The 55,659-nt window shown below is 56.0% G+C and carries 56 protein-coding genes and 1 tRNA gene (2 of these 57 only partly in view); 23 read left to right on the top strand and 34 right to left on the bottom strand.

Annotated features, from left to right (window positions below):
* Nucleotides 1–73: the 3' portion of a hypothetical protein gene (locus DOP62_RS10770; RefSeq protein ID WP_208674703.1), read on the top strand. 299 nt of this gene lie to the left of the window's left edge; the window shows 73 of its 372 coding nt (coding positions 300–372); its start codon lies off the left edge, out of view; its stop codon occupies nt 71–73.
* Nucleotides 74–195: 122 nt separating this feature from the next.
* Complete coding sequence (wecB, locus tag DOP62_RS10765; RefSeq protein WP_208674701.1) at nt 196–1,314, top strand: non-hydrolyzing UDP-N-acetylglucosamine 2-epimerase; 1,119 nt, start codon at nt 196–198, stop codon at nt 1,312–1,314.
* Here wecB and DOP62_RS10760 read toward each other — a convergent pair.
* Nucleotides 1,311–2,663, bottom strand: coding sequence for an efflux RND transporter periplasmic adaptor subunit (locus DOP62_RS10760; RefSeq protein WP_370538790.1), 1,353 nt, complete (start codon nt 2,661–2,663; stop codon nt 1,311–1,313). The genes wecB and DOP62_RS10760 overlap by 4 nt on opposite strands.
* 59 nt (nt 2,664–2,722) lie before the next feature.
* Between DOP62_RS10760 and ychF the strand changes: the two genes are divergently transcribed.
* Nucleotides 2,723–3,814: a redox-regulated ATPase YchF gene (ychF, locus tag DOP62_RS10755; protein ID WP_208674699.1), complete on the top strand. Its 1,092-nt coding sequence runs from the start codon at nt 2,723–2,725 to the stop codon at nt 3,812–3,814.
* 269 nt (nt 3,815–4,083) lie between these two features.
* Here ychF and ftsH3 read toward each other — a convergent pair whose 3' ends face one another.
* The 4 genes from ftsH3 to DOP62_RS10735 form a co-directional block, all read right to left on the bottom strand.
* Entirely contained in the window at nt 4,084–5,925 is a 1,842-nt protein-coding gene (gene ftsH3, locus DOP62_RS10750) for an ATP-dependent zinc metalloprotease FtsH3 (RefSeq protein WP_275937694.1), read from the bottom strand.
* Nucleotides 5,926–6,031: 106 nt separating this feature from the next.
* The gene (locus tag DOP62_RS10745; RefSeq protein ID WP_261789904.1) at nt 6,032–8,050 is read right to left on the bottom strand and encodes a caspase family protein; all 2,019 of its coding nucleotides are present in this window, start codon (nt 8,048–8,050) and stop codon (nt 6,032–6,034) included.
* Nucleotides 8,051–8,195: 145 nt separating this feature from the next.
* The gene (gene sat, locus DOP62_RS10740; RefSeq protein WP_208674693.1) at nt 8,196–9,383 is read right to left on the bottom strand and encodes a sulfate adenylyltransferase; all 1,188 of its coding nucleotides are present in this window, start codon (nt 9,381–9,383) and stop codon (nt 8,196–8,198) included.
* 153 nt (nt 9,384–9,536) lie between these two features.
* Nucleotides 9,537–10,370 carry a photosystem II manganese-stabilizing polypeptide gene (locus DOP62_RS10735; protein ID WP_208674691.1) on the bottom strand — a complete coding sequence of 278 codons (834 nt, stop codon included), beginning with the start codon at nt 10,368–10,370 and terminating at the stop codon, nt 9,537–9,539.
* Nucleotides 10,371–10,667: 297 nt separating this feature from the next.
* Here DOP62_RS10735 and DOP62_RS10730 point away from each other — a divergent pair, with 297 nt between their 5' ends.
* On the top strand, nt 10,668–11,006 hold the full coding sequence (locus DOP62_RS10730; protein ID WP_208674689.1) for a hypothetical protein: 339 nt from the start codon (nt 10,668–10,670) through the stop codon (nt 11,004–11,006).
* Here the strand turns inward: DOP62_RS10730 and coaBC are convergent.
* Nucleotides 11,003–12,229 carry a bifunctional phosphopantothenoylcysteine decarboxylase/phosphopantothenate--cysteine ligase CoaBC gene (gene coaBC / locus DOP62_RS10725; protein ID WP_208674687.1) on the bottom strand — a complete coding sequence of 409 codons (1,227 nt, stop codon included), beginning with the start codon at nt 12,227–12,229 and terminating at the stop codon, nt 11,003–11,005. The two genes, DOP62_RS10730 and coaBC, sit on opposite strands and share 4 nt — an antisense overlap.
* A gap of 3 nt (nt 12,230–12,232) precedes the next feature.
* Nucleotides 12,233–12,451 (bottom strand): protein IsiD, encoded by a 219-nt coding sequence (isiD, locus tag DOP62_RS10720; RefSeq protein WP_208674685.1) that lies wholly within the window; start codon nt 12,449–12,451, stop codon nt 12,233–12,235.
* 79 nt (nt 12,452–12,530) lie between these two features.
* Between isiD and DOP62_RS10715 the strand changes: the two genes are divergently transcribed.
* Nucleotides 12,531–12,603: transfer RNA gene (locus DOP62_RS10715), tRNA-Ala, on the top strand.
* An 18-nt stretch (nt 12,604–12,621) separates the two neighbouring features.
* On the opposite strand, the gene DOP62_RS10710 is transcribed toward DOP62_RS10715, so the two are convergent.
* Nucleotides 12,622–13,758: a quinone-dependent dihydroorotate dehydrogenase gene (locus DOP62_RS10710; RefSeq protein ID WP_208674684.1), complete on the bottom strand. Its 1,137-nt coding sequence runs from the start codon at nt 13,756–13,758 to the stop codon at nt 12,622–12,624.
* Between the two features lie 8 nt (nt 13,759–13,766).
* The gene (secA, locus tag DOP62_RS10705) at nt 13,767–16,613 is read right to left on the bottom strand and encodes a preprotein translocase subunit SecA (protein WP_208674683.1); all 2,847 of its coding nucleotides are present in this window, start codon (nt 16,611–16,613) and stop codon (nt 13,767–13,769) included.
* A gap of 193 nt (nt 16,614–16,806) precedes the next feature.
* Between secA and DOP62_RS10700 the strand changes: the two genes are divergently transcribed.
* Together DOP62_RS10700 and glmU are read left to right on the top strand one after the other, a co-directional pair.
* The gene (locus DOP62_RS10700; RefSeq protein ID WP_208674682.1) at nt 16,807–17,340 is read left to right on the top strand and encodes a hypothetical protein; all 534 of its coding nucleotides are present in this window, start codon (nt 16,807–16,809) and stop codon (nt 17,338–17,340) included.
* 241 nt (nt 17,341–17,581) lie between these two features.
* Nucleotides 17,582–18,940: a bifunctional UDP-N-acetylglucosamine diphosphorylase/glucosamine-1-phosphate N-acetyltransferase GlmU gene (gene glmU / locus DOP62_RS10695; protein ID WP_208674681.1), complete on the top strand. Its 1,359-nt coding sequence runs from the start codon at nt 17,582–17,584 to the stop codon at nt 18,938–18,940.
* A gap of 12 nt (nt 18,941–18,952) precedes the next feature.
* Here glmU and DOP62_RS10690 read toward each other — a convergent pair whose 3' ends face one another.
* The 5 genes from DOP62_RS10690 to DOP62_RS10670 all read right to left on the bottom strand — a co-directional run bounded on the left by DOP62_RS10690 (nt 18,953) and on the right by DOP62_RS10670 (nt 20,985).
* Complete coding sequence (locus tag DOP62_RS10690) at nt 18,953–19,459, bottom strand: potassium channel family protein (protein WP_261790097.1); 507 nt, start codon at nt 19,457–19,459, stop codon at nt 18,953–18,955.
* On the bottom strand, nt 19,441–19,641 hold the full coding sequence (locus DOP62_RS10685; protein ID WP_370538789.1) for a hypothetical protein: 201 nt from the start codon (nt 19,639–19,641) through the stop codon (nt 19,441–19,443). Before DOP62_RS10685 ends, DOP62_RS10690 begins: the two co-directional genes overlap by 19 nt.
* A 166-nt stretch (nt 19,642–19,807) precedes the next feature.
* Nucleotides 19,808–20,179 (bottom strand): DUF1823 family protein, encoded by a 372-nt coding sequence (locus DOP62_RS10680; protein WP_208674679.1) that lies wholly within the window; start codon nt 20,177–20,179, stop codon nt 19,808–19,810.
* Between the two features lie 111 nt (nt 20,180–20,290).
* Entirely contained in the window at nt 20,291–20,632 is a 342-nt protein-coding gene (locus DOP62_RS10675) for a carbon dioxide-concentrating mechanism protein CcmK (protein WP_011243539.1), read from the bottom strand.
* Nucleotides 20,633–20,676: 44 nt separating this feature from the next.
* The gene (locus DOP62_RS10670) at nt 20,677–20,985 is read right to left on the bottom strand and encodes a carbon dioxide-concentrating mechanism protein CcmK (RefSeq protein ID WP_011243540.1); all 309 of its coding nucleotides are present in this window, start codon (nt 20,983–20,985) and stop codon (nt 20,677–20,679) included.
* A 77-nt stretch (nt 20,986–21,062) separates the two neighbouring features.
* Between DOP62_RS10670 and dusB the strand changes: the two genes are divergently transcribed.
* From dusB to DOP62_RS10650, 4 genes are all read left to right on the top strand, one after another.
* Entirely contained in the window at nt 21,063–22,073 is a 1,011-nt protein-coding gene (gene dusB, locus DOP62_RS10665) for a tRNA dihydrouridine synthase DusB (RefSeq protein WP_208674678.1), read from the top strand.
* A 187-nt stretch (nt 22,074–22,260) separates the two neighbouring features.
* On the top strand, nt 22,261–23,544 hold the full coding sequence (glyA, locus tag DOP62_RS10660; protein ID WP_208674676.1) for a serine hydroxymethyltransferase: 1,284 nt from the start codon (nt 22,261–22,263) through the stop codon (nt 23,542–23,544).
* Nucleotides 23,545–23,565: 21 nt separating this feature from the next.
* On the top strand, nt 23,566–24,645 hold the full coding sequence (locus tag DOP62_RS10655; protein WP_208674674.1) for a glycosyltransferase family 4 protein: 1,080 nt from the start codon (nt 23,566–23,568) through the stop codon (nt 24,643–24,645).
* Between the two features lie 3 nt (nt 24,646–24,648).
* Nucleotides 24,649–25,929, top strand: a complete 1,281-nt coding sequence (locus DOP62_RS10650) for a competence/damage-inducible protein A (RefSeq protein ID WP_208674672.1) — start codon at nt 24,649–24,651, stop codon at nt 25,927–25,929.
* Here DOP62_RS10650 and DOP62_RS10645 read toward each other — a convergent pair.
* The gene (locus DOP62_RS10645) at nt 25,926–27,530 is read right to left on the bottom strand and encodes a NuoF family protein (RefSeq protein WP_370538788.1); all 1,605 of its coding nucleotides are present in this window, start codon (nt 27,528–27,530) and stop codon (nt 25,926–25,928) included. The two genes, DOP62_RS10650 and DOP62_RS10645, sit on opposite strands and share 4 nt — an antisense overlap.
* Entirely contained in the window at nt 27,530–28,027 is a 498-nt protein-coding gene (gene hoxE, locus DOP62_RS10640; RefSeq protein WP_208674669.1) for a bidirectional hydrogenase complex protein HoxE, read from the bottom strand. The genes DOP62_RS10645 and hoxE overlap by 1 nt, the downstream gene beginning before the upstream one ends.
* A 123-nt stretch (nt 28,028–28,150) precedes the next feature.
* On the opposite strand from hoxE, the gene ligA reads away from it, so the two are divergent.
* A complete protein-coding gene (gene ligA, locus DOP62_RS10635; RefSeq protein ID WP_208674667.1) occupies nt 28,151–30,190 on the top strand; it encodes an NAD-dependent DNA ligase LigA in 2,040 nt (679 codons plus the stop codon).
* Between the two features lie 29 nt (nt 30,191–30,219).
* Nucleotides 30,220–31,680 (top strand): FAD-linked oxidase C-terminal domain-containing protein, encoded by a 1,461-nt coding sequence (locus DOP62_RS10630; RefSeq protein ID WP_208674665.1) that lies wholly within the window; start codon nt 30,220–30,222, stop codon nt 31,678–31,680.
* A gap of 4 nt (nt 31,681–31,684) precedes the next feature.
* Here the strand turns inward: DOP62_RS10630 and DOP62_RS10625 are convergent, their stop codons facing one another.
* From DOP62_RS10625 to DOP62_RS10600, 6 genes are read right to left on the bottom strand one after another with little or no spacing between them, the layout of a single operon-like run.
* Nucleotides 31,685–32,032, bottom strand: coding sequence for a HepT-like ribonuclease domain-containing protein (locus DOP62_RS10625; RefSeq protein WP_208674664.1), 348 nt, complete (start codon nt 32,030–32,032; stop codon nt 31,685–31,687).
* On the bottom strand, nt 32,022–32,312 hold the full coding sequence (locus DOP62_RS10620) for a nucleotidyltransferase family protein (RefSeq protein ID WP_208674663.1): 291 nt from the start codon (nt 32,310–32,312) through the stop codon (nt 32,022–32,024). Before DOP62_RS10620 ends, DOP62_RS10625 begins: the two co-directional genes overlap by 11 nt.
* A 34-nt stretch (nt 32,313–32,346) precedes the next feature.
* Nucleotides 32,347–32,967, bottom strand: coding sequence for a dephospho-CoA kinase (gene coaE, locus DOP62_RS10615; protein ID WP_208674662.1), 621 nt, complete (start codon nt 32,965–32,967; stop codon nt 32,347–32,349).
* On the bottom strand, nt 32,946–33,740 hold the full coding sequence (locus tag DOP62_RS10610; protein WP_208674661.1) for a uroporphyrinogen-III synthase: 795 nt from the start codon (nt 33,738–33,740) through the stop codon (nt 32,946–32,948). Before DOP62_RS10610 ends, coaE begins: the two co-directional genes overlap by 22 nt.
* On the bottom strand, nt 33,733–34,464 hold the full coding sequence (gene cobA, locus DOP62_RS10605) for a uroporphyrinogen-III C-methyltransferase (RefSeq protein WP_208678291.1): 732 nt from the start codon (nt 34,462–34,464) through the stop codon (nt 33,733–33,735). Before cobA ends, DOP62_RS10610 begins: the two co-directional genes overlap by 8 nt.
* On the bottom strand, nt 34,461–35,654 hold the full coding sequence (locus DOP62_RS10600) for a glycosyltransferase (RefSeq protein WP_370538787.1): 1,194 nt from the start codon (nt 35,652–35,654) through the stop codon (nt 34,461–34,463). The genes cobA and DOP62_RS10600 overlap by 4 nt, the downstream gene beginning before the upstream one ends.
* A 117-nt stretch (nt 35,655–35,771) precedes the next feature.
* Between DOP62_RS10600 and DOP62_RS10595 the strand changes: the two genes are divergently transcribed.
* Both DOP62_RS10595 and DOP62_RS10590 read left to right on the top strand, forming a co-directional pair.
* Complete coding sequence (locus DOP62_RS10595; RefSeq protein WP_208674658.1) at nt 35,772–36,653, top strand: alpha/beta fold hydrolase; 882 nt, start codon at nt 35,772–35,774, stop codon at nt 36,651–36,653.
* Between the two features lie 22 nt (nt 36,654–36,675).
* Nucleotides 36,676–37,146 (top strand): MEKHLA domain-containing protein, encoded by a 471-nt coding sequence (locus DOP62_RS10590; RefSeq protein WP_370538786.1) that lies wholly within the window; start codon nt 36,676–36,678, stop codon nt 37,144–37,146.
* On the opposite strand, the gene rsmG is transcribed toward DOP62_RS10590, so the two are convergent.
* Nucleotides 37,143–37,871, bottom strand: a complete 729-nt coding sequence (gene rsmG / locus DOP62_RS10585; RefSeq protein ID WP_208674654.1) for a 16S rRNA (guanine(527)-N(7))-methyltransferase RsmG — start codon at nt 37,869–37,871, stop codon at nt 37,143–37,145. The genes DOP62_RS10590 and rsmG overlap by 4 nt on opposite strands.
* A gap of 117 nt (nt 37,872–37,988) precedes the next feature.
* Entirely contained in the window at nt 37,989–38,132 is a 144-nt protein-coding gene (locus DOP62_RS10580; protein ID WP_208674652.1) for a hypothetical protein, read from the bottom strand.
* A gap of 304 nt (nt 38,133–38,436) precedes the next feature.
* Here DOP62_RS10580 and DOP62_RS10575 point away from each other — a divergent pair, with 304 nt between their 5' ends.
* A complete protein-coding gene (locus tag DOP62_RS10575; RefSeq protein WP_208676791.1) occupies nt 38,437–39,006 on the top strand; it encodes a J domain-containing protein in 570 nt (189 codons plus the stop codon).
* A complete protein-coding gene (locus tag DOP62_RS10570; RefSeq protein WP_208674650.1) occupies nt 38,984–39,259 on the top strand; it encodes a DUF3143 domain-containing protein in 276 nt (91 codons plus the stop codon). Before DOP62_RS10575 ends, DOP62_RS10570 begins: the two co-directional genes overlap by 23 nt.
* A 12-nt stretch (nt 39,260–39,271) precedes the next feature.
* On the opposite strand, the gene DOP62_RS10565 is transcribed toward DOP62_RS10570, so the two are convergent.
* From DOP62_RS10565 to lysA, 3 genes are all read right to left on the bottom strand, one after another.
* Nucleotides 39,272–40,027, bottom strand: coding sequence for an isoprenyl transferase (locus DOP62_RS10565; protein WP_208674648.1), 756 nt, complete (start codon nt 40,025–40,027; stop codon nt 39,272–39,274).
* The gene (cdaA, locus tag DOP62_RS10560; protein WP_208674646.1) at nt 40,024–40,944 is read right to left on the bottom strand and encodes a diadenylate cyclase CdaA; all 921 of its coding nucleotides are present in this window, start codon (nt 40,942–40,944) and stop codon (nt 40,024–40,026) included. The genes DOP62_RS10565 and cdaA overlap by 4 nt, the downstream gene beginning before the upstream one ends.
* Before the next feature lie 79 nt (nt 40,945–41,023).
* Nucleotides 41,024–42,418, bottom strand: coding sequence for a diaminopimelate decarboxylase (lysA, locus tag DOP62_RS10555; protein WP_208674644.1), 1,395 nt, complete (start codon nt 42,416–42,418; stop codon nt 41,024–41,026).
* A gap of 47 nt (nt 42,419–42,465) precedes the next feature.
* Between lysA and rimI the strand changes: the two genes are divergently transcribed.
* Both rimI and DOP62_RS10545 read left to right on the top strand, forming a co-directional pair.
* Nucleotides 42,466–43,065 carry a ribosomal protein S18-alanine N-acetyltransferase gene (rimI, locus tag DOP62_RS10550; protein ID WP_222610257.1) on the top strand — a complete coding sequence of 200 codons (600 nt, stop codon included), beginning with the start codon at nt 42,466–42,468 and terminating at the stop codon, nt 43,063–43,065.
* Nucleotides 43,066–43,208: 143 nt separating this feature from the next.
* Nucleotides 43,209–45,683 (top strand): ATP-dependent Clp protease ATP-binding subunit, encoded by a 2,475-nt coding sequence (locus tag DOP62_RS10545; RefSeq protein WP_208674642.1) that lies wholly within the window; start codon nt 43,209–43,211, stop codon nt 45,681–45,683.
* A 157-nt stretch (nt 45,684–45,840) separates the two neighbouring features.
* Here DOP62_RS10545 and DOP62_RS10540 read toward each other — a convergent pair whose 3' ends face one another.
* Nucleotides 45,841–46,182, bottom strand: a complete 342-nt coding sequence (locus DOP62_RS10540) for a hypothetical protein (protein WP_208674641.1) — start codon at nt 46,180–46,182, stop codon at nt 45,841–45,843.
* Nucleotides 46,183–46,321: 139 nt separating this feature from the next.
* Nucleotides 46,322–46,759 (bottom strand): VOC family protein, encoded by a 438-nt coding sequence (locus tag DOP62_RS10535; protein WP_208674640.1) that lies wholly within the window; start codon nt 46,757–46,759, stop codon nt 46,322–46,324.
* 50 nt (nt 46,760–46,809) lie between these two features.
* On the opposite strand from DOP62_RS10535, the gene DOP62_RS10530 reads away from it, so the two are divergent.
* Nucleotides 46,810–47,559 (top strand): TIGR00297 family protein, encoded by a 750-nt coding sequence (locus DOP62_RS10530; protein ID WP_208674638.1) that lies wholly within the window; start codon nt 46,810–46,812, stop codon nt 47,557–47,559.
* Here DOP62_RS10530 and DOP62_RS10525 read toward each other — a convergent pair.
* On the bottom strand, nt 47,556–48,752 hold the full coding sequence (locus tag DOP62_RS10525; protein WP_208676788.1) for a M20 metallopeptidase family protein: 1,197 nt from the start codon (nt 48,750–48,752) through the stop codon (nt 47,556–47,558). The two genes, DOP62_RS10530 and DOP62_RS10525, sit on opposite strands and share 4 nt — an antisense overlap.
* Nucleotides 48,753–48,871: 119 nt before the next feature.
* Here DOP62_RS10525 and DOP62_RS10520 point away from each other — a divergent pair, with 119 nt between their 5' ends.
* On the top strand, nt 48,872–50,161 hold the full coding sequence (locus DOP62_RS10520; protein ID WP_208674636.1) for an ATP-binding protein: 1,290 nt from the start codon (nt 48,872–48,874) through the stop codon (nt 50,159–50,161).
* Nucleotides 50,162–50,251: 90 nt separating this feature from the next.
* On the opposite strand, the gene gyrA is transcribed toward DOP62_RS10520, so the two are convergent.
* Complete coding sequence (gene gyrA / locus DOP62_RS10515) at nt 50,252–52,819, bottom strand: DNA gyrase subunit A (protein WP_208674634.1); 2,568 nt, start codon at nt 52,817–52,819, stop codon at nt 50,252–50,254.
* Between the two features lie 232 nt (nt 52,820–53,051).
* On the opposite strand from gyrA, the gene DOP62_RS10510 reads away from it, so the two are divergent.
* Both DOP62_RS10510 and DOP62_RS10505 read left to right on the top strand, forming a co-directional pair.
* Complete coding sequence (locus DOP62_RS10510; protein WP_261789899.1) at nt 53,052–53,507, top strand: hypothetical protein; 456 nt, start codon at nt 53,052–53,054, stop codon at nt 53,505–53,507.
* A 34-nt stretch (nt 53,508–53,541) separates the two neighbouring features.
* Nucleotides 53,542–53,769, top strand: coding sequence for a Calvin cycle protein CP12 (locus DOP62_RS10505; protein ID WP_208674631.1), 228 nt, complete (start codon nt 53,542–53,544; stop codon nt 53,767–53,769).
* Nucleotides 53,770–53,797: 28 nt separating this feature from the next.
* On the opposite strand, the gene DOP62_RS10500 is transcribed toward DOP62_RS10505, so the two are convergent.
* The 3 genes in view from DOP62_RS10500 to DOP62_RS10490 are tightly spaced (at most 3 nt apart) and all read right to left on the bottom strand, a layout consistent with a single transcriptional unit that may run on beyond the window.
* Nucleotides 53,798–54,568, bottom strand: coding sequence for a 3'-5' exonuclease (locus DOP62_RS10500; protein ID WP_208674630.1), 771 nt, complete (start codon nt 54,566–54,568; stop codon nt 53,798–53,800).
* A 3-nt stretch (nt 54,569–54,571) separates the two neighbouring features.
* On the bottom strand, nt 54,572–55,045 hold the full coding sequence (locus DOP62_RS10495; protein WP_208674629.1) for a pentapeptide repeat-containing protein: 474 nt from the start codon (nt 55,043–55,045) through the stop codon (nt 54,572–54,574).
* 2 nt (nt 55,046–55,047) lie between these two features.
* On the bottom strand, nt 55,048–55,659 hold the 3' portion of the coding sequence (locus DOP62_RS10490) for an amino acid ABC transporter ATP-binding protein (protein WP_275937693.1). Its footprint extends 174 nt past the window's final position; only the last 612 of its 786 coding nucleotides appear in the window; its start codon lies beyond the right edge, outside the window — the gene reads right to left on this strand; its stop codon occupies nt 55,048–55,050.

The following is a 55,659-nucleotide window of genomic DNA, read 5'->3' as shown; positions in this document are numbered from 1 at the left end:
GAATGGCAACACTGAAATCACGGTGACTTCGCGATTTGCCGCTTGCCCTTTGACTTGCGAGCTCGATAGCTAAGTCAATTCAGCGTTCTCTAGGGTGTCTTTCAGGTTTGAATCCCGGTCGTAAAGGCCGGGTTTTTTGTGGGGATGTTGCGGCAGCGATCGCTATAGGATGGGTGGGTCGATCCTGTACCGGCCATGACTCAGGCTCCGATTCGCGTCTGCATCACCTTAGGCACTCGCCCCGAAGCGATTAAGTTGGCGCCGGTGATTCGAGCCTTTCAGCAGGACCCCGCTTTTCAAACGCAGGTGGTGCTGACGGGGCAACACCGCGAAATGGTCGAGCAAGTGATGCACCTGTTTGATCTGCAAGCCGATCGCGACTTGGCGATCATGCAGCCGCGGCAAACCCTGACCAGCATCACCAGCCGCAGTTTGGAAGGTCTCGAAAAACTGTTCCAAGAGTTAGAGCCGCAATTGGTGTTGGTTCAAGGCGACACGACCACCGCCTTTGCAGCAGCCTTGGCCGCCTTCTATCAAAAACTTCCCGTTGGTCACGTCGAAGCTGGGCTACGTACCGACAACCTTTTTAATCCCTATCCCGAAGAAGCTAACCGGCGGCTGATTTCGCAAATTGCTCAGTTGCACTTTGCCCCAACGCCGCTTGCTGTCGACAACCTGAGGGCTTCGGGGGTCGTCGGTGAAGTCCATCTGACTGGCAACACGGTGATCGATGCATTGCTGACGGTGGCCGATCGCCAGCCCGACTGCCCGATCGCCGGTTTAGATTGGTCGCGCTATCGAGTGCTATTGGCAACGGTGCATCGTCGTGAAAATTGGGGCGAACCCCTGCAGGACATTGCCCAAGGTTTCTTGTCGATCCTCGAAGCCGCGCCGGATGCCGCATTGCTGCTGCCGCTACACCGCAACCCCACGGTGCGAGAACCGCTGCAAGCGCTGCTGGGTCAACATCCTCGCGTCTTTTTGACTGAGCCGTTGGACTACAGCGAATTGGTCGGAGCGATTCAGCGATCGACCTTGCTGCTCACAGACTCCGGTGGCTTGCAGGAAGAAGCCCCCAGTTTGGGTAAGCCAGTTTTGGTTCTGCGCGAAACGACGGAACGTCCCGAAGCGGTGACAGCAGGCACAGCCAAATTGATTGGCACTCAATCCGATCGCATTGCCCAAGAAGCCCTAACGCTACTCCAAGATCCGGCAACCTATGCCGCCATGGCGAATGCTGCTAACCCCTTTGGCGATGGTCAGGCGTCTGGTCGGATTGTGCAGCTCAGTCGCCAGTTTTTGGGATTGGCTTAGCGATCGCTGGTTTCAGGGTTCCAAGTTTGCCCCGGTGGCAGGTCAATAAAGATCCGTTCGTCGCGCTGCAGCCCTTGCAGAATTTGGGTTTCGTTGCCTACGGCAGCCCCGAGAGTGACTGGCCGAAATTCAGGTTTGCCCGCTGAATCTGGAATCAATACGCCACTTTTGCCCTCACGGGTGACGATCGCAACGGTGGGAATCACCAACGCTTGGGGCAGCGATCGCCCGATGAAATCTAAGTCTGCATTCATGCCCGATCCCAGCTGGTTCTGGCCAGTCTGTAGGGCCACGCGGACCTGGAAGGAAGTGACGTTTTGCTCTTCCACAGCTTCTGGTGCAACGAGACGCACTTTGCCCTCAAACGTCTCGGCTGGAAAGGCATCAACCCGCACTTGCACCGACTGGCCGACGCGAATGCGGCTGATATCAACTTCAGGCACCTGCGCCAGAACTTCTAGCCCTTCGGCTAGGGCGACGATCGAGGTGGAAGTGGCGCTTGCGGTAGCGGAGGCAGAGGTCGTTGGCGTGACAAACGCACCAGGGTCGGCGTAGCGCTGGGTGATGATGCCAGCGAAAGGTGCCCGGATTTCGGTGTCGGCTAACTGTACTTCCACCGCTTGCAGGCGACCGATCGCTTCCCCGACGCGGGCTTCAGCCTGCTGAATGGTTTCAGGGCGGGGGCCATTTTGCAGTTCTTGCAAACGCCGTTCCGTTTCCCGCAGCCGCCCGATTGCCTGCTGGAGAGCGGCATCGGTTTCCGCCGCATCCGTCAAGGCACGATCAAAGGTTTGGCGGGCGATCGCCCCTTCTCCCACCAGGGCTTCCTGCCGTTTCAATTCTTGCTGGGCTAAGGCTCGACGAGCAGCAGCCTGTTGAGCAGCAGCCTGGGCTTGGCGAACGGATTCACGGGCTTGCTCCAAGACTTCAGGCCGCGTGCCATTGCGTAGTTCTTGTAGTTGGGCTTGGGCCGCTGCCAGAGAAGCTCGCGCCTGAGTTTGCTGGGCACGGAGATCGCGGTTGTCCATACGGGCGATCAATTGCCCCTGCTCCACCCGCTGCCCCTGCTCTACCAACACTTCTACTAAGAGGCCAGCGGTTTTGGGGCTGAGGTTAACGGTCCGGACCGGGACAATGCTGCCACTGGCCGTCACAGTTTCCTGTAGCGTTTCAACCTTGACTGGGACGGTGTAGCGATCGAGAACAGCTTCACTGGCGCGCGATCGCAGCAGCCACCACACACCTGTTCCACTGCCGATCACCGCGATCGCAATCAGAGTCAGCACCCACGGGTGAACCTGCCGAATTGGCTCCAGCCATTTCACTTTCATGGGTGTTGAGGAAGTCATGCGAGAAATTCTGATTCTAACGAGAGAGGGGAGAGCAGCAGCGCGGTAAAGTAGATGCCATGCTTAGAGCCGGTATTGTTGGCCTACCCAATGTAGGCAAATCCACGTTGTTCAACGCGCTTGTGGCCAACGCGAAGGCCCAAGCCGCTAATTTTCCGTTCTGTACGATTGAGCCAAACGTCGGGGTTGTGGCCGTGCCGGATGCTCGGCTGGCTGCTCTGACGACGATCTCCAGCTCTGAACAGACGGTGCCCACGCGCATCGAGTTTGTCGATATCGCGGGCTTAGTCAAAGGGGCAAGCCAAGGCGAAGGGCTGGGTAACCAGTTCCTCTCGCACATTCGCCAAGTCGATGCCATCGTTCAGGTGGTGCGCTGCTTTGATGATGACGACATCATCCACGTGGCGGGTTCCGTCGATCCTGCACGGGACATCGAAATCATCAACCTCGAACTTGCCCTCGCCGATTTGGGTCAGATTGAGCGCCGCATAGAGCGTCTGCGTAAGCAAGCCCGTACCAATAAGGAAGCAGCAGCCGAACTCGCTGTACTGGAGCGCTTGCAACCCCACCTAGACGCAGGCAAATCAGTACGGCAGTTTGAACTGACGGAAGAAGAGGAAGCGCTGATTGCGCCCTTGGATCTGCTGACACGCAAACCGTTGATCTACGGTGCCAATGTCTCAGAAGGCGAGCTAGCAACCGGCAATGATTATGTGGAGCAGGTGCGATCGCTAGCTGCTGCTGAAAATGCGCAGGTGGTGATCATCTCGGCGCAAGTCGAAGCAGAGCTGGTGGAACTGCCGGAGGAAGAGCGGGCGGATTACCTTGCTTCGCTGGGGGTGGAAGAAGGTGGCTTGCAATCCTTGATTCGGGCGACCTATGCGCTGCTCGGTCTGCGCACCTACTTCACGACGGGGCCGAAAGAAACTCGCGCTTGGACGATTCGCGCTGGCATGACGGCACCGCAAGCAGCGGGCGTCATTCACTCAGATTTTGAGCGCGGCTTCATCCGGGCAGAAACTGTGGCCTACGCTGACCTTGTTTCCACAGGCTCGATGACGGCAGCCAAAGAAAAAGGTCTGGTGCGTAGTGAAGGCAAGGAGTATGTCGTTCAAGAGGGGGATGTAATGCTCTTCCGCTTCAACGTGTAGCGATCGCTCAATATCCCCTGACTCTCTGACCCTCTACTCTTTGTCGGTGGAGGGTTTTCAATTACGTCACAACAGTCGCGATCGCCTTTCCCTAGCCTCCCAGAGCAATTGAGGCTTTCTGACGACAACATCCAATATTCGTCGCCCTCCACCCATTGAACTAACGGCACCAGCAACAACTCCTACCCGCCCATTGCCAAGCGATCACAGCGGAACACAAAAAAGGGAGCCCCACAGGACTCCCGTTCAAGCAGTGATTGAATCAGTGCTTAGGCGATCGCGGCCATCCGCACTTCATTGTTGTTGAGCAGGTCTTGCAGTTCTTCTGCATCGACCGTTTCTTTCTCAACCAGCATCTTGGCAAGCTGATCCAGAATCGAACGGTTTTCGACGAGCACTTGCTTGGCACGATGGTAGGCCGTATCGACCAACTGACGCACTTCGTCGTCAATCGTGGCAGCAGTATCTTCCGAGAAGTCCCGCTCTGCAGCAATATCGCGACCGAGGAACATGTTGCCTTGCTGGCGACCGAGGGCGACAGGGCCAAGGCGATCGCTCATCCCGAAACGAGTCACCATCTGACGGGCCACGCGAGCCACCTGCTGCAAGTCGTTAGAAGCACCAGTGGTCACTTCTTCTTCACCGAAGACGATCTCTTCCGCCAAACGGCCGCCGAGGGCAACCGCCATTTGGTTTTGCAGATAGGTGCGGGAGTAGAGACCCGATTCCATCCGCTCTTCGCTAGGGGTGAACCAGGTCAGACCACCGGCACGTCCGCGCGGGATGATGCTGATTTTTTGGACAGGGTCGTAGTCGGGCATCAAGGCACCGACCAGGGCGTGACCCGCCTCGTGGTAAGCCACCAAGACCTTACGTTTTTCGCTCATGACGCGGTCTTTCTTCTCGGGGCCGGCCAAGACGCGATCGATCGCATCGTTGACTTCATCCATCGAGATCTCAGCCAAGCTGCGGCGAGCTGCCAGAATGGCTGCTTCGTTCAACAGGTTAGACAGGTCAGCACCGGTGAAGCCAGGTGTCCGACGCGCGATTTTGTCGAGGTCAATATCTTTGCTGAGGCTCTTGCCGCGAGCATGAACGCGCAGGATTTCCAGACGACCGTTGTAGTCAGGGCGATCGACCACCACTTGGCGATCGAAACGACCGGGACGCATCAAGGCCGCATCTAAGACGTCGGGACGGTTGGTTGCCGCAACGATGATGATGCCGCTGTTGCCCTCAAAGCCATCCATTTCGGTCAGCAACTGGTTGAGGGTTTGTTCGCGCTCATCATTGCCACCGCCAAGACCAGCACCGCGCTGGCGGCCAACAGCGTCGATCTCGTCGATGAAGACGATGCAAGGAGCGCTCGCTTTTGCTTGTTCAAACAGGTCGCGGACACGGCTAGCGCCGACACCGACGAACATTTCCACAAACTCAGAGCCAGAGATGCTGAAGAAGGGCACGCCCGCTTCGCCAGCCACGGCTTTCGCCAGCAGAGTTTTACCGGTACCCGGAGGGCCAACCAGCAGCACGCCTTTGGGAATTTGAGCACCGACGGCGGTGAAGCGATCGGCATTTTTGAGGAAGTCAACGACTTCGGTCAGCTCCAATTTGGCCTGATCAATCCCAGCCACATCGTTAAAGGTGACTTGGGTTTGGGGCTCCATTTGGACGCGCGCTTTGCTCTTGCCAAAGTTCATCGCCTGGTTGCCAGGGCCACCTTGGGCACGGCGCAGGATGAAGAACAGACCGACGAGCAAGAGAATTGGGAAGAAGAGGCTGCTCAGAGCCCGCAGCCAAACGCTGTCTTGGTTCTGAGGACGAACGGAGATATCAACGTTGTTATCGGTCAGAATCTTCAGCAACTGCGGGTCGTTGGGAAGATTGACCTGCACTTTGTCGCCGTCTTCGGCTTGAACCAGCGCCGAACTGCGATCGGGGCTGAGGATAACCTTAGCGACTTGCTTGTTTTCCACGCGCTGGACAAACTCGCTGTAGCGCCAGGTCGCCACGGTTTCCGTCCCGCGTTGATCCAGTAAAGCGGTCCCCAAAGCGATCACCACGATCGCTAGTAGCGCATAGAGGCCGGCATTTTTCCATCGTTTCTTCACAGGGGCCAATCCTCCTTGGATCGTCTCGGCGGATGTAAAGGGGCTAACTCGTCAGTGTAACGAGGGGAAGTGTTAATTAATATTAACTACTTTCAGAAAAGTCGGATCAGCTTTGTTGCCAAGCGATCGCCAAAGTTGCCCAAAGCGATAGCGGTAACAATAGATCTCCACTTGTTGAGACTCCTTCATTGGGGCTAGCAGCTTGCAAATCAGCCATCAGCGCTTCGAGGAGCTGACTCGGATTTTCCAACGGCTGGAATAGTCCGGTGGCAGTCGATTGCAGCTTGGTCATCACCTGACGACACTGCAATAGTGGTGCCGCACTGGCGATCGCCCAGACCACACCACTGGCAACCCCCGGAATGGCCAGCTCGCTTGTCAAGGTCATCTCCTGTCCAGCTCCTAGCATGATTGCCGGTAAGACCGGCATCGTTTCTGCCTCGGCTTCAGCTTCTTCTGAAGGAGCCACAGCTGCAGGCCAGCCCCAAACCCACCAGCGACCTTGGCGATCTTCTAGGAGCAGCAGCAGTTCCGCTGTGCGATCGCTATAGCTACGCAAACTCCAAGACTGAGTGGTAGTCGTGACCGGGACGATCGCCGCGTCTGAACCCGGATTGGGGAGAGGTACCGATGTGGTTTGGCGCTGGGCTAATTGCTTTTTGCGATCGCCCGATCGCCAACTCCAGCGCAGAGGAAAACTTTCGGGCCCATCATTGTGGAGCTGGCTGAGACGCTGCCTCGCTTGCCAAAGCGGTAATTGCTGCTTGAGGGCATGGCCAAGATCTTTGAGGGTTTTGCCCGTGCACTGCAACTGATCACGCCGCTGGGCATCCACCAAGCGATAGCCATCGCGATCGCTATGGAGGAGAATCCCCTGGCAAGCACTATCCAGCGCCGAGGCTGTGGTTACGGTTGGCAGCGTTGAAAGGGCACTCGCGAGATCAACCCGTTCAATTCGCTCAATTTCTGGGGAACAACCGAGGACGATCGCAGGCGCTGCCGGCAAATGACGCACCGCCTCCTGCAGAACTGTGCCCGGTTCTAAACTCAGTCCTGACCGGGGCGATCGCAAACTAATCTGGCGATCGCGCTGATCAACCACCGTTAGCAGCGCCCCTTGAGGACTGCGCAACTGACTGCCAATTGCTTCTGGGGACTGTAGCCTTGCTTCAAAACTGACTGCTTGAACCATCTCAGCGTTGCGATCGCGCACCTGCGCTGCTCCGGCTGTCGGTCGACTCAGCTCCGTATGTCCTTTCCAACTACCCAGCCGTTCGATCACCTGCCCTCGTTCCAGCGCGATCGCATTGGCCAAGCGTTGGCTGATCGATGCATGGTCGGTCGTTGATCCTAGCCAAGCCTGCTCTAACAAGCATTGGGTCAATAGTCCGCGAGGCCCACTACGGCTCGGGATTTCAGGACTCGCCGCCTGCCCATTGGCGAGCAAAACTGGCAAAGGCCAGCCTGTCGAAGCCGATCGGTTTCTCTGACTGACGCGTCGCCGCAGTTGCTCTTGTACCAGCTTTGCTTCCGGCGATAACTGCTCGGCAGTCGCAGTCGGCAAACCTCGCATGAAAAAGCGATCGCTAGGGCGATCGGGCGGGCCAAAACCAGCATCGAGACTCACCCAGCCCCGCGTCGTTGTCAAACTCTGCAGGAGCAGTTGCAGGGTCTGAAGGCTCAAATCGTTTAGCTCAGGGGCAGTTGCGGCTCGACTGTCGTGCACAACCAGACTCAGCTCAGCGCGATCGCGACCTGCTGGTTGCCAGTGCCGACCATGGCTACTGATGTGCAGAAAGACAACATCTTCAGCACCAGCCTGCCCCAAGTGATCCAAGATGGCGGACTCAATGCCGTGCCGTGTCGCTTGCTCTTGAGTCAGGATCAGGATGTCATTGGGTGCAAACTGGAAGCCCTCAACGAGTAATGCCGCTAGCTGCTGGACATCCTGCACTGCACCGTACAGCGGCGGAATGCTATCTGATTGAAATTGATTGATGCCGACTAGTAACGCCAAACGACGTTGCGCGGGTGCTGCTAGCAGCGGGAGTGGCTGCCCCAGAATCTGACCGCCCAGCCACAACAGACCACCCGTTTGTAATAGCTGTCGCCGCGTCCATGCCATTCTCTGCCCCCAGCCCTCAACCATCCTAGACCGGCAAGTTGAGTGTTTTCGCGGATTGATATCCCGCTGTCGTCAATCCTGAGGGCCGGACACATGGTGGTTAAATCCAGTCCCAACCCTCAGATATCGTGCTGCAACCGTGGGGTTAGACAGCAGCTACTTCACTGTCGCTGCGCATTGCCCGAATCAACTCAGCAGCTACCTCAGGACGCGAGAATTCCGGCGGGGGAAGCTCGCCCTTGCGCAGCAGTTCGCGGACTTTGGTCCCCGAGAGGTGAATACGCTCTTCAGGACTGCTGGGACTGGTTTTGGTCGAGGCCATCGACTGTGTGCGAGTGCAGTAGAAAGCGTGCTCAAACTTCATCGGGAGGATGCCGAGCTCTTCCGGCTTGAACTCGTCGAAGAGATGCTGAGCATCATAGGTGCCGTAGTAGTTGCCGACGCCCGCATGGTCACGACCCACGATGAAGTGGGTGCAGCCATAGTTTTTGCGAATCAGGGCATGGAAGATTGCTTCTCGCGGTCCGGCGTAACGCATCGCTGAGGGGTTAATCGCCAGAATGACGCGGTCCTGTGGGAAGTAGTGCTCCAACATGATTTCGTAGCAGCGCATCCGCACGTCTGCCGGAATATCATCCGACTTCGTGGCGCCTACCAACGGATGCAGGAACAAGCCATCCACGGTTTCCAATGCACATTTGATGATGTACTCGTGGGCCCGGTGGATAGGATTGCGGGTTTGGAAGCCAACGACTGTTTTCCAACCGCGATCGGCAAACTGCTGACGCGACACAATCGGGTCAATTTGGTAGCTCGGGAACAGCGGATGAGCGTCCCGCTGCAGCAACCAAATTGGGCCAGCTAGGTTGATTGGCCCTTGGGCATAGACCACTGCAACGCCGGGATGCTGCTCCTCATCGGTGCGGTAGACGTTGGTGGCTTCGTGGACTTTGTTGTAGCGATACTTCTGGGTCAGCTCCAGAACGCCCACAAAGCGACCTTGGGCATCATCCAAGCGAACCCAGCCACCCTCTTTCAGCGGTTCTGCAACTTCTTCGCTGACGGAGAGGGTAATGGGCACGGACCAGGGCAGGCCATTGGCCAAGCGCATATCGTCCACCACCGACTCGTAGTCGGCTTGGCCCATGAAGCCATTGAGCGGACTGAACCCCCCGATCGCAATCATGACAAGGTCAGAGAACGCCCGCTCATCTAATTGCACCCGCGGCAGATGATCCGCTTGGGCTAAAAATTCTTGGCGCTCAGCCGGGGTAGCAATCCGCTGAATCAGCTGGCCCCCATGGGGGGTAATTCCTGGAACAACTTGCGTCACGACATCTCTCCCAACGATTGATCCACCCAGACTGATCCGAGGTGAATGCCTAGAGTGCAGGCTTTCGATCCTAGTCCGAAGCGGGCACCCAACAAAAGAGCACTGAGCGATCGCCCAGTGCTCTTCATTAGGATTCAGCTAAGACCTTTCGCTCTAGGCATCAGCCGGTTCAATGCGGCCATAGAACTGGCCGACGAGCTTGACGTCAACCGCTTCTTTGCCGCCCATATCCGTATCCGAAGGCTGGATAGCCGTGAACACACCAGCAATCTCACCCGTTTCGCTGTCCACTTTCGAGACAGCCAAGGAGATTTCACCTTGACCAGTCACGAAACGCTTGACGTTTTCTTTGGTCAGGTCTTCCGCATCACCTGCCGAAGGAATCGCCACCGCGCTTTCGTAGCCCGTGGTCAGACCACGAGCTTTGGGATCAAGGAAGTTCGAGGTGCGGTAGGAAGGCACGCGATAGCCACCCCGCAAGTCGGTCGAGGTGTTGATGCTGTTGGTCGGCTCACTGGTGTTGGCCACAAGCCCTTTGACCGTGAACAGGAAGGGTACTTCTTCACCACCGGGCAGCAGAACCGTGATGGCTTGGAAGTCAATGCCACCTTTTTCGGTAAAGCTCAGGGTGCCATCAGCTTTCAGCGCGAGGTCACCATAGACCTGATCCAAGCTGGAGGTGTAGCGGGTCAGAACTTTACCCGGTACAAATTCTGCTTTTTGGCGCTTGTTGCCCGGTTCTTCTTTAACAAAGAACTCTTGGGGCTCGAGACACAGATCGGTCAGAGCGTATTTTTTACCTGCTTCCAAGGGGATGGTGCCCCGAGCAGTCTCTTTGAGGCTGAGGCACTTGTTGGCCAAGCCCGTATTTCTGATTTCCTCGTAAGTCAGTGTTCCTAAATCTGCTGCCGTCGGGCCGCTGCTGCAGGCGGTCAGAACTCCGAGGCAGACTGCCAAAAATGCAGCCAGAAACGCGCGATACCGCATATCAGTCCTCAACTGTCCGTATCAAACAACCCCGCCCTGCGCTCAGTAGCACCGACGGTTCGACCGTAGCGGCGGAGCCTCGGGGACTATTCGCTTGCCAACAACCAGCGTCAGCGATCGCAGAAGAACTCTCTGCAGCTGCCCTAGACATGGCCAGAGCGAATGGTATTGATATCCATCAATCAGCATCCAAGGATGCCTCTCAGAATTCTACACGTCAGGGTCCCGACACTTAAGGTTCTGTCTAGACTTAGCGGCAAGGTCCGCTAAAATCGACCCAATTTGGAAGGTCTAGGCATGAATTCGGGTCGTCGCTCCAGCCCCTCAGAGACTATCAGGATTGATCTGCTGCCGCTTGAGCAGCAGGTAAAGGCACTGACACAACAACTGGAAGGTGATGCCGAAGGACTCCTGAGCTTGCTACGCCTATTGGAATATCTCCATCGCGAGATTCAAGACGGTCCTTTTCGCAAGGCTTTGCCCACCGATCGCCAAGCCCTCTATGGCCTGTTACGCGATATGGAAACCGCCGGTGGTTGGCCCTATATCCCGCGTCTACAAATTCGGACTTTTCTAGAGTTGTTAGAAGCCGATCAGCCTTCCTTGAAATCTGAAAACTCTGACGCAAAAGCTTAAAGATTTTTAACAAAATCTAAGATGGCGTGGGCCAAGCTGAGTTTGCTACGGAACCCCAAGGGTTGGGATGAGCCATCGGGACGCAGCGCGATCGCGGCATTGGTCGCACTGCCAAAGCCTTGACCGGGTTGATCAACCGCATTAGCGATGATCGCATCGAGTCCTTTGCGCCGCAGTTTTGCGATCGCGGGTTCCAAAATCTCGCCGGTTTGGGCGGCAAATCCGATCAATTTTTGGTTGGGATGCCGCTGCTGACTGAGCTGAGCCGCAATATCAGGCAGCAGTTGTAGTGGCAGTGACGCCGGTAGTTCAGCCTTACTCAGCTTCTGATGGGAACGTAATTCTGGCCGGACATCACCCACGGCAGCTGCGAGTAACACCCAATCGGCTGATGGAGCAGCGACAGTCATTGCTTCAGCCAGTTCTTCGGTGCTGACTACCGCTTGGCGATCGAGGCTGGTTAACAGCCCCGGCTCGATGTTGGTCAGCGGTGCGTGAATCAGTTGGACTTGAGCGCCGCGATGTTGGGCTGCGATCGCCAGCATCACGCCCATACGTCCGCTGCTGGGATTACCGATAAAGCGCACCGGATCGAGAAACTCGCGAGTTCCACCGGCATTGACCAAAATCTTCAGTCCTTGCAGATCAGCCTTGCCCTTGGTCCAGAGCAGTGACTCCAGTGCCGCGAGGATAGCGATCGGCTCTGGGAGGCGACCACTACCAACGCGATCGCAGGCTAAACGGCCACTAGCGGGCTCTAGTCCCAAAACCTGATGCCGTGATCGCAGTGCTTGCCAGTTTTCTTGCACCACTGGCTGTAGCCACATATCTGTGTTCATGGCTGGTGCGAGCAACAGTGGCGCGGTCGTGGCTAGCACGGTATTAGTCAGCAGATTATCGGCTTGCCCGTAGCGCAGCTTCGCGAGGGTATTGGCGGTCAGCGGGGCAATGAGCATCACCTCCGCCCATTCACCCAGCTCAATGTGGAGCGGGCGACCGTGGCGAGCTGACCAAAAATCTGCGTCCGTATAGGCCGGATGACGGCAGAGATTACTGAAGGTTAGGGGCGAGACAAATTTCTCAGCGCCAGACGTCAGAATGACACGGACTTCAGCACCCGCTTGAGCCAGCTGCGACGCCACCTCACAGAGCTTGTAGGCCGCAATGCCACCGCAAACACCCAGCAGAATCCGCCGACCCGCAAAAGAGGCGATCGCAGTCACCGCTTAGGCCTCGTCAAATGCCTCAAGGTCGAGCAAATGGATGTAGTCATCCACTAACTCAGGCCGTTGAAAGGCGATCGCCCGCAGCAAATGCCAATCCTGGAGTCCTTCAAAGGGTGATTGGTAATCATCTGCTTCAAGCCGCGCTGCCAGAGCCGCTACCTCCGCCGGGGTCAGTTGCTCAATCTGTTCAGGCGAGAAGGATTGCACAGAACCTGTCATGGCACCGCTCCGCAAGGGCTGTCTCCAGTGTCCCACAGGGCGATCGAGCCCAGGCCAGTGTTATGATTCATTCCGAATCGGGGCTATAGCTCAGTTGGTAGAGCGTACGGATCGCACCCGTAAGGCCAGGGGTTCGAATCCCCTTAGCTCCATCGACTCACCTGTTTGAATTAAGAGTTGGCGTGTGCTGAGCCAACTGCCGCTGCAAGGTTTGGCAGGCCAGCCACATCGAGTCGCTCTAGTAAACCGCGCTGAATATCGGCAACAAGCAACGGCCCTTCATAGACCCAGCCCGTGTAAACCTGCACAAGACTCGCCCCAGCCGTAATCTTCTGCCAAGCGTCTTCTGCACTAAAAATGCCGCCGATACCAATAATCGGCAACTGTCCTTGAGTGGTGCGGTAGAGCAGCCGAATCACTTCCGTCGATCGCGATCGCAGGGGAGCACCGCTAATACCTCCCGCTTCTGTTGCTAGAGGTTCTCGCCGTCCCGGTAGATGGGCAACCGAGAGAAGGGACTTATCGATCGTCGTGTTGGTGGCGATGATGCCTGCCAACTGCTGACGCTGGGCGAGCTGGGCGATCGCGACAACCTCTTCGTCCGCCAAATCCGGCGCAATTTTCAAGAGGAGTGGCCGCTGATCTGTGTTCTCCGTCTGCAGAGCCGCCAGAATCGGCTCCAATTCCGTCACCGCTTGTAGCGATCGCAATCCGGGCGTATTCGGAGAGGAAACATTGACGACGAAGTAATCACCGAGCGATCGCAAAGTCCGGAAGCTGGTGACGTAGTCGGAAACCGCGCCACTCAGTGGCGTCAGCTTCGACTTGCCGAGGTTGATACCGATTGGAATCGATCGCTGTCCCTCGGGGAAGTAGCCGCGTAGCGTCTTCGCCAAGGCTTCTGCACCGGCATTGTTGAAGCCCATCCGGTTAAAAGCAGCCAAGTCTTGTGGGATGCGGAACAGGCGAGGCCGCGGATTTCCCGGTTGGGCTAAGGCGGTGACCGTGCCTAACTCGGCAAAGCCAAACCCAAGATCGGCCCAGAGCGGAGCAGCAACACCATCCTTATCAAACCCTGCAGCCAAGCCGACCGGCGTTGCAAAGGTCAAGCCCCAGAGGGACATAGCCAAGCGGGGATCTTGGAATCCGTAGGTCTGGCGGAGGTAGCGGCGAAATCCAAGGGCAAGGGGCGATCGCGATCGTGCCAGAGCTGCCAAGAACCCCAGCGCATTACGCGTCAGCCACTCAGGGTCAACGTTGAGTTGCGACAGCAAGAGCGGCCGCAGCAGCGGGCGATAGAAATCCACTGGCGGACCTAGACCACCTCAGCTTGTTGGCGAGCTTGGGGCTGCGGATCGAACATGAACATCGAGTAGATCACGTTGCGACGAATCGCCGTCATCATCTCCAAGAACAGCTCGTAGCCTTCGCTCTTGTACTCCAGCAGTGGATCTTTTTGCCCATAGCCCCGCAGACCGACGGATTCGCGCAAGGCTTCCATCGCCTGCAGATGCTCCCGCCAAAGCGTATCGATCTGCTGCAGGATGAAGTAGCGCTCAGCCTGTCGCATCAAGCCTGGCTGAATCTGATCGATCTGAGATTCCTTGAGATCGTAGGCAATCCGTAGTTGTTCGTGGAGGAAGATTTTGATCGCCTCAGGAGACAAGTCTTCCAGTTGTTTGGCCTCAAGGTCTGCGAGCAGATAGACAAACTGCTTGACCTTATCAACCAGTTTTTCCAGATCCCACTCTTCCGACGGCAAATCGACGTTGATGTGAGCATCAACGATTTCATCCATCGTCCGTTCGCCGTACTGAATCACCTGTTCTTTCAGCTCAAGCCCTTCCAGCACACGGCGGCGTTCAGCGTAGATGGCACGACGCTGATTATTCATCACCTCGTCGTACTCAAACACCTGCTTACGGATGTCGTAGTAGTAGGTCTCGACTTTTTTCTGAGCCCCTTCTAGCGATCGCGTCAGCATGCCTGATTCAATCGGCATGTCTTCTTCAACGCGGAAGGCATTCATCAGCTTGGCCACGCGATCGCCGCCAAAGATGCGTAGCAGGTTGTCTTCCAAACTCAGGAAGAAGCGCGTGGATCCAGGGTCTCCTTGGCGACCTGCCCGACCGCGCAATTGGTTATCGACCCGCCGCGACTCGTGGCGCTCCGTGCCAATCACATGCAGACCACCGAGTTCAACCACCTCGGCTTGCTCCTGCTTGGTGACGGCTTCGTATTCCTGGCGGACTTTCTGGTAGGCTTCCCGCAGTTTTTGAATCACCGGATCGTCCGTCGGCGCCTTCTCAGCCGCCGTGGCGATCTTGTCTTCGGCTGCCAGTTCCGACAGGCTATTGCCGCCGTAGGTTTTCACCCCGAGATCAACCGCTGCCTTCAGCAGTTTTTCGGCCTCAGAACTCAGTTCCGCCGGAAAAATATCCGACGACGCTTTCCAAGTTTTGCGCGGCTTTTGACCGTTGGGCGACCCAAAGCCTTGAGCAGCAGGGCGACCGCCATCTAAGCCAGCAACGCTGGCAATTCCAAAGTCATCATCCTCAAAGCTGACTAACTGCGGCATCCAGTACTCGCGCAGCTTCAGCCGTGCCATGTAGTCTGCGTTGCCACCCAAGATGATGTCAGTACCGCGACCCGCCATGTTGGTCGAAATCGTGACTGCACCTCGGCGACCGGCCTGAGCAACAATCTCTGCTTCGCGCTCCACGTTCTCGGGTTTCGCGTTGAGCAAGTTATGGGGGATTCCCTGCTCATTCAGCAGTTGCGACAGAAACTCCGATTTCTCAACGCTGGTCGTTCCCACTAGAACCGGACGGCCTTCCGTATGGAGTTCAGCACAGTCAGCCGCGATCGCCCGCCACTTGCCAATCTCAGTTTTGTAGACAACATCAGGCTGGTCCCGACGACGGCTGACCCGGTTGGTCGGCACCACCGTTACTTCGAGCTTGTAGGTCTTCTCAAATTCCAGCTCTTCTGTCTTCGCCGTACCGGTCATGCCCGACAGCTTGGGATAGAGCAGGAAGAAGTTTTGATAGGTGATCGAAGCGAGGGTTTGGGTTTCCGGCTGAATCTCGACGCCTTCTTTGGCTTCCACAGCTTGGTGCAAGCCATCGCTCCAGCGACGCCCCGGCATCACCCGACCGGTAAACTCATCGACGATGACGATCTCGCCACCGCGCACAATGTAGTTCACATCTTTAATGAATAGTTCTTTGGCCTTGATCGCATTGAAGATGAAATGCGCCCAAGGGTCATTGGAGTCGAAGAGGTCACTGACGCCCAGCAGTTGCTCAGCATTGATGAAGCCTTGGTCAGTCAGCAGGACGTTGCGACCTTTTTCATCGACTTCGTAGTCGCCATCCGGCTCTTCTTCGCTGTCCGTATTGGTCGATCGCTGCAGCATCGCAGCTACTTCTGACGCCCGCATATATTTTTCGCTGGGGCGATCGACTTGACCAGAAATAATCAGCGGTGTGCGGGCTTCATCGATCAGAATCGAGTCCACCTCATCGATCACAGCGTAGTTGAAGGGGCGCTGCACCACTTCTTCAATCACCGCCGCCATGTTGTCGCGCAGGTAATCAAAGCCAAGTTCGCTGTTGGTGGCGTAGGTGATGTCGCAGTTGTAGTTGCGGCGGCGCTCCTCTGGTGACATGCCTTGCTGGATCAGACCAACACTGAGACCAAGGAAGCGATGGACTTGTCCCATCCATTCCGCGTCGCGGCGGGCGAGGTAGTCGTTGACCGTGACGACGTGCGCACCTTTACCCGACAGCGCATTGAGGTAAGACGGCAGGGTGGCAACGAGGGTTTTCCCTTCACCCGTCTTCATCTCGGCAATCTGACCGTCGTGCAGAATCATGCCGCCGATCATCTGCACATCAAAGTGGCGCAGTCCCAGCACGCGTTTGCTGGCTTCGCGCATGACAGCGAAGGCTTCAGGTAGCAACTCTGCCAGCAATTCTTTTTCTGCAGCTGGCGAGTGGGAAACCTTGTCGAGCTTCTGGCGAAACTCAGCTGTTTTGGCAATCAAATCTTCGTCGGAGAGGGGTTCAATGTCCTCTTCCAACAGATTGATTTCGGTGACGAGGGGTTTGTACTTTTTGACTTTGCGGACGTTGGGATCGCCCAGCAGCAGATTCAGCATGGTGGCAGCGGTTAGGCGAAAAACAGGCGAGAACCCGCGCCGTAGCAAGTCTCTCGCCTATCCTATCACCGCATCTGAAGTGCTTGAAGACTCGGCGATCGCCTGCTCCACATTCCAGCCAGGGTGAATTCTCCTCTCCTCACTAGGACAGAGATTCGTTGGTTGACTCCAAGAGCAGAGGACTTGCTACTGCATGACACCTGCTGCCCCGATCGCGACTAAACTCCACTGCTCGCTTACCTGTAGCTTAGTTACAACTTTCGGTTTGGCTGCGGGCACCATTCCAAAAGTACAGAGAAAAGGGCAGATGAAATATAGTCCTCAGACAATTGCCTTGAGTATTGCTGGCGTGTTGTTTCTTGGCATGCTCACCTATGCCAGCGGCGAAAAAAGAAAGCTAGAAGCGCTGACGACTCAAAGAGCAGAAGCTCAAGCTGCGGCAGATGAAAAATCTAATGCAGAATTCCTTGCCAGCATCCCGACCTACTACCGCAGCGACTTTATGGGCACTTCTGTGGATAGAGGTGGCTGGGTTTACGCCAGCATGAAGTGCATGCTGATTGCCAAACCATCGATGCCTAATCTTGAAAGAGCGGCTGTTGCCAACGCAGCTCTTCGCAAACATGGCTTGCCATCCAACGCTTTGCTAGGCTCAGACGTGGCAGCCAAGGGCAATGAGATATTTGGCAAAATGAGCTGCAATCGCATCCTAAGCGCTGGCATCTAGTTAATTATCCCAACCCACTAGAAATCCCTTGATTCGCGCCTTGAAGTCTTCCATCTGGCCGTGCTAGACAGTTTTCTTTGGCATCTTTTGCTCCTGAGCTACAGCTGTCCGCAACTGTCGCAATGCGGGCTGTTCAAGGTCAATCTCCCGTTGCCTCGACTGCTGAACGGCGTTCTTCGGTGATATTCTGCCCCTGGATTCTTCCTGTCCTCAGTATTTTGTTCGGAGGCTTTGCTGTCGCATGGTTGCTGTTGCCATCTTGGCTGCGGGCAAAGGAACTCGGATGAAATCGCAGCTGCCGAAGGTGTTGCACCGTCTCGGTAGTCAAACCTTACTCGATCGCGTGTTGGCTAGTCTGGCGCCACTCAACGTCGATCGCTGCTTTGTGATCGTCGGTTATCAGGGCGATCGCGTGCGGGAGTCTTTGGCCCATCGCAGCGATGTTGAATTTGTCGAGCAGACGCAGCAGTTGGGCACCGGTCACGCAGTTCAGCAACTCTTGCCGCACCTGAAGGGCTACCTAGGTGATCTCCTCGTTTTGAACGGTGATGTGCCACTACTGCGGAGCGAAACCCTCGAAGCCTTAGTCTCGGGGCATCAACGCAGTGGTGCTGCAGCGACTCTCCTAACAGCGCAACTGAACCAGCCCAAAGGCTATGGCCGCGTCTTCTGCGATGCGACCAGCCGTGTTTGCGAAATCATTGAAGACCGTGACTGCACACCAGCCCAGCGTCAAAACCCTCGTGTCAATGCTGGTGTCTACTGCTTCCGCTGGCCGGATCTGGAAGCTGTGCTGCCAAAGCTGAGCACTGCCAATGACCAGCAGGAGTATTACTTAACAGAAGCGATCACTTATCTGGATCCGGTGTCAGCCGTTGAAGTGGCGGATAGTCAAGAGATTCTGGGCATCAACGATCGCCTGCAATTAGCCGACTCCTTCCGCATTTTGCAAGAGCGGATTCGTCAGCAATGGATGTTGGCAGGCGTCACACTCGTCGATCCCGCCAGCATCACGATCGATGAAACCGTGCAACTCGGCACAGACGTGGTGATCGAACCCCAGACCCATCTGCGTGGCAATACAGTCATCGGCAACAACTGCACGATCGGTCCCGGCAGCCTGATTACTAACAGTCAGTTGGGCGATGGCGTCACGGTTCAGATGTCGGTGATCAGCGACAGCACGATCGCAGCTAACAGCAAGATTGGTCCCTTTGCACACCTGCGCGGAGCAGCCACGATCGGTGAAGCCTGCCGGATTGGTAACTTTGTCGAAGTTAAGAAATCCACAATCGGCGATCGCACGAATGTTGCTCACCTGTCCTACTTAGGCGATGCCACCTTGGGGCAACGGGTAAACGTCGGCGCTGGTACGATTACCGCTAACTACGATGGTGTAAACAAACACCCAACCGTAATTGGCGATCGCAGCAAAACGGGTGCGAATAGTGTTTTGGTTGCTCCTGTCACGATCGGTCAAGATGTGACGATCGCCGCTGGCTCCACCATCAATAAAGATGTGCCAGATGGGGCTTTGGCGATCGCCCGCAGTCGTCAGACGATCCACGAAAACTGGTCAGCGCCAAAAGCTGACTCATAATTGCCTAGAAAACTACTCAGCCGTTGATTTGTTTTTGCTAATCGCATAGGCAGCGATCGCGGCTGTAATTGAGCTAAAGGTCGCAATTCCGCCCAGCATCAAGGCGATCGCGAGAATTCGGCCTGCCGTGGTAACTGGATAGATATCGCCATAGCCAACCGTAGTAATTGTGACAATCGTCCACCAGAAAGAATCCCAGAGACTATTGACGTTTTCGTTAACATTAACTTCTAGATAGTAGAAACCGAGTGCTGCCGACATCACCACAATTGCTGCCAATGTAGCGATGTAGAGCAGGTAGGTTTTCTCCGCAAAGCGTGCTGAGGCTTCGAGAACAATTCGGAAGCGAACCAGAAAACGGATAAAACGCAGCAATCGTAGCAAACGAACGATGCGAACGATACGGAGTCCCCTCAATGCCTGAAAAAGTAGATCATTGATGGGGATAGAAGCGAGTAGTTCCCACCAGTATTTGCGAAAAAATAGAGTCTTATTCTCGGCTAAAAAAAGCGGACGCAGAATTCAGTGAGAAAAATACAGGCAATGATCGTGTCAGCAACTTGGAGCGCATAGGTCTGCTCAGGCGTATGGGCACTCAAAACCTCGAAGAAGAGCAGGAACACATCAATCAGTGCCAAGCAGACCATGAACAAGTCATCAAGGATGCTCTTGTCCAATGCAGTCTGAAGATTCGCTCTCATGTGAGGCTACCTGACTAATGCGATCGACTCATTTGCGAACTACCACACTCTATAGTCATCACAAGTTATGAGGACTGTATCAATCCTGTGCTTTCTCTGTCTGATAGTCGAGAGGCAGCTATAAGAAACTCAAGATTTGCTGATTGATCTCCCTGATTCAGCGCAGTTAGTGGGCTGCTGCTCCCTGTTGGCGACGATAGGCGAGCAGCCAATTCACGATCGTGGCACGACGGGTTTTACGGGGAATCAATTCGTTGATTGAATAGCCACCAAAGCCCAGCTCTTCCTTCAACAGTTGCTTGTAGGGGGCAGGGATCGATCGTGTCAGTTTCACCGTTGCAGGACGGCTTTCAATAAACTGCGGTGGCTCTGGATAGTCCTGTCGCCACTCCTCTGCGACCGCTGTTACATCCCAACAAGATTGCTGTTCATCCCATACATAGCCCAACGCTTGCCAGACCAAGGCATGAGCCTCTTGATCCGACAGCTGATCATTGAGGATTGCCCAGAGAGTTTCGTCAGTAATGACAACAGACATAGGGATCACTCCTTGCTGCAATGAAACAAAAAAGAGCCGAAACGCGATCGCGGCTCAGCTCTTTTAGGTGAGGAATTCTCAAGTCGCCTGTGAATGGGCAACTTCAATGGTTTAGCGGCGGCCGCTGCCAGTGCCTTCAGCTGAGAGTCGATATTGTTCCACTTCTGGACCGAAGCCGATCGGGAAGACTGCTTCTACGTTTTCGTGCGGGCGAGGAATGATCACCCATGTTTCGAGGGTGCCACCGGGGGTATTTTTTGCGGCTTCAATGCCCGCATCCATCGCCGTTTTAACTTCTGAGACGTCGCCCCGAATGTTGACTGCAAAGCGAGCGCTACCGGCCCGCATGTAGCTCACGATCGTGATTCGGCCAGCTTTGACCATGGCATCAGCTGCCGCCAAGATTGGGGGAAAGCCCTTCGTTTCCAGCGAGCCAATTGCCTGCTGAGACATCTCAAACTCCTTCGCGTCGCAGTGTCGATTGTAAAGTCCGTGGCCTAAGACCGAAAGGGCTCGGATTCAGCCGTGAAGTCGATCGGCATCACCGTTTCCACGTTTTCTTGCGGATTCGGGATGACGATGTAATTGATCAGCTCTGCCCCTTCGGTTTCAGCAACTGCTTTCAACCCTGCTTCGACAGCCGTTTCGACTTCCGAAACGGGTCCCCGCACCGAGACAAAGAATTGGGCACTTTCCGCCAATCCATACTGGGTGATGGTGACCCGAGCCGCTTTGACCATCGCATCTGCCGCCGCGATAATTGGCGGAAATCCGAGGGTTTGAATCGTTCCGACAGCAATTGGCATCAGCAAAAACCCCGATCGCAGCGGGATGGAAGAGCCATCAACTTATTCTATGGGTAGAGTGTGCTTTCCTCACTGCTGTGGCTGAATTTGCCGTTGCTGACCGAGCAATTCCTGCCTATTTACAAACGCCACTGCAAGTCGGTTCTCTGACGCTGCATAGTCGCGTCTTGCAATCGCCGCTGGCGGGCGTCAGCGATCGCAGTTTCCGACAATTGGTACGGCGATCGGCTCCACAGTCCCTCATTTTTGCCGAGATGGCTCACGCGGGACTGCAACTAGAAGGGCGCGATCGCTGGCAATTTCTACCGTCTGAACAACCGATCGGGGCGCAGTTGTTTGGCTATCAACCAGAGGTTTTAGCCGCCGCAGCTCAACAGGCAGAAGCGGCTGGTGCCGTTTGCATTGATCTCAATATGGGCTGCCCCGTCAATAAAGTGACGCGCAAACGGGGTGGGTCGGCTCTATTGCAGGAACCAGAGCTAGCGATCGCGATCGTGCAAGCGGTTGCTGCTGCCGTCAGTATTCCCGTCACGGTCAAAACCCGCTTGGGCTGGGAACAGGTAACGATTCTCGACTTTGCCCGCCAGCTTGAGGACGCGGGTGCGCAACTACTGACCCTCCACGCCCGCAGTCGCAGTCAAGGTTATAGCGGTCAAGCCGATTGGCGCTGGATTGCACGCGTCAAGTCACTACTCTCGATTCCGGTAATCGCCAATGGCGATATCAACTCGCCCGCGGATGCGATCGCCTGTCTCCAGCAAACAAGTGCAGATGGCGTGATGTGCGGGCGTGGCAGCCTCGGGAATCCGGGCTTGGTTGGCGCGATCGATCGCTATCTTCAGACTGGAGCGCTGACACCGGAATTGACGCTTCGCGATCGACTCCAACTGGCACGAGAACATTTGCTGCTGCTCTGGGAGGACAAAGGAGTGGCAGGATTCCTGCAAGCTCGCAAGCACTTAGGTTGGTATCTCGCTGATCAGCCCGACCATCAAGACCTGCGTCAGCAACTGCTACGGAGTGAGGATCTCAGTCAAAGTCTGGCTTTACTGGATGCAGCGATCGCGACTGAGAACCTGCTGGCCTAGCCAACCAGCCCCCTAAGGCTCAGCAGCGAGTAGTCAAAGCCAATCTCCACTTGGAGTTGTCCGAGCAACTCAAGGAAACCAAGCAACCAAGTTAGGATAGAGACTCTGGCAACATCTCGGGGCTGAGGATGGTTTTGTTGCGGCCGATCCCTCTGACCCGCCCACAAGCTTTCCAAGGAATCTGTCCGTGACTGAGACGAACTTTGACTTCCTCGCCCAAAGTGATCCGGCGATCGCGGCCATCATTGGCCGAGAGCTGCAGCGCCAGCAAGAACACCTCGAACTGATCGCCAGCGAAAACTTCGCCTCGCCGGCAGTGATGGCAGCTCAAGGTTCGGTGCTGACCAATAAATACGCGGAAGGTCTGCCTAGCAAGCGCTACTACGGCGGCTGTGAGTTCGTTGACCAAGCGGAAGAACTGGCGATCGAACGCGCGAAAGAACTGTTCGGCGCAGCTCATGCCAATGTCCAGCCTCACAGCGGCGCGCAGGCTAACTTTGCTGTTTTCCTGACACTGCTCCAACCCGGTGACACGTTCTTGGGCATGGATCTGTCCCACGGCGGGCACCTGACCCACGGATCACCGGTCAATGTTTCTGGCAAATGGTTTAACGCCGTTCACTATGGCGTCAATCGCGAAACCGAGCGCCTCGACTACGATGCCATTCGCGAGCTTGCCCTACAGCACCGTCCCAAGCTGATCATCTGCGGTTATTCGGCTTACCCGCGCCAGATTGATTTCGCCAAATTCCGCGAGATTGCTGATGAAGTCGGCGCTTACTTGCTAGCTGACATGGCGCATATCGCTGGTTTGGTCGCAGCTGGTTTGCATCCCAGCCCGATTCCTCATTGCGATGTCGTCACCACAACGACCCACAAAACTCTGCGGGGTCCTCGCGGTGGCTTGATTCTGACTCGCGATGCAGAACTCGGCAAAAAGCTGGATAAATCGGTCTTCCCCGGCACCCAAGGCGGTCCGTTGGAGCATGTGATTGCTGCTAAAGCAGTCGCTTTTGGTGAAGCACTCCGCCCTGAGTTCAAAGTCTACTCAGCGCAGGTGATTGCTAACGCCCAAGCCTTGGCGAAACAACTACAAGAACGCGGCCTCAAGATCGTCTCCGATGGCACCGACAACCACCTCTTGCTGGTGGATCTGCGATCGATTGGCATGACTGGTAAAGTCGCGGACTTGCTGGTTAGCGACGTCAACATCACCGCTAACAAGAACACGGTGCCCTTCGATCCCGAATCGCCGTTTGTCACCAGCGGTATTCGCCTGGGTACGGCAGCGATGACGACTCGGGGCTTCAAGGAAGCAGAATTTGCGATCGTGGCAGATATCATTGCCGATCGCCTGCTCAACCCCGAAGACAGCAGCATGGAAGATAGCTGTCGTCGTCGAGTGCTGGAGCTGTGTGCGCGCTTCCCGCTGTACCCACATCTGTCGCCCGCAACGCCAGTCGCGGTTTAGGCCCTCTATCGTCTTGCCATCATGACAGCCCCGGCTGCGCCTGCTTCGCTGTACCCGTTGTTGGCCTTCTGTGTTTCTGCCTTGGTCGTCGTCCTGACGACACCACTGGTGCGCAGCCTTGGGTTGCAGCAGGGGCTTGTTGATCAACCCGGAGAGCGCAAGGTTCACCATCGACCGATGGTGCGCCTGGGAGGGATCTCAATTTTTCTGGGATCCCTTGCCGCCCTGCTCCTGACTTGGTGGCTGGGCGGTTTCGGTGTTCTGCCTCCCGATCGCGAATACGAAATCTGGGGCGTCACCATTGGCGGCTTGGTCTTCTTCTTAATTGGCCTCGCCGACGACTTTTTCTCGTTGTCGCCAATCACCCGATTGTTAGCGCAATTGGCAGTGGCCTCAGGGGTTTGGCTGGTTGGGGTGCGCATTGACTTGCTGACGATTCCGTTTGTCGGCGGTGTTTACGTCTTGCCGGAATGGCTGAGCTTACCTGTAACAGTGATCTGGCTGGTCGGCATGACCAATGCCATCAACTGGATTGACGGCCTCGATGGACTAGCCGCCGGTGTTTCAGGGATTTCTGCTGTCATTTTGTTGATTGTGGCGCTAGCGGTGCAGCAACCGGCTGCTGCTTTGGTGGCTGCCGCCCTTGCTGGTGGCTGCCTTGGCTTCCTGCGCTACAACTTCAATCCTGCCAAGATTTTCATGGGCGATGGCGGTTCCTACTTCATTGGCTTCACGTTGGCCGGAGTGGGGGTCATTGGGCTGGTCAAGAGCTTGGCAACCGTGGCGGTCTTACTCCCATTCCTGATTTTGGCGGTGCCACTGCTCGACATGGTGACGGTCATTTTCGATCGCCTCCGCAGTGGCCAATCACCGTTCAAAGCCGATAAACGTCACCTGCACCATCGCTTACTCGACGCTGGCTTTTCCCATCGCCGCACTGTCGTCTTGATTTACGGGTTAACGCTCTGCGCTGGGAGCTGGGCACTTGCCTTTGCTAACATCCCCAGCGGTTATGCCTATGCGATCGCATCAACGCTGCTGGTGATTGTTCTGTTTGTACTCTCACGCCGCCGATCGCGCCGTTCTCTCCCTCGGACTTAACTCATGTCGGATCCCCGTTACTGCGCCGAGATTATCAGTGTCGGCACAGAGTTGCTGCTGGGCAACATCCTCAACAGCAATGCTCAGTTTTTAGCCGAAGAGCTCGCGCAACTGGGGATCCCTCACTACTTCCAAACGGTGGTGGGCGACAACCGCGATCGCTTGCAGGCAGCGGTCAAAATTGCGGCCGAGCGATCGGGGCTGCTGATTTTCACGGGCGGTCTAGGGCCAACCCCAGATGACCTGACCACCGAGACTTTAGCTGCTTGTTTCGATACGCCCTTGGCTGAGCGTCCCGAGGTGATCGCTGATATTGAAGCCAAGTTTGCGCGGCGCGGGCGGGTCTTGACCGATAACAACCGCAAGCAAGCCCTGTTACCTGTGGGGGCAGAACTGCTGCCCAATCCCAGCGGCACCGCCCCCGGCATGATTTGGTCGCCGCGATCGGGCCTGACGCTGATGACCTTTCCGGGGGTACCGGCAGAAATGCGCCGGATGTGGGCAGAAACAGCAGTCCCATGGCTCCATCAAAACGGTTGGTGTCGCTCAATCCTTGTTAGTCGGCTGCTGCGATTTTGGGGCATTTCCGAGTCGGCTCTGGCCGAAAAGGTAGCGCCCTTTTTTGACCTTCAAAATCCAACGGTTGCTCCCTACGCCAACAACGGCGAAGTGAAGCTGCGGATCACGGCGGCAGCCACTTCCGAGGCGGAGGGACAAGCCTTAATTGCTCCGATCGAACAAGAACTGCGGGCGATCGCAGGCAGGGATTGCTACGGTGCCGACAGCGATAGCTTGGCCTCGGTGGTGGGTAAGATTTTGCGCGATCGCGGTCAGACTTTGTCAGTCGCCGAATCCTGTACGGGCGGCGGTCTCGGTCAGCTGATCACCACCATTCCCGGTAGCTCTCAATGGTTTTGGGGTGGTGCGATCGCCTACGACAACCGCGTCAAACAATCGCTCCTCAACGTCTCGGCAGGAACTTTGGCTGAATCTGGTGCAGTTAGTGCAGCGGTTGCAGAGCAGATGGCGATCGGCATTCAACAGCGCTTAGGGACGACCTGGGGCATCTCGATTACCGGCATTGCAGGACCGGATGGTGGCACAGAAACCAAGCCTGTCGGGTTGGTCTATATCGGCATTGCAGGGCCATCGGGCTGCTTCAGCGTGGAGCGGCGTTGGGGTGCGGAGCGTGGACGGGACTGGGTGCGGCGACTGAGCGCAGGCGATGCACTCGATCAACTGCGGCGATCGCTGCTCACTGAAGACTCATCCCGGCTCGACTAGCGAGTTGGCGCGATCGCCCGATCGGGGATTAGCCGCGACTCATACTCGTGGCGGAACCAGCGCAGCGTACTGAGAACCGGATTGGGAGCGGAGATACCCAAGCCGCAGAGGCTGGTGTCTTTGACGAGGAGGCAGAGGTCTTCCAACTTTTGCAGATCAAGCGCCGTCGCTCGTCCCTCCGCGATCGCACCCAATAGTTCGTGCAGCTGCACCGTCCCGGCTCGGCAGGGAATGCACTTGCCACAGCTTTCAGAACGGCAAAACTCCATATAGAAGCGGGCGATCGCCACCATATCGGTGTGCTCGTCCATCACCACCATGCCCCCGGAACCCATCATTGATCCCAGTTGTACGAGTGAGTCGTAGTCGACCGGCGTATCCAGTTGGGCGAGGGGAATACAGCCGCCGGAAGGGCCACCCGTTTGTACGGCTTTGACGGGACTTTCGGGAATGCCCATGCCGTCGACAATCTGCCGCAGCGGAATGCCCATGGGCACTTCAATCAGGCCGTTATTGCGTAGCTTTCCGGTCAACGCAAAGACTTTCGTGCCCTTGCTCATCGGAGTCCCGATCGCCGCAAACCAGTCTGCACCTTGCTCCACGATCGGGGCAATGTTGGCGAAGGTCTCGACGTTGTTGATCAGTGTCGGGCAACCCCAGAGTCCGGATTCAGCGGGATAGGGCGGCCGTACCCGAGGCACCCCACGTTCTCCCTGAATCGAGTGGATGAGTGCCGTTTCTTCGCCGCAGACAAACGCTCCTGCTCCAATCCGCACTTCTAGATCAAAGCTGAAGCGACTATCCAACACGCTGCTGCCCAGCAAGCCATGGCGGCGAGCTTGGCGAATCGCTTGATTGAGCCGTGCGATCGCCAGCGGATATTCCGCCCGCACGTAGAGATAGCCAAAGTTCGCACCTACTGCGTAGGCCGCGATCGCCATACCCTCAATCACTTGGTGGGGATCGCTTTCCAGCACGCTGCGATCCATGAAGGCACCGGGATCACCCTCATCGCCGTTGCAAACGACAAACTTGCGATCGCCCGGCATTTTGGCAACGGTCGCCCACTTCAAGCCTGTGGGATAGCCTCCGCCGCCGCGCCCCCGTAATCCACTCAGCCGGATGATCTCCACAACCTCAGCGGGTGTCAGGTCAAAGATGGCGTGCATCAAAGCACGATAGCCACCCGCTGCCAGATAACTCTCAAGGCGATCGGGGTCGAGCAAACCGCTGTGGCGATTAACGATTTTCAGTTGCTGACTGAAGAAGGGCTGAGTTTGATCAACTTCAGGTAAATCCGTCGTTTCCCCTTGAGCCGCCGCGATGAGATCCGCTGCTTGGTCAGGACGGAGGTCACTGTAGAGGCGATCGCTGGGATCGCATTGCACTAGAGGGCCAGCCCCACATAAACCCAAGCAACCGACGCTAACTGCCTCGCAGCGATCGCCCAAATTTTGATCCGCGATCGTTTGCTGAACAGCCTTGAAAACAGCCTCAGCCCCATTGGCACGACAGCCCGTAGCCGTACAACAGCGCAGACGAATCGGCTTCTGGCGAGTCAGTTCCTCATTGGCCAAGCGCCCCAAATCTTCCCAATCCATTAGTGCGCCTCCTGCTGCCAAGCTTGGACTTGTTGCCAGACCGCTTCAGATTCTTGGCGGCCTTGAATATCACCGTCATAGACCACGACGGGAGCGATTCCGCAGGCCCCGACACAGCGCACCGTCCCGAGGGAAATCGCGCCATCGCCAGTTGTTTTGCCTTCGCGAATGCCCAACTCCACTATCAGGCGATCGAGAATGGCCTGCGACCCTTTGACATAGCAGGCAGTGCCTAGGCAGACATCGCAGCGATGCCGTCCCGAGGGGTTGAGCTGAAACAGGTGATAGAAGCTGGCAACGCCATAGACAGTGCTGCGGGGTAAAGCCAATTGCTGCGCCACCCAGTGCAATAGTTCGCGATCGAGGTAGCCGTAGAGCGATTGTGCCTCGTGCAAAATCTCAATCAGCGCATCGGCCTTGGCCCCTTGGCGTTTAATCGCCAACTCCAGACGGCGGCGGCGCGGGTCGACAGTGGGTTTTGTTGCAGAAGTCGCCATGGGCTTAGCTCAGCGTCCTTGTCTTCTGCATAGCCTCGCGATCGCTAAATTGGCTCAGCCTTTAGAGATTTCCCCGTTTTAGGTGGGAGCGAGATACTGAACGAGGGATACCGATAGCCAGCCATGACCGCTTCTGAGACGACCACTCCTGCCACGGCGATCGCCCAGCGAGCCAGCGAGTTACGGCAGCTGTTGCAGCAGGCTAGCTACGCCTACTACATTCTCGATCAGCCGGTGATGGAAGACTCGGTCTACGACCGGCTCTACCGCGAACTGCAGGATCTTGAACAGCAGCATCCCGACCTGATCACTTCTGACAGCCCCACCCAACGCGTGGGCGAGCAGCCTGCTACTGGCTTTGAAAGTGTTCAGCACCGCGTGCCGCTCTACAGCCTTGAAAATGCTTTCAATGCGGAAGAACTGGAGTCTTGGGATCAGCGCTGGCGCAAACTCGCGCCTGACATTCCGGCTGATGCTGGCTATGTCTGCGAACTGAAAATCGATGGGGCCGCGATCGCCCTCAGCTATAAAAACGGCCTGTTGGTGCGCGGTGCGACTCGGGGCGATGGGACTCGCGGCGAGGAAATTACGGCGAATCTGCGCACGATCAAAAGCATTCCGCTGCGGCTCCAAACCGACCAACCGCCAGAGTGGCTAGAAGTGCGGGGCGAAGCCTTCCTATCGCTGACGCGCTTTGAGCAGATCAACACGGAACGAGAGCAACGTAGCGAAGCCTTGTTTGCGAATCCTCGGAACGCCGCTGCGGGTACCTTGCGGCAACTAGATCCTCGCGTTGTCGCTGAGCGTCAGCTCGACTTTTTTGCCTACACCCTGCATGGCCCCGATGGCTGGGGCGATCTTGACCAAGCGGAAAGTCTCGATCGCCTCCAAAGTTTGGGCTTTCGAGTCGAACCACACCGCCAAATTTGTTCGACATTGGCGGCAGTTGAGCAATACTTCAGCGATTGGGATGCCCGCCGCCGTGACCTGCCCTACTTAACCGATGGAGTGGTGGTCAAATTGCAGTCGCGCCGCCTGCAAGACGAACTGGGCTTCACTCAGAAATTCCCGCGCTGGGCGATCGCTCTCAAATATCCTGCTGACGAAGCACCAACCCAACTGCAGCGCGTCACCGTTCAAGTTGGGCGAACGGGAGCGCTAACACCCGTTGCAGAATTTACCCCCGTTTCTCTGGCGGGAACCACCGTCAGCCGAGCCACCCTCCACAATGCCGATCGCTTGCGGGAACTCGATTTGCATATTGGCGACACGATCGTGGTGCGTAAAGCCGGCGAAATCATCCCCGAAGTCGTGCGCGTTCTCACCGATTTGCGACCTGCTACTGCTCAGCGAGTCAGCCTGCCCGACCACTGTCCTGAATGTGGCCAACCTGTCAGTCGAGCGGAAGATGAAGCAGTCACCCGCTGCGTAAACTCAACCTGTCCCGCGATCGTGCGGGGAGCGCTGACGCATTGGGCGAGCCGCGATGCCCTCGATATCGAAGGTTTGGGCGAAAAGCTAGTCGATCAGCTGGTTAGTAGAGGGTTGGTGAATGCGATCGCTGATCTCTACCGTCTCGATGTACCACTGCTGGCGAGTCTGGAGCGCTTTGGCGAAAAGTCTGCGCAGAACTTAGTGCAGGCGATCGACAAGTCGCGCCAGCAACCTTGGTCACGGGTACTCTATGGCCTGGGCATCCGTCATGTGGGCGCGGTGAATGCCAAAAATCTGGCAGCAGCTTTCACCTCGGTTGAGGCTCTTGCGCAAGCAACACCTGAGGAATTAGCGGCGGTCTACGGGATTGGCAGCGAGATCGCTGATGCTGTGCATCAGTGGTTCGCCATTGGAGTGAATCAAGACCTTGTGGCTGCTCTGGAACAAGCCGGACTGCAACTGCAAGGTGAAGCAGCCAGCCTGCGATCGCAGGCATTAGCAGGTCAAACTTTCGTCCTAACGGGCACGCTGCCCCACCTCAGTCGAAATGAAGCCAAAGCGTTGATTGAAGCAGCAGGCGGCAAAGTCTCAGGCTCCGTCAGTAAGAAGACCAGCTACGTCGTCGCCGGTGCAGAAGCAGGGAGCAAGTTGGAGAAGGCGATCGCTCTCGGGATTCCGCAATTAGACGAAACACAACTACTAGACTTGCTCGCCCAAGCAGAGGGGTAGCATAGGCAACAGTTTGTCTAGCCACCAGCATGACCGCCGTTGCCGCTCCCAATTGGACTGCGATCGCTCAAGCCTTTCGTGAGGCCTTGGGGCGAGAGCAAGTCGTTGAGCGGCGCGAAGAATTACTCGTCTACGAATGCGATGGTCTGACAAATCATCGCCAACTGCCGCCCTTGGTGGTGTTGCCACGCAGTACTGAAGAAGTGGCGACCGCTGTGCGCCTTTGCAATCAATTCAATCTGTCGTTTGTGGCGCGGGGAGCAGGCACAGGGCTTTCGGGCGGTGCGCTACCCGTGGAAGATTCGGTGCTAATTGTGACGGCACGGATGCGCCAAATTCTCGAAATTGACTACGATAATCAGCGCGTTCGTGTTCAACCCGGCGTGATCAATAGTTGGGTGACGCAAGCGACAACAGGGGCTGGTTTTTTCTATGCACCTGATCCCTCCAGTCAAAGCGTTTGCTCGATTGGCGGCAATGTGGCTGAAAACTCCGGCGGAGTGCACTGCCTCAAGCATGGCGTCACCAATAACCACGTCTTAGGACTGACACTCGTCCTGCCGGATGCTTCGGTCATTCAGGTGGGTGGCGCGATCGCTGATCTGCCCGGCTACGATCTTTGCGGCATTTTCGTCGGCTCAGAAGGCACCCTCGGAATCGCCACTGAAGTGACGCTGCGGCTGCAACCTTTGCCGCAATCTGTTCAAGTTCTCCTCGCAGATTTCAGTAGTATCGAAGCGGCTGGAGCTGCCGTTTCAGGAATCATCGCTGCAGGCATTTTGCCGGCTGGTCTGGAGCTAATGGATAACTTCAGCATCAATGCCGTTGAAGACGTGGTGAAAAGCGATTGCTATCCCCGCGATGCAGCAGCAATCTTGTTAGCGGAATTGGATGGGCGCGCTTCAGAAGTTGAGCAACAAATCCGCGATGTGGAAGCGGTTTGCCGACAACATGGAGCCCGATCGATCGCGATCGCAACTGATGCTGAAGATCGGCTGCGACTCTGGAAAGGACGCAAAGCAGCCTTCGCCGCCGTCGGACGGATTAGCCCAAGTTACTACGTGCAAGATGGCGTGATTCCGCGATCGACGCTGCCGTTTGTATTGCATGAAATTGAGCAGTTAGGCCAACAACATGGCTACCGTGTCGCCAATGTGTTTCATGCTGGCGATGGTAATTTGCACCCGCTGATTCTCTACGATCGCAATGATCCAGGGGCTTTGGAAAGAGTGGAAGCTTTGGGTGGCGAAATCCTCAAGCTCTGTGTGAAAGTCGGCGGTAGTATCTCGGGCGAACATGGCATCGGTGCTGACAAACGCTGCTATATGCCGGCCATGTTCAACCCCGAAGATTTAGAAACGATGCAGTGGCTCCGCCATGCCTTCGATCCTCTCGAACGCGCGAATCCCACCAAAGTTTTCCCAACCCCCCGCACCTGCGGCGAACGCGGATCAGTCACAACAATTCCTACTGGTGTTGAACTCTACTAGGGAATCAGTCTATTAACTTTGCCTTCAACTGCTGGAGCGGAGTGATCAATGGTTGCAAATTCCTTTGAACAGTAGACCAAGTAATCCTGAGATTCACTCGAAAATATTCATGAGCCACAATGTTTCGCATATCACTCATCAGTCGCCAAGGAATCTCAGGTGCTAAAGCCTGAATATCATTTGATATGTTGTTGGCTGCCTCACCAATAACAATTAAGTCGTAGAGTACAGCCTTGATGAGGATCTCATCTTGGCAAAACTGCTCAAAGCTTAAGCTTCTAGTCTTACCTTGAATGCTTTGAATGGCATCAAGAATATCTTGAATCCTAGCCAGATCTGATCTAGAAGACATGAATTAGATCATCTAAGATAGGTTGTCTAGCATGCTCCTTTAAAGCCTCAACTGTACCTAGATCAACAGAAGCATCCAATATTTTTTCCAAGTAATGCTTGATCTGAAAAAACTCAAAGAATCCAATTGAGTTATCTAATTCAACCAAAATATCAATGTCGCTTTTTGAATTGGCTTGATCCCGTGCAACTGAGCCAAAGAGGCTCAGTGACTTAACTCCGAGGTTCAACAGCTCTATCTGATGTGACTTGACTAATGTAACTGCTTCTGATCGCTTCATTGACTCTAATAGAAATCTGCAAAAAGTTTTAGATTTAATCGAACGATTTTTCTAAGACTTGATCAACCTGTTGAAAAGTAAAAGTACGATCGCGGCTGTTATCAATCACGATATCGGCTTGCTCACACTTTTGGGTTAACGGCCATTGGGCTGCAAGGCGTTGTTCGGCTGCTGTGAGTGATAGGCGATCGCGCTGAATTAAGCGATCGCGTTGTTGCTCGGGTGGACAAGCCACCACCCAAATTTCCTGCACCCAAGCTTGAAGGCCAGCTTCGAACAAAAGCGGAATGACCATCACTACCGTTGGTGCCGTCGCAAGCTGTGCCAGATCTCGTTCAAAGCAAGCGCGGATCGCAGGATGAGTTTGCTGTTCTAGCCACTGCCGTTCAGCCGGATCGGCAAAGATGATTGCCCCTAGTTTTTGGCGATCGAGTTGACCGTCTGCCAGCAAAATCGATGCCCCATAGCGATCGCGAATCGCTTGGAGAACCGGCGAGCCAACAGCCACAACCTCACGGGCATAGCGATCGGCATCCAGAATCGGTAGCTGATAGCGATCGCGCAGATAGTCCGCGACGGTCGATTTGCCGGTGGCAATTCCTCCGGTTAAACCAATGCGTCGCTGAGCGGGGTTCAGGTGGTTTGGCGCGCCCATTGTTCGATCGCTAGGAGCAAGCCATCCAAGGTATATTCCTGGGCCTCAACTTCAACTCGTCCTAGCAGTTCCTGACAGGTGATTGAGGTTTGGGGGCCAATGGAAGCGATCGCCACACCCGAGATGCGGGCTGACCAGTCAGCGCCAAGATTCGACTCCATCAGCTGACAAAAGTTACGCACTGTTTTGGAGCTGGTGAAGCTAATCAAGTTCAAATGCGCCTGCCGCAAGGCAATCAATGCATCATCAGGAATCTGGCTAGGACACCGCGACTCATAAGCTGGGACTTCCGTCACGATCGCACCCTGAGCTTGCAGTGCTTGGGTAATTTGCTCACGTCCGCCGGTTTCAACTCGAGGGAAGAGCAGCTTTTGACCGGTGACGGGCTGAGGGAAATGCTCGACCAATGACTCAGCGACAAACTCCGGCGGCACATAGTCTGTCTTACCGCCCTGAGCAGTCAATACTTGAGCCGTTTTCTGGCCGACAACGGCGATCGAGCAGGGAACATCGCTCCATGTTTTTTGCTGCGCCGCTAACCGCTCTTGAACTGCTTCAACGGCATTCGCTGAGGCCAAAATCAACCAGTTGAAGTCAGCGATCGCGGCGATCGCCTCATCGAGGGGCTGCCAAGAGCTGGGTGGCCCGATTTCTAGGGTCGGCATCTCGATCACAGCTGCACCGGCAGCTCGCAACTGTGCAGCGAACATCGAGGATTGCCCCGCTGCCCGTGTCGTCAAAATGGTTTTACCGATCAGCGGCTGCTCAGCCATCGCAACGGTAGTGCGCCCAGTACTTTCGCAACCGTACCACCTCGCCAATCACAATCACGCAAGGCGATAACGGGCGATCGCCCCACTGTTGGGCTATGCGGCTGAGACTGCCTTCCAAGACAGTCTGTTGCGGATGTCCCGCCCACTGAATCAGCGCCACGGAACTATCCGGCGATCGCCCATGACGAATCAGCTCGTGGCTAATCGTCAGCAGGTGGCGGCTGCCCATCAGCAGGATCAGCGTTTCCAGTTGCGCCAGTGCTTCCCAGTTGAGGGCGTCCGGTTCATGGACGGTGTAGACGGCAAATCCACGACTCAGTACCGGATCGGTAATAGGGATGCCCGCCAGCAATGGAGCGGCCAAGGCAGTCGATAGTCCTGGCAAGACGGCATAATCACAGCCCGATCGCTCCAGCGCATCTAACTCACTGGTGGCACGGCCAAAGACGAAGGGATCGCCACTCTTGAGGCGAATCACTCTGCGTCCTCGTTGACAGTGCTGAACCAGCAACTGATTGATAGCCGCTTGGGGTGTACTCTCTGCACCACCCCGCTTGCCCACGGCAATGCGATCGCAATTGGCTGGCACTAAGTCGAGGATTCGGGGGTCGATCAGCGCGTCGTAGATCAGTACCTCTGCCGACTGCAGACATTGCTGTGCCTGCACCGTCAGATATTCGGGGTCACCCGGCCCAGCACCGACTAGATAAACTTTGCCTGTCACAGCCGAATTCCCATGGCTTGCAGCCGCAGTGCTAGTCGTTGTGCCTCTGGTGAGCCCTGTTGCTCATAGCCCGCGATCGCCTGCCGGAAAGCTTCGTAACTAGCTTCCAGTTGCCCGACTTGGAAGAGGACGGCGCCCAGATTTTGGTAAAGGCTGGGATCGTTGGGATCGAGCTGAAGTGCCTGCTGATAGGCCGCGATCGCCTCGGGATAGTTGCTGATCGCTCGCGCAGCCAAGCCCCAAGCCGTGAGAGCAACCGTGGCACTGGGAGCCGCTGCCACAGCCTGACGTGCAGCATCGTAGGCCAGCCCCACCTGCCCGCGATCGCGGTAGAGATGCGAGAGGTTAACCCAAGCACCGAGTTTGTGAATTGCATCAACCGGCTCTTGCAGCGCTGCTTGATAGCGATCGATCGCTGCATCCACATCGCCTTGCCGCCGTTCCAGTAGCGCTAGGTGATAGAGCAACTCATAGCGAACCGCCGGTTCTGGACGTCCTTGCTTCAGCCCTTGTTTGAGCCAGCGTTGCGCCGCTTTCAAATCTCCTTCTTGGACGAGTAGTCCACCCAGTTTGCTGCAGAGATAGGCATCCTCAGGATGATCAGCCAGCCACGTTTCAAGGCTTCGGCGCATCCGCTCAGCAGTGCCGCGTTGTTGCAGGCGATCGCGGCCATAGCCGTAGTGCCGAATCACTGGTGTCGGCCAAGCCGTAACCCGCCAGTTAGGGTCCTGCTGTTGCAGGGCAAGGAGGCTATCGTCGACCAGCTCGTGATAGGGCCGCTGAAAACGAATTTCGGGTCGATTGCGAAATAGGCGTGACAGCCGCGAGTAGGGCACCTGTCCCGCTTGGGTTTCTTCGCGCAGGACGGTAAAAGCTAGGGCTTCGGGTTGATCCAGTTGCGATCGCAGTTCTGTCCAAGCCTCAGGGATTAATTCCTCATCAGCATCCAGCACCAGAATCCAATCGCCAGTTGCTGCTGCGATCGCCTGATTTCTTGCTGCGGAAAAGTCGTCTGCCCAATCCGTATGAAGGAGGTTAGCTCCGGCTTCAGTGGCAATGTCGGGCGTGCGATCGCGGGAACCCGTATCCAACACGATCAACTCGTCTACTTGGTCTTTTACCGAAGCCAGACAGCGGGGCAGCAATTCCGCCTCGTCGCGAACGATCATGCAGAGGCTGACGTTGGCCATTGCCCCTCCGAGGAACATCTAGGATTACCTTACGGTGAGATGCGAAGCGACTCCAACCCTACACAGGTTGCGATCGCGAACTCACAGGAATCTCGTGGTGAAGGAGTCCCCAAGCGAATGGCAGTCTGGCAGTGGCGAGGACAGACGATTCGCTATCAGCAATTCGGCAGTCAGGGAACACCGGTACTGCTCATTCATGGCTTTGGGGCCAGCAGTGACCACTGGCGGCAGAACAGTCCAGTTTTGGCCGAACAACAACGGGTCTTTGCGATCGACCTGCTCGGCTTTGGAGGTTCTGCCAAACCGCAGCCCAGTGAAGACTTACCCTATCGGTTTGAAACATGGTCAGCACTGGTTCGCGACTTTATCCGCGAGGTAATCGGAGAGCCCGCTGATTTAGTGGGCAACTCAATCGGCTGTGTGGTGGCGCTGCAAGCCGCCGTGGATGAGCCGTCTTTGGTGCGATCGCTGGCACTTCTGGACTGCTCCCTACGGCTGCTCCACGAGCGTTATCTGGCGCAATCTGCTTGGCCACGCCGTTTTGGGGTACCGATCTTCCAACAGCTCTTAGCATGGAAGCCGTTTGGGGGCTTTTTCTTCCAACGCTTGGCCCAGCCGCGATCGCTGCGACGGATTTTGCAGCAGGCTTACGCCGATAAATCTGCCGTCACAGATGAACTGATCGAGCTGTTACTAGCTCCCGCCCGCGATCCGGGCGCAGTGGATGTCTTTCTGGCATTCGTCACCTACTCCCAAGGGCCGCTCCCGCAAGATTTACTGCCGCTAGTCACTTGCCCAACTTTGATTCTCTGGGGAGAGGCCGATCCGTGGGAACCGATCGCCCAAGGACGGGAACTGGCCAACTATCCCGCTGTGAGCGAATTTGTGGCGCTGCCGGGCGTCGGGCATTGTCCGATGGATGAAGCCCCCGATCAGGTCAATCCGATCCTGCAACGCTGGTTGCAAACGACAGCGAACCCAGCCCCCGCGATTTCCTAACTCAACTTCGATGGATGCTGCAATGAGTCTTCAGCCTTGGCAAACGCCTGAGATTCAAGCCTGGACCCAGATCCTGCTCGATAGCTATGAGCAATGTCTCGGGCGTTCGCTCATCCCTCGTAGTGGCGATCGCCTTCAAGAGGCTGAAGCCTTGTTCAATGTGCCTTTCGTGGTGGTGTCGCACAATGGCGCTGCTGATCCCCTGCTCAACTACGGCAACCAGACCGCGTTGGATCTCTGGGAGCTGGAATGGTCGCAGTTCTGCGGGTTGCCCTCACGCTTAACCGCCGAACCGGATGAGCGAGAGACGCGATCGCAAATGCTGAGTGACGCACTGGCTAAGGGCTATATCAATAACTACAGCGGCGTCCGCATCAGTAGCCAAGGCCGTCGCTTTCGCATCGATCGCGCCATCATTTGGACACTCTGCCAGCCCGATGGCCAAGCGTGTGGTCAAGCAGCAACTTTTACGGACTGGTACTTTCTCGACTAGCCAAGTGGCTTCTGGCTGGGCAACCCCACCATGCGAGGATAGGCCGCCGGCGTCTGGGCCGTTTTCTGAAGGGTGATGCAGTGTCGTTCCGCACCACTCTCGGGCAGAAAGGTGGCAGCAACTTCAACCACTTTGCCCCCAAGAATCGCAACAGCGCGATCCAGCGCGATCGCCTCTTCTTCCGTCCATTGCCCGCGATAGAGCACTGCCTTGCCGCCGATCTTGAGCAAGGGCAGACAATATTCAGCGCAAACGGTGGCAGGGCCCACAGCCCGAATCGTGGCCCAGTCGTAACGCGCCCGTGTCCGGCGATCGCGCCCCCATTCTTCTGCGCGACCTACCTGAGCAGTCACATTGGCAAGCCCCAGATCCTGCGCCAAGGTTTGCAAGAACTGAATTTTCTTGCGAGTGGAATCCAGCAGTGTCACTTGACTCTGAGGTAAGGCGATCGCAGCGGGCAGCCCTGGGAAGCCGCCACCCGTACCGATGTCGATAATCTCGCCGCTCCAATTATCCGTGAGCAACGGACGTAGGCCGTAAAGTGAGTCCCAGAGATGCTTTTCAGTGAACTCAGCGGGATCGGTGATGCGCGTTAAATTTAGCCGCTGATTGCCTGCAACGATGCCGTGGTAGAGCGCTTCAAACTGCTGCTGTTGCTGAGCCGAAGGCTGCCATCCCAGTGTTTTAGCCCAAGTCCAAACATCAAGCAGGAATCCAGAAGTCACAAGCAGCCGCCATGCAATCTCTTCACTCTACGGCGATCGCTGGTTCTCCTCCAAGCCAACAGCCTCTCTCAAACTGAGATGAGGCTGTCAGCAAAATCAAGCACAGGAGACCCTAACTTAGGATTGAGCAGAGTTAGGCGGCACTTCGCTATAGGGTTGAACACCAATTTCTGGAATTTCTTCAGCTGGAGTAAAAAATCTACCTGCAGCTTCCGATAGGAAGTGAATAACAGACTTGAGAGCTGCTTTGAGTTTTCGCATAACCGCTCACCTCCGAAATTGAGAGTGATTTGAGCCGGAACTATCAGCAATGCCCCGCGATCCCCACTCACTTTTCAAACTGGACATGATCCACGATCAGAGGGAAGTTGAGGTCTCACTTTTAGAGTAGATTCTGTCTGGGTATCTGGTGGGGATTGCCTATCTTTCTTCATAGAAACATCAATCTACATGAGCAGCTAGACGGCGCGATCGCCCGACAGGAAGCGCAGAAGCCGTTAAAATACAGGCTGTTTCATTGCAGCACTGCGCCTGCGTGTCTGCCTTTCTTTCTGCTGACTCTGCAATGACGACTAGCCCAGACCACTACGCGCGTCTTCGCATTTCCCCCAATGCCAGCGATCGCGATATTCGGCAGGCCTATCGTGAGCTGAGTAAGCAGTACCATCCCGATACAACGACGCTGCCATTGACAGCAGCCTTGCAAGAATTTCAAAAGCTCCAAGAAGCCTACGCAGTTCTGAGCGATCCTGACCGACGCCGACTCTACGATTTTCAGCGTGAGCAACATCGTTGGGCTGCCGCTCGTGCAGCCACGATCACTCCGCCTAGCACTCGCCCGCGACGGGTGGTGTCCACTGCCAGCGATCGAGAGCGATCGCTCTCAGCCGGCGAAATTTTTGCGCTGTTTTTACTCTCGCTGACGGTGGTTGGCTGTCTGGTGCTCACAATTGGCTTGGGTCTGCTGCGCGGTGAGCAGCTCTTACAAGCACCGAGTTGGTTCCAAGCCACAGAGCCAATTGATACTGTGCACGCGATCGCTCAGCCCAGTGTTGAGGCTTTGCTACCCACTGCTGCAATCGCGATTGAAACACCCTCTCTCACAACTAACGATGACAACCCTGCCGCTTCCTGAAACGCCGCTCTACAACCACAGCCTGCCAGCGATTGAAACCTGGCTGCGCAATCTAGGGAGCATTCAAGATATTGAGGTTCTCAACTGTTGGACTCTGCAGCGAACCGACTGGTCTGCCGAGATTGAGCTAGGAACCGATCAAATTGTTGTTTGCTATCGGGCTGCAGGCGAAGCAGGTCAAGATTTGACTCGCACCTACAAGTATTCGCTCAGCCGCGCTGATCTCGAAGCAGTGATTCTAGGTGGTCCCTAGGCACAACTGGTTTTAGGTTAAACGTCCAAAGCGACGTTGGCGACTTTGGAAGTCACGGAGCGCTAAATAGAATTCGTAGCGATCGAAATCTGGCCATAGCGTATCGGTCACATAAATTTCCGCGTAGGCCAACTGCCAGAGCAAAAAGTTACTCAGCCGCTTTTCACCGCTGGTCCGAATCAGCAAATCAGGATCAGCTACGCCGGCAGTGTAGAGATGGTTGGCAAGGAGCGGCTCGTCGATCTCGTCGAGTGACAACCGTCCTTGTTGAACCTGAGCTGCAATCTCACGACAGGCTTTGAGCAGTTCTTGGCGGCCACCGTAGTTGGTTGCCACGGTGAAACGAATACCGTCATTACCGGCTGTCGCTGTCGTGGCACGATCGATTTCTCGCTGCAGCGACGTGGGGAGATTCTCCAGATCGCCGACAAAGCGGATGCGCACATTCTCGGCCATCAACTCCTGGAGTTCACGTCGTAGAACGCGCTCAAACAGGGTCATCAAGAAGTCAACTTCTTCGTGAGGCCGACCCCAGTTTTCAGTGGAAAAGGCATAGGCCGTTAGCGCACTGATGCCCCAGTCATCACAGCAACGCAACAGTTGCTTCAGAGCATCTACGCCTCGACGGTGTCCCATAATCCGAGGCAAACCGCGCTGCTTCGCCCAACGTCCATTGCCATCCATAATCACAGCGACATGGGCAGGCAGACGGTCAGCCACCAAGTCCGCGGGACGCTGACGGAGATCGCAATCAGACACAGAGGTCATGGACGACCTCGACGAGAACCCAACAGGCCAAGGCGACGGAAAAACGAAAGACTAGATCGATAGAGGTGGCGACTGAGCGATCGCAAATCGGGAGCAATGACCTCCCGCTGGGCAGCAAGCGACATGCGCTCTTCCAACAATGCCTTGAGTTTACTACTAGTCAGCGGACGATTCAGGATTCCTTGCTCTGCCAAAGAGATCGAGCCAGTCTCTTCAGAAACAACAATACAAATACATTGATTGAGCCGCTCGGTAATTCCCAGTGCTGCTCGGTGCCGCGTGCCCAGTCGCCGTGAGACAACTTGTTCTGACAAGGGCAGAATCACTCCTGCAGAAACCACTCGATTCTCGGAAATCAAGACAGCACCGTCATGGAGCTGTGTGCTGGTTTGAAAAATGGACTGGAGGAGCTCACTTGAGACCTCTGCATTAATCCGCACGCCTGGATTGAGGAAATCTCGTTCATCCACACTCGAGCTGACTTCAATGACAATCAGGGCACCCGTCCGGTTTTGCGACAGCTCCTTGACCGCTTCAATAATTTCTTCAGCGACACTGCCAGCCCGCGGCTGCGATCGCGCATTGGGACGAAATAACGCGGCAATTTCTCCTCGCCCGAGTTGCTCCAAAAAGCGCCGAAATTCGGACTGCAGCAGCACTGCCATGGCCACTGCAGAACCAATCACTAAGTTATTGAGCACAAAATTGAGCAAAGTCAGGTTGAGTCGGCTGCTGATCGCGGCTGCCAACATCAGCACGATGAAGCCTCGCACCATCCAAAGGGTACGCCGCTCTCCAATCAGCACCAGGATGACGTAGAAGAGGATGAGGACAAGGCTGATATCTAAGGCATTGCGTAGCAGTAGGCCGGAGCCACTACTAAGCCATGTCCCTGTCTGAGTCAGCCAGTCTCCCATGCCCTTGCACCGTGAATCTGCCCACCGAGGAATGTAGCCTCGGGGTTATCGAAATCAGCCGCGGCGCCAGATCGATCGCCTAAGCTTGTAACCCGACTGGTAACCGATCCTGCCGCAACAAGTCCTCTAAAGACTCGCGCGCCAGAATAATTTGAGCTTCGCCATTGTTCACTAAAACAGCCGCAGGACGAGCAATCCGGTTGTAATTCGAAGCCATGCTGTAGTTATAGGCACCAGTTGCCAGCACCACGAGAATATCGCCGGGCTGGCTGGGCGCCAATTCCGCATCCTTAAGCAGAACATCACCAGACTCACAGTGCTTGCCCGCCACTGTCACAGTTTCGCGATCGCTCACATTGAGGCGGTTGGCAATGACCGCACGATAGGTGGACTGATAGGTGATTGGACGAGGATTATCCGACATCCCCCCATCCACAGACAGGTAGGTACGGATTCCAGGCACTTCCTTACGGCTGCCAATGCGATAGGCCGTAACACAAGCCGTGCCAATCAGCGATCGCCCCGGCTCACAGATCAACTTGGGCAGTGGCAGATTGGCTGCTTGGCAAGCCGCGACAAGGCTTTCACTAACCTGTCGAACCCACTCCTCAATACTAGGTGGATCATCGGATTCGGTGTAGCGAATCCCTAAACCACCACCGACATTCAGTTCAGCGATCGGCAAGCCTAGGGCCAAGGCTTTGCCATAGGCGGATACAAGCACCCCTGCCAGATCTGAATGGGGCTGCAATTCAAAAATCTGCGAGCCGATGTGGGCATGCAGACCAATGCAGCGGAGGTAAGGCTGATCGACTAAGGCAGCCAGCAAGGAATCTAGCTGATCGGGGTCGAAGCCAAATTTGCTGTCGAGGTGACCTGTGCGGATGTATTCGTGGGTGTGGCACTCAATGCCGGGAGTAAAGCGGATCATCACCCGCACTTCCCGCTGCTGCTCTGCGGCGATCGCTTCGAGGTTGCGTAGCTCTTGCCAGTTATCAACCACGATCGTGCAACCGGCTTCCACCCCCATGGCCAATTCGCTCAGGGATTTGTTGTTGCCGTGGAAGTAGAGGCGATCGCTAGGTACACCAGCTTGTAGAGCGGTGTAGAGTTCACCAGCCGAGACGACATCAATACCCAACCCCTCTTGGGCCACAAGAGCGCAGACAGCAAGACAGTTCCACGCCTTGGAGGCATAGATCGGTAGCGCGTCGCCGGGATAGTGCTGCGCCAACGCGGATCGATAAGCCTGACAAGCAGCACGCAGAGTCTGCTCGTCGAGGATGTAGAGCGGAGAACCATAGCGATCAACTAGCTCAGACACCAAACAGCCACCAACTTCAAGTTGGCCTTCTGCTGTCACACTAGCCGTCAGCGGAAAAAGATTTTGGTTGGGGGATTTAGAAAGACGATCGTTCCCAAACAAAGCCGGATACGAAGGGTTTAATGAGGGCGCAGCTGGAGTGGAAACCATCGGACGCGTCCAAGACCTATATATATGTAAGTTGCCTGTGTTTATCAGTGTACGATCCTGCGCTGCTCTGCCTGAAACCCCTCACTGTTTCAGACGCGATCGCTGCCCGCCATTTGGATGAGCAGACATTGGGAGGCTTTTGGTCAGTCGAAGGCTATCAACGAGAAGCCGAGAGCGAGGCGAGTGATCTGCTGGGGTTATGGCAGGACGAGACCTTGATGGGTCTAGGTTGTAGCTGGGCGATCGTCGATGAGGCCCACATCACCTTGCTAGCGATCGCGCCTTCTCATCAGGGCCAAGGTTGGGGTGGACTGCTGCTTTTGGCCCTACTGCAAGCGGCAATTCAACGCCAGCTGGCCTGGGCTACCCTCGAAGTCCGTACTTCCAATCAAGTCGCGATTGCCCTCTATCAAAGTCTGGGCTTCCAAGAAGTGGGGCAACGACCGAATTACTACGCCGACACGGGTGAAGCAGCCCGTATTCTCTGGCTCAAGGGATTGAGAGAGACTGACGTTCAAGTTGCGATCGCGCAGCAGTGGCAGCAGCGCCAACAGCGACTTCAACAACAGGGTTTGCAGCTGCATCTGGATAAACTTCTGCTTGCCCATAGCACAGAGGATCATCAGCTCCCAGTCATCACTGGCTAATGCCGTAGAAAAGAGGTGTGGATCACCGACCCAAATCGTTGGGCAATCGCGCCAAACTCCTAGACTGGAGCGGGTTTTCAGCGATCGAAGCCCTATAAATGCCTGTGCTAGAATCGGCCTACCGGCACGCAGGCAGGGAAGCTATGTTTGAACGCTTTACCGAAAAAGCCATTAAGGTCATCATGCTGGCTCAGGAGGAAGCGCGTCGCCTGGGTCACAACTTCGTCGGCACCGAGCAGATTTTGCTAGGCCTCATCGGTGAAGGCACCGGCGTTGCCGCCAAAGTTCTGAAATCGATGGGTGTCAACCTCAAGGATGCTCGCATCGAAGTCGAAAAAATTATTGGCCGTGGCTCGGGTTTCGTAGCGGTGGAGATCCCGTTTACACCGCGTGCCAAGCGTGTCCTTGAGCTGTCGCTCGAAGAGGCTCGGCAACTTGGGCATAACTACATTGGCACCGAGCACCTTCTGCTGGGCTTGATCCGTGAAGGCGAGGGTGTTGCCGCTCGCGTCCTCGAGAATTTGGGCGTCGATCTCTCGAAAGTGCGGACACAGGTAATCCGCATGCTAGGTGAGACCGCAGAGGTTTCCAGTGGTGGTAGCCAAGGCCGGACGAAAACCCCAACCTTGGATGAATTCGGCTCGAACCTGACGCAGCAGGCTGCGGATGGGAAGCTCGATCCGGTGGTGGGTCGTCAGAAAGAAATCGAGCGGGTGATTCAGATTCTGGGTCGCCGTACCAAGAACAACCCTGTGTTGATTGGCGAACCCGGCGTCGGTAAAACTGCGATCGCTGAAGGGTTAGCGCAGCGGATTGCCACTGGTGACATCCCGGACATCTTGGAAGACAAGCGTGTCGTCACCCTCGATATCGGTCTGCTGGTTGCGGGCACCAAGTATCGGGGTGAATTCGAGGAGCGCCTCAAGAAAATCATGGACGAGATCCGCTCGGCGGGGAACGTCATCCTAGTCATCGACGAAGTCCACACCTTGATTGGTGCAGGTGCGGCTGAAGGCGCAATCGATGCAGCTAACATCCTCAAGCCGGCACTGGCGCGGGGTGAGCTGCAATGCATCGGTGCGACCACATTGGATGAGTACCGTAAGCACATCGAGCGCGATGCTGCATTGGAGCGCCGTTTCCAACCAGTAATGGTGGGCGAGCCCAGCGTCGATGACACCATCGAGATTCTGCGGGGTCTGCGCGAACGCTACGAGCAGCACCACAAGCTGAAAATTGCGGACGAAGCGCTAGAGGCTGCAGCTAAGCTAGCCGATCGCTACATCAGCGATCGCTTCCTGCCCGATAAGGCAATCGACTTGATCGATGAGGCCGGTTCACGGGTTCGCCTGATGAACTCGCAATTGCCACCTGCTGCGAAGGAACTAGACAAGGAACTGCGGCAAGTCCTCAAGGACAAAGACGACGCCGTCCGCTCCCAAGACTTTGACAAAGCGGGTGAACTGCGCGATCGCGAGATGGAGATCAAAACCCAGATCCGCTCGATCGCCCAAAGCAAGAAGGCCGATGGCACCAGCAGCAGTGATGATTCGCCGATCGTCACTGAGGAAGATATCGCGCATATCGTCGCCTCTTGGACCGGCGTACCGGTCAACAAGCTGACCGAGTCGGAATCGACCAAATTGCTGAACATGGAGGAGACCCTCCACAGCCGCTTGATTGGTCAAGACGAAGCCGTGAAAGCTGTTTCACGAGCAATCCGTCGCGCCCGAGTTGGTCTCAAGAACCCCAACCGTCCGATCGCCAGCTTCATCTTCAGCGGCCCGACCGGTGTTGGTAAAACCGAGCTGACTAAAGCTTTGGCGGCTTACTTCTTCGGCAGCGAAGAGGCGATGATCCGCCTTGACATGTCGGAGTACATGGAGCGCCATACCGTCAGCAAGCTGATCGGTTCGCCTCCGGGCTATGTCGGCTATAACGAAGGCGGCCAGCTGACTGAAGCGGTTCGTCGTCGTCCCTACACCGTGGTGCTGCTCGACGAAATCGAGAAAGCTCACCCCGATGTCTTCAACCTGCTCTTGCAGTTACTGGAAGACGGTCGCTTGACTGATGCCAAAGGTCGGACGGTGGACTTCAAGAACACCCTGATCATCCTGACCTCCAACATTGGCTCGAAGGTGATCGAGAAGGGTGGCGGCGGTCTAGGCTTTGACTTCTCGGGTGAGGATGAAGCTGAGAACCAATACAACCGCATTCGCTCCTTGGTGAACGAAGAGCTGAAGCAATACTTCCGCCCTGAGTTCCTCAACCGCTTGGACGAAATCATCGTCTTCCGTCAGCTCAACAAAGCGGAAGTCAAAGAAATTGCCGACATTATGTTGCGCGAGGTCTTTGGCCGGATGCAGGAAAAAGGCATCACCCTGTCGGTCACTGAGAAGTTCAAAGACCGCTTGGTGGAAGAGGGCTACAACCCCAGCTACGGGGCACGTCCGCTCCGTCGGGCGATCATGCGCTTGCTCGAAGATTCCTTGGCTGAGGAGTTCCTGTCTGGCAAGCTCCGCGAAGGCGACACCGCCATCGTTGATATTGGTGAAGAAGGCAAAGTGCAAGTAATTGCACAAGAGAAACGCGAACTCCTGCCCCAAGCAGTTGAGTAACGCTTCAACTCTCATCAGCCATTGATTGCTCAAAGCCTATCCAGTGTTCTGGGTAGGCTTTTTTATCAGCAGAACAAGCGATCGCAAAAAACAACCTCTCTGACTGGAGAGGTTGTTGAAGATGCAAGAAATTGTTAGCGATCGCCCGAGAGTCGTTCTAGCGGCGCACCACTTCGCTTGCGATTTGGGCAAAGGGATCAAGGCTCGGTCCTGGCAGTCGACGACCTGTGTTGATGGCCGGCACGCTGAGATCAGCCGCAAAGGTGACGTTGGGAATTTCTTTGGCTGGCGTCTCTGCGACGGGTGCGGAGGCAGGTGCTGCTGCCGGTTCAGGCGTCGTCGTCACCGCTGCAGTCGCAGCTGGTGCTTCTGCAGAAGTTATCGCGGCCACCGGAGCTGAAGGAGCGGCTTCTTCCGCCGTGGACTCTGAGCTAGAAGTTGTAGGCTCAATTTCGAGAAAGAATTTTTCTTTTTTACCGAATAACTTCCCGAGGACCATAGAACTTTCTGCTCCTGTCAATTGATTCACTGCCACGCAGCCTGATTATCGAGCCGACGATCGCGCTGCTTCAAGACTCTTATCACTTTCGTTACATCTGTTTACTTTTTGACCTCTCGTCATCACCACAAAGTGGGATTCAAGCCTCTATAGCATCGCCAACCAAGGCAAAGTCCTGCGCCCCAAAAATTGCTTCAGGGTAGCGGTAGAACTTAAACTCCAGCAGATTGTGGAAGGGATCTTCCAAAAAGAAAGTGCGATGCTCTAGCAGACTATCGGGAAAGCGCAGTCGCGCGGGTTGATAAAAGCTAAGCCGATATTGCTCTGCCCGCTCTAATAAAGCCTGCCAGTCGGCTTCGTCCGTAAAGACCAGCCCAAAGTGACGTGGATAAATGCCATTCTGCGGCGTTAGAGGCGATCGGCTTAGGTGAGCGACAATCTGATGACCAGCCAGCTCCAAAATTAGAGAAGTTGGCGACTCCCGTCCAGCACGGCAGCCCAAACCCTGTACATAAAACTGCTTGGTCAAGGCGATATCGCTGACTGGAAATGCCAAATGAAACAGAGCTGCAGCCATATCGGTTGCTGTCAGAGTTTTGCCCTTCATCCTAGCGATCGCCCCCAACCATGACACTGCTTGAGACGGAACTCGACTGGCTAACTGCGATCGCGATCAATGGCGTTTTGCTAACCATCGGGCTGAGATCGCGAGCGAAGTTGCTGACCCGTGAAGGCTATCTCCATGCTGCTTTTCTTGGCGTTTTGATTTGGGGCAGCTTGCAGGCAGCGGGCTATGTTTTGGTGCTGCTCTATCTGCTGATTGGTTCGCTGCTGACTCGCTGGGGCAAAGCTCGCAAAGAAGCAGCAGGCATTGCTGAAGCCAGAGAAGGCAAGCGCGGCCCTGAAAACGTTTGGGGCTCCGCTCTAGTCGGCACAGCAGCAGCACTTGCGGCTTGGTACTGGCAAGATTTCCCGGCGATCGCAACCTTGGCAAAACTAGGGTTTGTGGCCAGCTTCGCAACTAAATTGGCTGATACAGCAGGAAGTGAAGTCGGCAAAGCCTTTGGCAAACGGACGTTTTTGATCACAACCCTACGACCGGTTCCGGCTGGGACGGAAGGAGCTGTCAGTTTAGAAGGGACCATCGCAGGACTGGTGGCAGCACTAGTGATGGCCATTTTTGGCTGGTTGTTTGACCTGATCTCTACCGACGCGATCGCAATCTGTGTCCTGGCAGCACTGATTGCCACGACTGCCGAGAGCTGGATTGGTGCAACGCTACAAACGCGACTGCAGTGGCTCACCAATGAATTGGTCAATGCGATCAACACTCTGATCGGTGCAGTCGTCGCGATCGCCTTTGCCCTACTGATTTAGCGACAGAAACGCTCGACACAGCGCAGAAACAGTTCCACCCCGATCGCCAAGGCCGTCTCGTCAAAATCAAAGCGGGGATGGTGATGCGGGAAATTTAAGCCGCGATCGAGGTTGGCACTGCCCACAAAGAAGTAGCAACCCGGCACCTTTTGCAGGAAGTAGGACATGTCCTCTGCGCCCATGGTTTGGCAGTCGGGCACGACACCAAGGGGCGGTTCCAGCACGTCTTCGGCTACGCTGCGCACCAAATCCGCGATCGCAGAATCATTAACGACCGCTGGATAGAGCTTGCGATAGTTCAGCTCGTAGGTTGCACCGTGACTATTGCAAACGCCTGCCACGATCTGCTCAATTCGCTCTTGTAAAAAGCCCTGATAGCGATCGTCGAAGTAGCGAACGGTCCCCTTCAGTTGGGCGCGATCGGCGATGACGTTGTAGGTGGTGCCCGCGTGCAGCGAGCCAATCGTCACCACTGCTGAATGAAGTGGATCGACATTGCGAGCAACGACACTCTGGAGCAGCGTCACGATCTGCGAAGCGACCAACACCGCATCAATGCAGTTTTGGGGAATCGCAGCATGTCCCCCGCGCCCTTGAATCGTTAGATCAAACAATTCCACCGCCGCCATCAGCGGGCCACTGCGCACACCCACTTTTCCTAGCGGTAGGTAATTCCAGAGATGGAGGCCAATAATCGCATCCACCGTGGGATTCTCCAGAACCCCTTCAGCAATCATCGGCGCGGCACCACCCGGCCCTTCTTCTGCCGGTTGAAAAATGATTTTGACGCGACCGGCAAAATCAGGATTGGCCTGCAGGCAAGCCGCTGTTCCGAGCGCGATCGCCACATGACCATCATGTCCACAGGCATGCATGCGACCATCAATTTCAGAGCGATAGGGCACCTCATTCGCTTCCAGAATTGGCAGGGCATCCATATCGGCCCGAATCGCTAAAGTTGGCCCCGATCGCCGCCCTTCAATCTCGGCAACGATCCCTGTGCCTGCGATCCCCGATTGAAAAGGAATACCCAGTTCGGTTAGTCGAGCGGCAATAAACGCAGCTGTTTCCTGCTCTTGAAAGCCCAGTTCTGGCCGACGATGCAGTTGCTGTCGCCACGCCACTATTTGCGAATGGCGATCGCGCACCGCGGGACGGACCGTTTCTGGTAACTCCTGACTAAGCAGCAGCATGATGGTGAGCAGGCAAGGGTTTTGCCCCAAGCTAGCACGGCAATCCCAAGGCTTTTCGAGCTTCTGACAGCGCGATCGCGGTTGGGTATGCTGCAAGTAATTGCAACTCACGAGTTGGCATGAGCGAGACTCAGCGGCGCCTACAACGACTTCGAGCCCAAGCTGCAGGACTCATTTTTTATTCCGGTGTGCTAGAGGCCCCAGCCGGTCAAGCGTTTTTGCAGTTGCTCGACGCGTTGATTCAGCAGCAGCCTATCGCAGCTGTCAGCGCCTACAGCAGTTGGCTCCGTAGCCTCTTAAGCGATCGCCAGAGCTGGCCGCAATGGCTGATGCGAGCGATTCGCAGCGATGACAATCAATTTAGTCGCTGGGCGCAATTTGGCACACACAGTCCTTTGCCAGAGCTATGGCAGCCGATTGTTCGCCACGATCTCCAAACGCTGCAGCAGCTGGCTGAAATTAATCCCAGCCTGCTGGCTCCGATGGTGCAAGCGATTGGCAATCTCCCAGCTCTGCCGCCCTGTCACCTAGAAGCCCCCCGCGATCGCGAAGCCCAGTGGGCTGCCATGGAGGATTGGGCCGAGCTACTACCGAAGCTGGTTCAGCATTATCAGCGGCGGGGCGTAGGCCTATTTCATCACTATTGGGCCTTGCGTTGGCAGCAGGGACAGCTTCAAGGAATCGAGCATCCTGACCCTGTAGCCCTGTCTGATCTCGCTGGCTATGAATTCCAGAAAGAGACGCTTAAGCGCAATACGGAATTTCTGTTAGCAGGACTACCCGCCCAGAATGTCTTGCTCTATGGCAGTCGCGGTGCTGGAAAATCCTCATTGGTGAAGGCGCTGGTCAATGCCTACGGCGATCGCGGCCTACGACTGATCGAAGTGGGCAAAGCGGATTTACAAGCCCTACCCCAAATTTTGGACCGACTGCGCGAGTCGGCCCTGCGCTTCATCATCTTCGTGGATGACTTGTCCTTTGAAGACGACGACGAAACTTTCAAAGCCCTCAAAGTAGTTTTGGAAGGCAGCCTCACTGCTCGCCCTCCCAATGTGGCTGTCTATGCGACCTCGAACCGGCGTCATCTGGTACGAGAGTATTTCGATGAGCGACCCAATCCAACAGAAGCTAAGGAAGTGCATGCTTGGGATTCAGTCCAAGAGAAGCTCTCCTTCAGCGATCGCTTTGGTCTGACCCTGACCTTTGAACCTGTTGATCAAGACACATATTTAGCAATTGTCCGCCACTTAGCTAACGAAGTGGGCTTAACGTTGCCCTCGGAAACGCTGGAATTTCGAGCCAAGCAATGGGCAACTCGCCATAACGGGCGATCGGGCCGTACCGCTCGGCAATTTATGGACTGGCTGATTGCCGAACAGGGCCTACCCAACTCGCTCGAGAACGACTAGCGCCCATGGTCAACTGCCCTAATTCACAAAAACAAGGGGCTGTTTAGCCCCTCATCCATCCTGCGATTGCAGTCAATCAAGTTCTAATTGCTAGGCTTCGTCGCTGGCGATCGCGCCCTCATCACCATCTTCAACTTCCTCTTCCCCTGGCGGCACCAAAGCGACTGCAGCGAGAACATCATCCTTATCCAGACGCTGAACGCGAACCCCAGTTGCTGCCCGTGATTGCTGCGGAATCGCATCACTGGATTGGCGAATGATCACGCTGCGTTGGCTGATCATCACCAGTTCATCACCGCTTTCAACAATCCGCAGGGCAACCAGCTCATCCTGTTTGCTGCGGAACTTGATCGCTCGCAAACCGAGGCCAGCCCGTTTCTGCAGCCGGAACTGATGCACGGGCACCCGTTTGCCCAAGCCTTGCGCCGTGACCACTAAGACCCAAGGTCCGGGGCTAGCAACAACTTCTACCAATTCTTCGTTGTCATCTTCCTCGCCAGTCTCAGCCATATCCGCAGTGAGAGAAGCTGGCAGCACATCCATCGAGATCAAGGTGTCGCCCGATCGCAAGGACATCGCTCGGACACCCCTCGTTGCCCGACCCAGCGGCCGCAGGTCATCATGGCTGGCACGGAAGTGAATCGTCATGCCCTTGCGGGAGCCAATCAGAATGCTGTCTTCCGGTTTCGCCAATCGCACCCAACGCAGCTGATCGCCTTCAGAAAGGGCGATCGCAATCAGACCATTAGAGCGGATATTGGCAAAGGCTGAAAGCGCCGTTTTCTTGATGTAGCCGCCTTGGGTCAGCATCACCAAGTACTCGTCGTCACTAAAGACACTGACCGGCACAATCGAGGTGATCCGCTCTTCGCGAGGAATCGGTAGCAACTGCACAATCGGCACGCCCCGCGCATTGCGAGAGGCCGCCGGAATCCGGTAGGCCGGCAGGTTGTAGACCACACCGCGATCGCTGAAGAAGAGGATGTTGTCGTGATCGCAGCAGGTTAGGAAATGCTCAACGCTGTCATCCTCTTTAGTTTTGGCGCCGGCTTTACCCCGCGTTCCCCGGCTCTGCGCCGTGAACTCGTTGACCGGCATCCGCTTGATGTAGCCCTGCTCCGTCAGCAACAGAATCGACTTCTCATTGGCGATCAGGTCGATCGTTTCCAGCTCGCCGTCAGCTTCCAGCAAGGTGGTGCGACGCGGCTCTTGGAAACGCTGCTGCAGTTGTCCCAGCTCGGTTTCAATGATTTCTAGGACTCGCTCGCGGCGCGCCAGAATATCGCGATAGTCTTCAATCCGACGCTGTAGCTCTTGGTGTTCCTGCTCAATTTTCTCGGCTTCCAATGCCGTCAGTCGCCGCAGTTGCATCTGCAGGATGGCATCGGCCTGAACTTCAGAGAGCCCGTAAACGTCGATCAGTTCCTGTTTGGCTCGCGGGGCATCTGCCGATCGCCGGATCAGCTCAATGATCGCGTCGAGGTTACTGAGGGCAATCAGCAAACCTTGCAGCAAATGGTCGCGCTCTTCCGCTTTGCGGAGTTCGTAGCGAGTCCGGCGGGCGATCGTCTCAATCCGGAAATCGAGGAAGACTTCCAGCGATCGCTTCAGCGTTAACAGAACTGGCTCGCCATCCACCAGCGCCAGCATGTTGGCACTGAAGTTGCTCTGCAGTGGCGTCTGCTTGTAGAGGTTATTGAGCACTACCTGCGGATAGGCATCGCGCTTCAACTCGATGACAATGCGCATGCCATCGCGATCGCTCTCATCGCGAATGTCAGAGATGCCCTCCAAGCGCTTCTCGTTGACCATGTCGGCGATTCGCTCGATTAGCGCCGCTTTGTTGGTCTGATAGGGCAACTCCGTGATGATGATCGCGTCGCGCACCGGACGCCCTGGCGCTTCGATCGTGTCGATCGTTGCCACGCCGCGCATCGTGATTGAGCCTTTGCCGGTCAGGTAGGCATCACGAATACCCGCCGCACCCAGAACTTGGCCACCGGTCGGGAAGTCCGGTCCCGGAATGTGGCGCATCAACTCGCGATCGCTGATCTCAGGGTTATGGATCAGAGCAATCACACCGGCGATCAGTTCCGCGGGATTGTGGGGCGGAATGTTGGTCGCCATGCCGACGGCAATGCCCGAGGAGCCATTCAGCAGTAGCTGGGGCAACCGTGCCGGCAGAACAGTCGGTTCTTGCTGAGAACCATCGAAGTTATCGCTGAAGTCGACGGTTTCGGCTTCGATGTCCTGCAGCAAGCCATCGGTCGTCAGCGGCTTGAGGCGCGACTCGGTGTACCGCATCGCGGCTGGTGGATCGTTGTCGATCGAGCCAAAGTTGCCATGGCCATCGATCAGCGGCGATCGCATCGAAAAATCTTGGGCCATGCGCACCAAGGCGTCATAGACCGCTGTGTCGCCGTGGGGGTGATATTTACCCAACACTTCCCCGACGACCCGCGCACATTTCCGGAAGGGGCGATCGGGCGTCAAGCCCAGCTCATACATCGCATAGAGAATGCGACGGTGAACGGGTTTGAGGCCATCGCGAGCATCGGGAAGTGCGCGCCCAACGATGACGCTCATCGCGTACTCGAGGTAGGAACGCGACATCTCGTTGCGCAGGTCAGTCTGGATGATGCGCTCCTGGGCACTCATGGGCGGATTGTCTCCAGTACTGAGGTCGGGAAAAGTAGCGAAAAAAGCGGCCTAAACTGCCGCAAAATCAAGCTATTGCAAGGCTTCTTCGCAAGCTCATTCTATCATGCGGCCCCTCTTTTCTGAGACGCGTGCTGAGCGGTAACCCCCTCTGCTTGCACTTCGGTTTCCCGTCCCCCAATCGCCCATCAACCGGGGAATGATCGAAGTGTTCTCCAGTGGAGACCTCACGATGTTGCGATTGCTGCAGTGGCGATCAGGAATTGCCGACCCTGCCCTCAACTGGACTCCGATTGTGATGAACGCAGCGCTGCAAATGGAGGAAACACCCAGCACACTGCGGCTCAGCCTCCCGCTCAACCAGTGGGATCCCGAAACAATTCGGGTTCAAATCCAGAACGACTGCTTACGACTGCAAGGCTATAGCCAACTCTGCAGTCCCTATGGCTATCGCTGGCAGTTCGCACAACAATTGTTGACTTTGCCCTGTGCCGTGCGAGCAGACCAGTACCTGACTGCAGTGGAAGGCGATCGCTGGGTCGTGACCTTGATCAAAGCCCAGTCTCAAGCCCCATTCGCCGCTCAATCAGCCCAGATCTGGGAATTCTGGAAACAGGCCTGGCAACGAGGCCGTCATCGTCTGGGTCAGCAGCTCAGACAGTGGAGCGATCGCCTTCTGACACCCTGAATCAATGACTTTCAGCCCTTGAGGACTTTGAATCATGACCCTCACACTTCAAGACCGCATTACCGAAGCTCGCAGCGAAGCACGCCAAACCTGCGCCACCTTTGGCAAAGATGATCCACAATGCCGCGTCGCATGGGACATCCTCGAAGAACTGCAGGCAGAAGCCGCTCACCATCCCGAAAAAACACTGCGGGAGAAAGCCTATCGCAACTACTGCGATGAGTTCCCCAATGCCGACGAATGCCGGATGTATGACGTTTAGGCTCGCACTGAACCCGCAATGATCGCGGCTAAGTATTGGGCAGTAGCGCCTCCACCCAAACCCGCCGATACAGAGGCGTACTATTGCGGCTAGAGTACCGCGGCTCAACTGATGCCAAGGTCTCTAGCTGTTTTTGTGCTTGACTGCGGGAACAATTCAGCAGCTGAGCAGCGAACGGCAGCGGTAACCATTCCTGCCCAAGACGCTGCAAGATTTCCTGATCGTCACTGTCTTGGATTTGCTGCAAGAGCAATGCTAGAAGTCGCCAGCAGGCTTCGACATCCGCAGCTGCCCGATGGCTTTGGCCAACCGGAAAGCCAAAGTGCTGCACCAGTTGGGGCAAGCTCCGCGACGGTAAGTCAGCCAAGAGTTGGCGCGACATTTGTACAGTGCAGAGTTGTTCCGCGGGCGATCGCTCAAAGTTTAAACCCAGTCGCTGATATTCCGCCGTCAGAAAGCGATAGTCAAAAGCCAGGTTATGCGCCACCAGGATCCCAGTCTGGAGCTGCGGCAGCATAGGGGGCAATACAGATTTTGGCGGCCCAGCTGTAGCAAGCATCTCCGCCGTGATGCCCGTGAACCGGGCGATCGCCTCAGGAATCGGGACTCCCGGATTGATCAGCTCCGCCAGCTGGGACTGGATCCCCTCGGAGAGTGTGGCCTGCAGAATTCCCAGCTCAATCACCCGAGCTTGGGGTGGATGAAAGCCCGTCGTTTCGACATCGACTACCGTGAAAGTCGCCGTCGCAAGACTGCGGTAGTAAGCCAGCCAATCTTGACTCCGCCACTGACTGCGCATCAGCTAGCGACCACTGGGTGGCGGCAGTTGGCAGAACGATCCGAATTGACCATTGGGCAGGGTGGCTTCACAGAATTGGGCCTGCCGGAGATCGGGATCGATCGCATTTAACAGATAGGCTTCGCGCAAATTCGCGCCTGCAAGTTGGGCACCCGTCAGCCGTGATCGCGTCAGAATGGCACGACTGAGGTTGGCACCACGTAGATCTGCACCGGTCAGATCGGCACCCGTCAAATCAGCCCCGGCAAGACTGCTGCCACGCAAATCAGCTCCGCGCAGATCCACGAACGACAGGTCTGCTTCTGCCAACAGGGCTTTGGCGAGCTGAGCCTTGGGCAAGCGGCGAAACCGAAAGTCTGCAGCATAGAAGTTACAGCCCAAGCATTGATTGGTTGTCAGTAGCGCTTGAATCGCCTCGGGTCCTCGCAAGGGCGGGGCGATCGCCAAAGCCAGTAAACCAATCCACAGTCCTGTCATGGCTAGAGAATTTGTGCCAAAAACTGTTTAGCTCGATCGCTCTGCGGCGCTGTAAAGAAGCGATCAGGCGGAGCCTCTTCAACAATTTGCCCGTCAGCCATCAAAATGACGCGATCGGCAACTTCGCGGGCAAAGCCAACTTCATGGGTCGCCACTAGCATGGTCATCCCTTCGCTCGCGAGATCGCGCATCACATCCAGCACTTCGCGCACCATCTCTGGATCGAGGGCAGAGGTTGGTTCATCAAACAGGAGAATGCGCGGCTGCATCGCCAAGGCGCGGGCGATCGCCACCCGTTGTTGCTGTCCACCGGAGAGCTGACCGGGATACTTATCTGCTTGTTCTGCGATCCGCACCCGCTCCAGCAGTTGCCGGGCTGTGGCTTCCGCTTGCGCAACCGGCCAGCGTCGCACTTGTACGGGTGCCAGCATCAGGTTCTGGAGCACCGTCAGGTGCGGAAACAGATTGAACTGCTGGAAGACCATCCCCACTTCTTGGCGAATGGTGGCAATATCGCGGCGATCGTGGCTTAATCGATGGCCTTCGATGCGAATTTCACCGCGCTGATGTGATTCGAGCGCATTGAGGGTGCGCAGGAAGGTCGATTTGCCCGA

Source organism: Synechococcus elongatus PCC 11801, from assembly GCF_003846445.2.
GTDB classification, from domain to species: Bacteria; Cyanobacteriota; Cyanobacteriia; order Synechococcales; family Synechococcaceae; genus Synechococcus; species Synechococcus elongatus_A.
Note: the sequence above shows the minus strand (reverse complement) of the source record. Positions and strands in the feature narration are given on the sequence as shown.

What these genes read in the sequence shown, in the direction of transcription:
- DOP62_RS10590 (WP_370538786.1), top strand. Translation starts at nt 36,676, where the DNA reads ATGAGTCTTCAGCCTTGGCAAACGCCTGAGATTCAAGCCTGGACCCAG.
- DOP62_RS10595 (WP_208674658.1), top strand. Translation starts at nt 35,772, where the DNA reads ATGGCAGTCTGGCAGTGGCGAGGACAGACGATTCGCTATCAGCAATTC.
- secA (WP_208674683.1), bottom strand. Translation starts at nt 16,613, where the DNA reads ATGCTGAATCTGCTGCTGGGCGATCCCAACGTCCGCAAAGTCAAAAAG.
- DOP62_RS10510 (WP_261789899.1), top strand. Translation starts at nt 53,052, where the DNA reads ATGTTGCGATTGCTGCAGTGGCGATCAGGAATTGCCGACCCTGCCCTC.
- DOP62_RS10540 (WP_208674641.1), bottom strand. Translation starts at nt 46,182, where the DNA reads ATGGTCCTCGGGAAGTTATTCGGTAAAAAAGAAAAATTCTTTCTCGAA.
- DOP62_RS10495 (WP_208674629.1), bottom strand. Translation starts at nt 55,045, where the DNA reads ATGACAGGACTGTGGATTGGTTTACTGGCTTTGGCGATCGCCCCGCCC.
- DOP62_RS10630 (WP_208674665.1), top strand. Translation starts at nt 30,220, where the DNA reads ATGACCGCCGTTGCCGCTCCCAATTGGACTGCGATCGCTCAAGCCTTT.
- ychF (WP_208674699.1), top strand. Translation starts at nt 2,723, where the DNA reads ATGCTTAGAGCCGGTATTGTTGGCCTACCCAATGTAGGCAAATCCACG.
- DOP62_RS10685 (WP_370538789.1), bottom strand. Translation starts at nt 19,641, where the DNA reads ATGAGAGCGAATCTTCAGACTGCATTGGACAAGAGCATCCTTGATGAC.
- DOP62_RS10535 (WP_208674640.1), bottom strand. Translation starts at nt 46,759, where the DNA reads ATGGCTGCAGCTCTGTTTCATTTGGCATTTCCAGTCAGCGATATCGCC.
- DOP62_RS10730 (WP_208674689.1), top strand. Translation starts at nt 10,668, where the DNA reads ATGAATTCGGGTCGTCGCTCCAGCCCCTCAGAGACTATCAGGATTGAT.
- DOP62_RS10520 (WP_208674636.1), top strand. Translation starts at nt 48,872, where the DNA reads ATGAGCGAGACTCAGCGGCGCCTACAACGACTTCGAGCCCAAGCTGCA.
- DOP62_RS10620 (WP_208674663.1), bottom strand. Translation starts at nt 32,312, where the DNA reads ATGAAGCGATCAGAAGCAGTTACATTAGTCAAGTCACATCAGATAGAG.
- DOP62_RS10675 (WP_011243539.1), bottom strand. Translation starts at nt 20,632, where the DNA reads ATGTCTCAGCAGGCAATTGGCTCGCTGGAAACGAAGGGCTTTCCCCCA.
- DOP62_RS10530 (WP_208674638.1), top strand. Translation starts at nt 46,810, where the DNA reads ATGACACTGCTTGAGACGGAACTCGACTGGCTAACTGCGATCGCGATC.
- DOP62_RS10525 (WP_208676788.1), bottom strand. Translation starts at nt 48,752, where the DNA reads ATGCTGCTGCTTAGTCAGGAGTTACCAGAAACGGTCCGTCCCGCGGTG.
- DOP62_RS10735 (WP_208674691.1), bottom strand. Translation starts at nt 10,370, where the DNA reads ATGCGGTATCGCGCGTTTCTGGCTGCATTTTTGGCAGTCTGCCTCGGA.
- DOP62_RS10600 (WP_370538787.1), bottom strand. Translation starts at nt 35,654, where the DNA reads ATGGCCAACGTCAGCCTCTGCATGATCGTTCGCGACGAGGCGGAATTG.
- DOP62_RS10505 (WP_208674631.1), top strand. Translation starts at nt 53,542, where the DNA reads ATGACCCTCACACTTCAAGACCGCATTACCGAAGCTCGCAGCGAAGCA.
- DOP62_RS10745 (WP_261789904.1), bottom strand. Translation starts at nt 8,050, where the DNA reads ATGGCATGGACGCGGCGACAGCTATTACAAACGGGTGGTCTGTTGTGG.
- DOP62_RS10610 (WP_208674661.1), bottom strand. Translation starts at nt 33,740, where the DNA reads ATGGCTGAGCAGCCGCTGATCGGTAAAACCATTTTGACGACACGGGCA.
- hoxE (WP_208674669.1), bottom strand. Translation starts at nt 28,027, where the DNA reads ATGGCGACTTCTGCAACAAAACCCACTGTCGACCCGCGCCGCCGCCGT.
- gyrA (WP_208674634.1), bottom strand. Translation starts at nt 52,819, where the DNA reads ATGAGTGCCCAGGAGCGCATCATCCAGACTGACCTGCGCAACGAGATG.
- DOP62_RS10625 (WP_208674664.1), bottom strand. Translation starts at nt 32,032, where the DNA reads ATGTCTTCTAGATCAGATCTGGCTAGGATTCAAGATATTCTTGATGCC.
- DOP62_RS10655 (WP_208674674.1), top strand. Translation starts at nt 23,566, where the DNA reads ATGACAGCCCCGGCTGCGCCTGCTTCGCTGTACCCGTTGTTGGCCTTC.
- DOP62_RS10575 (WP_208676791.1), top strand. Translation starts at nt 38,437, where the DNA reads ATGACGACTAGCCCAGACCACTACGCGCGTCTTCGCATTTCCCCCAAT.
- DOP62_RS10570 (WP_208674650.1), top strand. Translation starts at nt 38,984, where the DNA reads ATGACAACCCTGCCGCTTCCTGAAACGCCGCTCTACAACCACAGCCTG.
- DOP62_RS10545 (WP_208674642.1), top strand. Translation starts at nt 43,209, where the DNA reads ATGTTTGAACGCTTTACCGAAAAAGCCATTAAGGTCATCATGCTGGCT.
- cdaA (WP_208674646.1), bottom strand. Translation starts at nt 40,944, where the DNA reads ATGGGAGACTGGCTGACTCAGACAGGGACATGGCTTAGTAGTGGCTCC.
- coaE (WP_208674662.1), bottom strand. Translation starts at nt 32,967, where the DNA reads ATGGGCGCGCCAAACCACCTGAACCCCGCTCAGCGACGCATTGGTTTA.
- DOP62_RS10760 (WP_370538790.1), bottom strand. Translation starts at nt 2,663, where the DNA reads ATGACTTCCTCAACACCCATGAAAGTGAAATGGCTGGAGCCAATTCGG.
- isiD (WP_208674685.1), bottom strand. Translation starts at nt 12,451, where the DNA reads ATGACAGGTTCTGTGCAATCCTTCTCGCCTGAACAGATTGAGCAACTG.
- DOP62_RS10580 (WP_208674652.1), bottom strand. Translation starts at nt 38,132, where the DNA reads ATGCGAAAACTCAAAGCAGCTCTCAAGTCTGTTATTCACTTCCTATCG.
- glmU (WP_208674681.1), top strand. Translation starts at nt 17,582, where the DNA reads ATGGTTGCTGTTGCCATCTTGGCTGCGGGCAAAGGAACTCGGATGAAA.
- lysA (WP_208674644.1), bottom strand. Translation starts at nt 42,418, where the DNA reads ATGGTTTCCACTCCAGCTGCGCCCTCATTAAACCCTTCGTATCCGGCT.
- DOP62_RS10670 (WP_011243540.1), bottom strand. Translation starts at nt 20,985, where the DNA reads ATGCCAATTGCTGTCGGAACGATTCAAACCCTCGGATTTCCGCCAATT.
- ligA (WP_208674667.1), top strand. Translation starts at nt 28,151, where the DNA reads ATGACCGCTTCTGAGACGACCACTCCTGCCACGGCGATCGCCCAGCGA.
- DOP62_RS10645 (WP_370538788.1), bottom strand. Translation starts at nt 27,530, where the DNA reads ATGGATTGGGAAGATTTGGGGCGCTTGGCCAATGAGGAACTGACTCGC.
- DOP62_RS10650 (WP_208674672.1), top strand. Translation starts at nt 24,649, where the DNA reads ATGTCGGATCCCCGTTACTGCGCCGAGATTATCAGTGTCGGCACAGAG.
- DOP62_RS10700 (WP_208674682.1), top strand. Translation starts at nt 16,807, where the DNA reads ATGACACCTGCTGCCCCGATCGCGACTAAACTCCACTGCTCGCTTACC.
- DOP62_RS10680 (WP_208674679.1), bottom strand. Translation starts at nt 20,179, where the DNA reads ATGTCTGTTGTCATTACTGACGAAACTCTCTGGGCAATCCTCAATGAT.
- wecB (WP_208674701.1), top strand. Translation starts at nt 196, where the DNA reads ATGACTCAGGCTCCGATTCGCGTCTGCATCACCTTAGGCACTCGCCCC.
- DOP62_RS10500 (WP_208674630.1), bottom strand. Translation starts at nt 54,568, where the DNA reads ATGCGCAGTCAGTGGCGGAGTCAAGATTGGCTGGCTTACTACCGCAGT.
- DOP62_RS10565 (WP_208674648.1), bottom strand. Translation starts at nt 40,027, where the DNA reads ATGACCTCTGTGTCTGATTGCGATCTCCGTCAGCGTCCCGCGGACTTG.